The 57,671-nt window shown below is 42.4% G+C and carries 57 protein-coding genes, 1 pseudogene and 2 riboswitches (1 of these 60 running past the window's edge); of the genes and pseudogenes, 7 read left to right on the forward strand and 51 right to left on the reverse strand.

The window, feature by feature from the left end; all coding sequences use genetic code 11:
* Window positions 1–614: 614 nt before the first annotated feature.
* The 12 genes from PCY11_RS07995 to PCY11_RS08050 form a co-directional block, all read right to left on the reverse strand.
* Window positions 615–1,325: an ABC transporter ATP-binding protein gene (locus PCY11_RS07995; protein ID WP_003008277.1), complete on the reverse strand. Its 711-nt coding sequence runs from the start codon at window positions 1,323–1,325 to the stop codon at window positions 615–617.
* On the reverse strand, window positions 1,325–2,089 hold the full coding sequence (locus PCY11_RS08000) for an ABC transporter ATP-binding protein (RefSeq protein ID WP_003005595.1): 765 nt from the start codon (window positions 2,087–2,089) through the stop codon (window positions 1,325–1,327). The genes PCY11_RS07995 and PCY11_RS08000 overlap by 1 nt, the downstream gene beginning before the upstream one ends.
* Complete coding sequence (locus tag PCY11_RS08005) at window positions 2,089–3,036, reverse strand: branched-chain amino acid ABC transporter permease (RefSeq protein WP_003008278.1); 948 nt, start codon at window positions 3,034–3,036, stop codon at window positions 2,089–2,091. The genes PCY11_RS08000 and PCY11_RS08005 overlap by 1 nt, the downstream gene beginning before the upstream one ends.
* A 3-nt stretch (window positions 3,037–3,039) precedes the next feature.
* A complete protein-coding gene (locus PCY11_RS08010) occupies window positions 3,040–3,909 on the reverse strand; it encodes a branched-chain amino acid ABC transporter permease (RefSeq protein WP_021153669.1) in 870 nt (289 codons plus the stop codon).
* Between the two features lie 81 nt (window positions 3,910–3,990).
* Window positions 3,991–5,148, reverse strand: a complete 1,158-nt coding sequence (locus tag PCY11_RS08015) for an ABC transporter substrate-binding protein (RefSeq protein WP_023918808.1) — start codon at window positions 5,146–5,148, stop codon at window positions 3,991–3,993.
* Window positions 5,149–5,256: 108 nt separating this feature from the next.
* On the reverse strand, window positions 5,257–5,535 hold the full coding sequence (locus tag PCY11_RS08020; RefSeq protein ID WP_023918810.1) for a DUF2129 domain-containing protein: 279 nt from the start codon (window positions 5,533–5,535) through the stop codon (window positions 5,257–5,259).
* A 277-nt stretch (window positions 5,536–5,812) separates the two neighbouring features.
* Window positions 5,813–6,403, reverse strand: coding sequence for an ATP-dependent Clp protease proteolytic subunit ClpP (gene clpP, locus PCY11_RS08025; protein ID WP_021153673.1), 591 nt, complete (start codon window positions 6,401–6,403; stop codon window positions 5,813–5,815).
* Between the two features lie 128 nt (window positions 6,404–6,531).
* A complete protein-coding gene (gene upp / locus PCY11_RS08030) occupies window positions 6,532–7,161 on the reverse strand; it encodes a uracil phosphoribosyltransferase (protein ID WP_003005574.1) in 630 nt (209 codons plus the stop codon).
* Between the two features lie 219 nt (window positions 7,162–7,380).
* Window positions 7,381–10,041, reverse strand: coding sequence for a magnesium-translocating P-type ATPase (mgtA, locus tag PCY11_RS08035; RefSeq protein WP_301362669.1), 2,661 nt, complete (start codon window positions 10,039–10,041; stop codon window positions 7,381–7,383).
* Window positions 10,042–10,248: 207 nt separating this feature from the next.
* Window positions 10,249–10,406, reverse strand: a riboswitch (M-box (ykoK) riboswitch).
* 35 nt (window positions 10,407–10,441) lie between these two features.
* Entirely contained in the window at window positions 10,442–11,605 is a 1,164-nt protein-coding gene (locus PCY11_RS08040) for a MalY/PatB family protein (RefSeq protein WP_049485988.1), read from the reverse strand.
* A gap of 1 nt (window position 11,606) precedes the next feature.
* Complete coding sequence (locus tag PCY11_RS08045) at window positions 11,607–12,704, reverse strand: cystathionine gamma-synthase (protein WP_272157517.1); 1,098 nt, start codon at window positions 12,702–12,704, stop codon at window positions 11,607–11,609.
* 407 nt (window positions 12,705–13,111) lie between these two features.
* The gene (locus tag PCY11_RS08050) at window positions 13,112–14,740 is read right to left on the reverse strand and encodes a polysaccharide biosynthesis protein (protein ID WP_301362670.1); all 1,629 of its coding nucleotides are present in this window, start codon (window positions 14,738–14,740) and stop codon (window positions 13,112–13,114) included.
* 87 nt (window positions 14,741–14,827) lie between these two features.
* On the opposite strand from PCY11_RS08050, the gene PCY11_RS08055 reads away from it, so the two are divergent.
* On the forward strand, window positions 14,828–16,273 hold the full coding sequence (locus PCY11_RS08055; protein ID WP_301362671.1) for a UDP-N-acetylmuramoyl-L-alanyl-D-glutamate--L-lysine ligase: 1,446 nt from the start codon (window positions 14,828–14,830) through the stop codon (window positions 16,271–16,273).
* A 38-nt stretch (window positions 16,274–16,311) separates the two neighbouring features.
* On the opposite strand, the gene PCY11_RS08060 is transcribed toward PCY11_RS08055, so the two are convergent.
* The 5 genes from PCY11_RS08060 to PCY11_RS08080 form a co-directional block, all read right to left on the reverse strand.
* On the reverse strand, window positions 16,312–16,962 hold the full coding sequence (locus PCY11_RS08060; protein WP_070845960.1) for a DUF1803 domain-containing protein: 651 nt from the start codon (window positions 16,960–16,962) through the stop codon (window positions 16,312–16,314).
* Entirely contained in the window at window positions 16,946–17,458 is a 513-nt protein-coding gene (locus PCY11_RS08065) for a YiiX/YebB-like N1pC/P60 family cysteine hydrolase (RefSeq protein WP_024055012.1), read from the reverse strand. The genes PCY11_RS08060 and PCY11_RS08065 overlap by 17 nt, the downstream gene beginning before the upstream one ends.
* Before the next feature lie 62 nt (window positions 17,459–17,520).
* On the reverse strand, window positions 17,521–18,456 hold the full coding sequence (locus PCY11_RS08070; RefSeq protein WP_049522825.1) for a manganese-dependent inorganic pyrophosphatase: 936 nt from the start codon (window positions 18,454–18,456) through the stop codon (window positions 17,521–17,523).
* A 124-nt stretch (window positions 18,457–18,580) separates the two neighbouring features.
* Window positions 18,581–19,375, reverse strand: coding sequence for a pyruvate formate-lyase-activating protein (gene pflA / locus PCY11_RS08075; RefSeq protein ID WP_003005017.1), 795 nt, complete (start codon window positions 19,373–19,375; stop codon window positions 18,581–18,583).
* 213 nt (window positions 19,376–19,588) lie between these two features.
* Entirely contained in the window at window positions 19,589–21,895 is a 2,307-nt protein-coding gene (locus tag PCY11_RS08080; protein ID WP_070845958.1) for an endonuclease/exonuclease/phosphatase family protein, read from the reverse strand.
* A 78-nt stretch (window positions 21,896–21,973) separates the two neighbouring features.
* Here PCY11_RS08080 and PCY11_RS08085 point away from each other — a divergent pair.
* Window positions 21,974–22,189 (forward strand): annotated as a pseudogene (locus PCY11_RS08085) (UTRA domain-containing protein); the annotation flags it as partial.
* A gap of 312 nt (window positions 22,190–22,501) precedes the next feature.
* Here PCY11_RS08085 and PCY11_RS08090 read toward each other — a convergent pair.
* From PCY11_RS08090 to PCY11_RS08115, 6 genes are all read right to left on the reverse strand, one after another.
* Complete coding sequence (locus PCY11_RS08090; RefSeq protein ID WP_003005034.1) at window positions 22,502–23,305, reverse strand: ABC transporter ATP-binding protein; 804 nt, start codon at window positions 23,303–23,305, stop codon at window positions 22,502–22,504.
* Window positions 23,306–23,314: 9 nt separating this feature from the next.
* Window positions 23,315–24,208, reverse strand: a complete 894-nt coding sequence (locus PCY11_RS08095; RefSeq protein ID WP_013903975.1) for an ABC transporter permease — start codon at window positions 24,206–24,208, stop codon at window positions 23,315–23,317.
* Between the two features lie 10 nt (window positions 24,209–24,218).
* On the reverse strand, window positions 24,219–25,196 hold the full coding sequence (locus tag PCY11_RS08100) for an ABC transporter substrate-binding protein (protein ID WP_023918863.1): 978 nt from the start codon (window positions 25,194–25,196) through the stop codon (window positions 24,219–24,221).
* A gap of 408 nt (window positions 25,197–25,604) precedes the next feature.
* Complete coding sequence (locus tag PCY11_RS08105; RefSeq protein ID WP_061591394.1) at window positions 25,605–26,954, reverse strand: hemolysin family protein; 1,350 nt, start codon at window positions 26,952–26,954, stop codon at window positions 25,605–25,607.
* A gap of 115 nt (window positions 26,955–27,069) precedes the next feature.
* On the reverse strand, window positions 27,070–28,551 hold the full coding sequence (locus PCY11_RS08110; protein WP_061591395.1) for a M protein trans-acting positive regulator PRD domain-containing protein: 1,482 nt from the start codon (window positions 28,549–28,551) through the stop codon (window positions 27,070–27,072).
* 136 nt (window positions 28,552–28,687) lie between these two features.
* The gene (locus tag PCY11_RS08115) at window positions 28,688–29,815 is read right to left on the reverse strand and encodes an AI-2E family transporter (protein ID WP_003008322.1); all 1,128 of its coding nucleotides are present in this window, start codon (window positions 29,813–29,815) and stop codon (window positions 28,688–28,690) included.
* Window positions 29,816–29,889: 74 nt separating this feature from the next.
* Here PCY11_RS08115 and PCY11_RS08120 point away from each other — a divergent pair, with 74 nt between their 5' ends.
* The gene (locus PCY11_RS08120; protein WP_070845954.1) at window positions 29,890–30,681 is read left to right on the forward strand and encodes an ABC transporter ATP-binding protein; all 792 of its coding nucleotides are present in this window, start codon (window positions 29,890–29,892) and stop codon (window positions 30,679–30,681) included.
* A gap of 210 nt (window positions 30,682–30,891) precedes the next feature.
* On the opposite strand, the gene PCY11_RS08125 is transcribed toward PCY11_RS08120, so the two are convergent.
* The 7 genes from PCY11_RS08125 to PCY11_RS08155 all read right to left on the reverse strand — a co-directional run bounded on the left by PCY11_RS08125 (window position 30,892) and on the right by PCY11_RS08155 (window position 36,951).
* Window positions 30,892–32,946, reverse strand: coding sequence for a sodium:proton antiporter (locus tag PCY11_RS08125; protein WP_024055342.1), 2,055 nt, complete (start codon window positions 32,944–32,946; stop codon window positions 30,892–30,894).
* A 12-nt stretch (window positions 32,947–32,958) separates the two neighbouring features.
* A complete protein-coding gene (locus PCY11_RS08130) occupies window positions 32,959–33,213 on the reverse strand; it encodes a hypothetical protein (RefSeq protein WP_023918874.1) in 255 nt (84 codons plus the stop codon).
* Window positions 33,206–33,763: a class I SAM-dependent methyltransferase gene (locus PCY11_RS08135; protein WP_070845952.1), complete on the reverse strand. Its 558-nt coding sequence runs from the start codon at window positions 33,761–33,763 to the stop codon at window positions 33,206–33,208. The genes PCY11_RS08130 and PCY11_RS08135 overlap by 8 nt, the downstream gene beginning before the upstream one ends.
* The gene (locus PCY11_RS08140; protein ID WP_024055344.1) at window positions 33,747–34,706 is read right to left on the reverse strand and encodes a TIGR01212 family radical SAM protein; all 960 of its coding nucleotides are present in this window, start codon (window positions 34,704–34,706) and stop codon (window positions 33,747–33,749) included. The genes PCY11_RS08135 and PCY11_RS08140 overlap by 17 nt, the downstream gene beginning before the upstream one ends.
* A 57-nt stretch (window positions 34,707–34,763) precedes the next feature.
* The gene (locus PCY11_RS08145) at window positions 34,764–35,414 is read right to left on the reverse strand and encodes a phosphatase PAP2 family protein (RefSeq protein WP_024055345.1); all 651 of its coding nucleotides are present in this window, start codon (window positions 35,412–35,414) and stop codon (window positions 34,764–34,766) included.
* Window positions 35,404–35,976, reverse strand: a complete 573-nt coding sequence (locus tag PCY11_RS08150) for an ECF transporter S component (RefSeq protein WP_324252899.1) — start codon at window positions 35,974–35,976, stop codon at window positions 35,404–35,406. The genes PCY11_RS08145 and PCY11_RS08150 overlap by 11 nt, the downstream gene beginning before the upstream one ends.
* 202 nt (window positions 35,977–36,178) lie before the next feature.
* Window positions 36,179–36,328: riboswitch (FMN riboswitch) on the reverse strand.
* An 80-nt stretch (window positions 36,329–36,408) separates the two neighbouring features.
* Window positions 36,409–36,951 (reverse strand): tRNA (cytidine(34)-2'-O)-methyltransferase, encoded by a 543-nt coding sequence (locus tag PCY11_RS08155; protein WP_024055209.1) that lies wholly within the window; start codon window positions 36,949–36,951, stop codon window positions 36,409–36,411.
* A 333-nt stretch (window positions 36,952–37,284) separates the two neighbouring features.
* Between PCY11_RS08155 and trkA the strand changes: the two genes are divergently transcribed.
* Window positions 37,285–38,640, forward strand: coding sequence for a Trk system potassium transporter TrkA (gene trkA, locus PCY11_RS08160; protein ID WP_061591405.1), 1,356 nt, complete (start codon window positions 37,285–37,287; stop codon window positions 38,638–38,640).
* Window positions 38,641–38,645: 5 nt separating this feature from the next.
* A complete protein-coding gene (locus PCY11_RS08165; RefSeq protein WP_061591406.1) occupies window positions 38,646–40,085 on the forward strand; it encodes a TrkH family potassium uptake protein in 1,440 nt (479 codons plus the stop codon).
* A gap of 223 nt (window positions 40,086–40,308) precedes the next feature.
* Here the strand turns inward: PCY11_RS08165 and yidD are convergent, their stop codons facing one another.
* From yidD to PCY11_RS08235, 14 genes are all read right to left on the reverse strand, one after another.
* Complete coding sequence (yidD, locus tag PCY11_RS08170) at window positions 40,309–40,551, reverse strand: membrane protein insertion efficiency factor YidD (RefSeq protein ID WP_023918885.1); 243 nt, start codon at window positions 40,549–40,551, stop codon at window positions 40,309–40,311.
* The gene (locus PCY11_RS08175) at window positions 40,548–41,279 is read right to left on the reverse strand and encodes a pseudouridine synthase (RefSeq protein WP_003005375.1); all 732 of its coding nucleotides are present in this window, start codon (window positions 41,277–41,279) and stop codon (window positions 40,548–40,550) included. The genes yidD and PCY11_RS08175 overlap by 4 nt, the downstream gene beginning before the upstream one ends.
* Entirely contained in the window at window positions 41,269–41,838 is a 570-nt protein-coding gene (gene scpB, locus PCY11_RS08180) for an SMC-Scp complex subunit ScpB (protein ID WP_003017403.1), read from the reverse strand. The genes PCY11_RS08175 and scpB overlap by 11 nt, the downstream gene beginning before the upstream one ends.
* On the reverse strand, window positions 41,822–42,541 hold the full coding sequence (locus PCY11_RS08185; RefSeq protein ID WP_070845948.1) for a segregation/condensation protein A: 720 nt from the start codon (window positions 42,539–42,541) through the stop codon (window positions 41,822–41,824). Before PCY11_RS08185 ends, scpB begins: the two co-directional genes overlap by 17 nt.
* Window positions 42,541–43,272 (reverse strand): site-specific tyrosine recombinase XerD, encoded by a 732-nt coding sequence (gene xerD / locus PCY11_RS08190; protein ID WP_070466407.1) that lies wholly within the window; start codon window positions 43,270–43,272, stop codon window positions 42,541–42,543. The genes PCY11_RS08185 and xerD overlap by 1 nt, the downstream gene beginning before the upstream one ends.
* Window positions 43,269–43,730: a cyclic-di-AMP-binding protein CbpB gene (gene cbpB / locus PCY11_RS08195; RefSeq protein WP_003008353.1), complete on the reverse strand. Its 462-nt coding sequence runs from the start codon at window positions 43,728–43,730 to the stop codon at window positions 43,269–43,271. The genes xerD and cbpB overlap by 4 nt, the downstream gene beginning before the upstream one ends.
* The gene (locus PCY11_RS08200; RefSeq protein WP_070845946.1) at window positions 43,727–44,248 is read right to left on the reverse strand and encodes a metallophosphoesterase; all 522 of its coding nucleotides are present in this window, start codon (window positions 44,246–44,248) and stop codon (window positions 43,727–43,729) included. Before PCY11_RS08200 ends, cbpB begins: the two co-directional genes overlap by 4 nt.
* Complete coding sequence (locus tag PCY11_RS08205) at window positions 44,221–45,201, reverse strand: nucleoside-triphosphate diphosphatase (RefSeq protein ID WP_070845944.1); 981 nt, start codon at window positions 45,199–45,201, stop codon at window positions 44,221–44,223. Before PCY11_RS08205 ends, PCY11_RS08200 begins: the two co-directional genes overlap by 28 nt.
* A complete protein-coding gene (racE, locus tag PCY11_RS08210) occupies window positions 45,198–45,992 on the reverse strand; it encodes a glutamate racemase (protein ID WP_003008361.1) in 795 nt (264 codons plus the stop codon). The genes PCY11_RS08205 and racE overlap by 4 nt, the downstream gene beginning before the upstream one ends.
* Window positions 45,993–46,069: 77 nt before the next feature.
* A complete protein-coding gene (locus PCY11_RS08215) occupies window positions 46,070–46,315 on the reverse strand; it encodes a YneF family protein (protein WP_003005109.1) in 246 nt (81 codons plus the stop codon).
* A 55-nt stretch (window positions 46,316–46,370) separates the two neighbouring features.
* A complete protein-coding gene (locus PCY11_RS08220; RefSeq protein WP_070845942.1) occupies window positions 46,371–47,621 on the reverse strand; it encodes a diaminopimelate decarboxylase in 1,251 nt (416 codons plus the stop codon).
* Window positions 47,622–47,716: 95 nt separating this feature from the next.
* The gene (locus PCY11_RS08225; protein WP_049517790.1) at window positions 47,717–48,403 is read right to left on the reverse strand and encodes a Bax inhibitor-1/YccA family protein; all 687 of its coding nucleotides are present in this window, start codon (window positions 48,401–48,403) and stop codon (window positions 47,717–47,719) included.
* A gap of 28 nt (window positions 48,404–48,431) precedes the next feature.
* Window positions 48,432–48,923, reverse strand: coding sequence for an HD domain-containing protein (locus tag PCY11_RS08230; protein ID WP_003005617.1), 492 nt, complete (start codon window positions 48,921–48,923; stop codon window positions 48,432–48,434).
* A gap of 82 nt (window positions 48,924–49,005) precedes the next feature.
* Entirely contained in the window at window positions 49,006–49,752 is a 747-nt protein-coding gene (locus PCY11_RS08235; protein ID WP_070846074.1) for an RNA methyltransferase, read from the reverse strand.
* 73 nt (window positions 49,753–49,825) lie between these two features.
* Between PCY11_RS08235 and PCY11_RS08240 the strand changes: the two genes are divergently transcribed.
* Both PCY11_RS08240 and yidC read left to right on the forward strand, forming a co-directional pair.
* On the forward strand, window positions 49,826–50,104 hold the full coding sequence (locus tag PCY11_RS08240; RefSeq protein ID WP_049497794.1) for an acylphosphatase: 279 nt from the start codon (window positions 49,826–49,828) through the stop codon (window positions 50,102–50,104).
* A gap of 77 nt (window positions 50,105–50,181) precedes the next feature.
* Window positions 50,182–51,099: a membrane protein insertase YidC gene (gene yidC / locus PCY11_RS08245; protein ID WP_003008377.1), complete on the forward strand. Its 918-nt coding sequence runs from the start codon at window positions 50,182–50,184 to the stop codon at window positions 51,097–51,099.
* A 153-nt stretch (window positions 51,100–51,252) separates the two neighbouring features.
* Here yidC and greA read toward each other — a convergent pair whose 3' ends face one another.
* The 7 genes from greA to PCY11_RS08280 all read right to left on the reverse strand — a co-directional run.
* Window positions 51,253–51,735 carry a transcription elongation factor GreA gene (gene greA / locus PCY11_RS08250; protein ID WP_003005389.1) on the reverse strand — a complete coding sequence of 161 codons (483 nt, stop codon included), beginning with the start codon at window positions 51,733–51,735 and terminating at the stop codon, window positions 51,253–51,255.
* 57 nt (window positions 51,736–51,792) lie between these two features.
* Entirely contained in the window at window positions 51,793–53,307 is a 1,515-nt protein-coding gene (mltG, locus tag PCY11_RS08255) for an endolytic transglycosylase MltG (protein ID WP_024054778.1), read from the reverse strand.
* Window positions 53,308–53,381: 74 nt separating this feature from the next.
* Window positions 53,382–53,891, reverse strand: coding sequence for a GNAT family N-acetyltransferase (locus tag PCY11_RS08260; protein WP_176745637.1), 510 nt, complete (start codon window positions 53,889–53,891; stop codon window positions 53,382–53,384).
* Between the two features lie 12 nt (window positions 53,892–53,903).
* A complete protein-coding gene (locus PCY11_RS08265; RefSeq protein ID WP_049523727.1) occupies window positions 53,904–54,320 on the reverse strand; it encodes a GNAT family N-acetyltransferase in 417 nt (138 codons plus the stop codon).
* An 81-nt stretch (window positions 54,321–54,401) separates the two neighbouring features.
* Window positions 54,402–55,736 (reverse strand): UDP-N-acetylmuramate--L-alanine ligase, encoded by a 1,335-nt coding sequence (murC, locus tag PCY11_RS08270; RefSeq protein ID WP_003005130.1) that lies wholly within the window; start codon window positions 55,734–55,736, stop codon window positions 54,402–54,404.
* Window positions 55,737–55,745: 9 nt separating this feature from the next.
* On the reverse strand, window positions 55,746–56,396 hold the full coding sequence (locus PCY11_RS08275) for a hypothetical protein (RefSeq protein ID WP_003017389.1): 651 nt from the start codon (window positions 56,394–56,396) through the stop codon (window positions 55,746–55,748).
* Window positions 56,397–56,451: 55 nt separating this feature from the next.
* Window positions 56,452–57,671, reverse strand: the final stretch of a protein-coding gene (locus PCY11_RS08280; protein ID WP_301362672.1) for a DEAD/DEAH box helicase. It continues 1,879 nt past the right edge of the window; the window shows 1,220 of its 3,099 coding nt (coding positions 1,880–3,099); its start codon lies beyond the right edge, outside the window; the stop codon is at window positions 56,452–56,454.

Consider the following 57,671-nt stretch of genomic DNA (forward strand, 5'->3'; position numbering starts at 1 on the left):
CCTCCGCACAGTTGAGTAGGGCTGTAAAAGCTGATGAAATCAGCGTAGTAGAGCCCACTCAACCACTGCGTCTTGCTCGACAATCCAAAAATAATTGAGAGGCTAGGACTTTTGTCCCAGCCTCTTCGAACATATTCAAACTGTTTTTCCTATAAAATAAGATTAATAATTCTTCATAATAGAAATTATGCTATTTTTTGAATCATTTGGGAGTATATTGAAACTTTCCGCCGTGAGAAAAGTGCTTGAAACAATCTTGTTTCAAGCACTCGGGAGTTTTGAGAGTAAAACAGTTCGGGGAACTGTTTTAGCCTGAGCTCAGAAATTAAAAAGCGAAGGGGCTCAAAACGAATTGAATACGGGCCACAGATTGTGCCAAAAAGATAAGTTCTCCTAGAATCGAAAGATTCTGCGTCAAACATCCTATTTTGACTTTATCCGCAAACGCCCTTTGTATCTTAATTAGTCATGGAACTTCCTGGATTGCTGAAATCATCCACCGGATAATTTCACCTAACGCCCGTACTCACCTAAGGAAAGTTTCTAAATTTTCTTTATCATCAATCCGAAGAAAGGTTTAGCTAACTTTTCTTTTCAAACAATCTTTAGAAATCTTATCCACCAAGGTAGGCCTTGCGGACTTCTTCTGAGGCTAAGAGTTCTTTTCCTGTTCCGGAAAGAACGACTTTCCCTGTTTCCAAAACATAACCTCGGTCTGCGATAGCAAGAGCCTTGTTGGCATTTTGCTCGATCAAGAGAACCGTTGTCCCTTGTTTTTGGATATCTTGGATGATATCAAAGATTTCTTGGATAAAGATTGGAGCCAATCCCATAGAAGGTTCATCCAGAAGCAAGAGTTTTGGCGTTGACATGAGTGCACGACCCATTGCGAGCATTTGTTGTTCCCCACCAGATAGGGTTGCTGCATCTTGGTTCTTCCGTTCTTCCAAACGTGGGAAACGAGAAAAGACTTTCTTCAAGTTAGCTTGATTTTCTTCTCGATCTTTCTTCAAGAAAGCTCCCATCTCCAAGTTTTCCATAACAGTTAAGCCTGGAAAGACGTGGCGGCCTTCTGGAACTTGAGAGAGTCCTGCTGCTACAATCTTTTGAGCCGGAACCTTTTGAATCTCCTGACCTAAAAACTCGATTTTCCCAGCACTTGGACGCACCAAACCTGAAATCGTACGAAGAATAGATGTTTTCCCAGCACCGTTAGCACCGATAAGAGAAACAACTTCCCCTTCATTCACCTCGAAACTGACATCACGGACAGCCTGGATCATGCCATAGTGTACAGAAAGATTTTCAACTTTTAACATAGACATTAGGCTTCACCTCCTAGATATGCTTCGATTACGCGTTTGTTGGTCTTGATTTCATCTGGCGTACCATGGGCAATCAAGCGACCATATTCCAATACATAAATCCGTTCTGTTACTTCCATAACCAAGCTCATATCGTGCTCGATCAGCATGATCGTAATATTAAATTCTTTTTGAATGCGACGGATCAATTGGGTCAATTCTGCTGTTTCTTGAGGGTTCATCCCTGCAGCAGGTTCATCCAAGAAGAGGATTTTTGGCTCTGTAGCAAGGGCACGAACGATCTCCAAGTGACGTTGTTGTCCGTAAGCTAAGTTTTTGGCCAAGGTATCTGCTTCTTTTTCCAAACCAAAAATCGCTAACAATTCAAGGGCTTTCGCTTTCAAAGCTTCTTCATTCTTGTAATAGCTTGGCAAGCGGAAAAGACTCGCAAAGACATGTGGTTTGTGGTGATTGGCAAAGGCAATCAAGACATTGTCCAAAACGCTTAAATCTTTAAAGAGACGAATATTTTGGAAAGTCCGTCCCAGACCACCTGCAGCGATTTTATATGGTGCTTTACCATTTAGCAACTGACCATCTAAGGTAATGGTCCCTTCACTTGGTTCATATACCCCTGTTAGGAGGTTGAAGAGGGTTGTTTTACCGGCACCGTTTGGTCCGATCAATCCAACCAATTCCCCTTCATTGAGTTCCATGGTCACATCCCCAACGGCTGTCAAACCACCAAAGTTTTTTGTTAAATTTTTTACTTCAAGAAGTGCCATTAGTTAGCCTCCTTTTTTGAGAGTAGTTTTTTCAAGCTGAATTCCCATGTTCCAAGAAGACCACCTGGACGGAAGATCATCACGAGAATCAAAGCCAATGAGTAAATGATCATACGGACACTTGAGAAGTCTTGAAGCACCATGTTCAAGATACCCAAGACGATGGCTGCCACAACTGTTCCGGACATTGATCCCAAACCACCAAACACGACAATGATCAAGACATTAATAGTATTGGTGAAAGAGTAGTCTTTAGGAACAACAGAGCCGATAAAGCCGGCTTGGAGAGATCCAGCAATCGCCGCTGTGATCGCACCAAATACAAAGGCGATGACTTTGACTTTGGTCGTATTGATCCCAACAGATTCTGCCGCGATTTCATCTTCACGAACAGAAAGGGTAGAGCGTCCAATTGGACTGCGTAAGAAGTTAATCGTAAAGATCGTTGTAATGACAACAAAGAGGTAAACCAATTGCCAAGTTGTAAAGGCTGGCAAACCAAGGATCCCAGCAGCACCATTTGTTAGAGTACCACCATTGACGATCAAGATCCGGATGATTTCAGAAACCCCAAGTGTCGCAATCGCGAGGTAGTCCCCTTTCAAACGAAGGGTTGGAACCCCAACGATCAAGGCAACGACACCAGCAATCAAAGCCCCTAAAACCATCGCGCCAAAGAAAGCCCCGTAGGTTGGTGATTTGGAACCGAGAATGGCTGCAGAGTAGGCACCAATCGCCATAAATCCGGCATGTCCGAGTGAGAATTGACCTGAGAAACCAACAATGAGGTTCAAGCCAACTGCAAGGATAATATTGATTCCGATTTGTTCTAAAATTTGGATATAGAAGAGGTTGAGCACACCCGCTGCAACCAAGACTTGGATCAAGGCAAAACCTGCGACCAAAAGACCAAGCCAGACTAAATTCACTTTTAAATTTTGTTTCATGGCTTACACCTTCTCTTTCACATTTTTACCGAGGATACCTGCTGGACGGATGAGCAAGATCACAATCAAGATGGCATACACAATGGCATCACGGAAGTCTGAAAGACCGATCGCTGTAGCGAAGGTTTCTAACAAACCGATAACAAATCCACCTAGGGCAGCACCTGGAATGATTCCGATTCCCCCAAGAACGGCTGCGACAAAGGCTTTGATCCCTGGTGTCATCCCCATCAAAGGCTCGATCGAGTTGTAATACAAACCAATCAAGACACCACCAGCACCTGCCAAAGCTGATCCCAAAGCAAAGGTAAAGCTGATCGTACGGTTTACGTTAATCCCCATCAATTGAGCGGCATCACTATCAACAGATACAGCCCGCATGGCTTTCCCCATCTTTGTTTTTTGAATAATAAATTGAAGAGCGACCATCAAGAAAACAGACACTCCCAAGATCATCAACTGAATATTGGAGATTGAAATAGGACCAAAGTTGTAACGAACTGTTTTAATCACTTGCGGGAAGGAACGGGTATTGGCACCGACGAAGAAGACCATCCCATATTCGAGCAAGAAGGAAACCCCGATGGCTGTGATCAAGGCAGCAATCCGAGTCGAATGACGAAGCGGACGATAAGCCAGGTATTCAATTACAACCCCTAAAATAGCTGTCCCAACCATGGCTAGGAGCAAGGCTACAAAGAAGTTTACTTTCCATGAGTTCAATAAGAAATATCCCATAAAGGCACCTACCATGTAGATATCCCCATGGGCAAAGTTGATCAATTTGATAATTCCATACACCATAGTATAACCAAGGGCCAAGAGTGCATAGACACTTCCCAAGATTAGACCGTTCACTAATTGCTGGAGCATTTGAACCATCCTTTCTAACAATAAAGAGCGAGGCCAGGAATTTTCATTCTCCCAGCCTCTTGTACAAACAACAAATGATAATTATGGTTTAACAGACTCAACTGATTTGACTTTACCATCTTTCAAGCCAATCATAAGAGCTGATTTAACCGGGTTGTGGTTCTTGTCAATTGACATTGTACCAGTCACACCTTCCAAGTCTTTCAACTTCGCAAGGTTATCTTTCAATTCGACAGAGTTCTTAGCACCTTTAGATGCTTCTGCAACCATGTAAACTGAATCATAAGCCAAAGCTGCGAACATTGAAGGTTCTTCATTGTATTTCGCTTTGTATGCTTCTACGAATTTCTTGGCTTTATCAGTCATTTCACCTTCAGTAGAGAATCCAGCTACGTAGTAGATATCTGTAGCTGCAGCAGGTGTTGCTTGTTCAACGAACTTAGCATCGCTAAATCCATCCCCACCAATGATTGGTTGTTTGATTCCCATACCACGCGCTTGGTTTACAATCTTACCAGTTTCTGTGTAGTAACCTGGAAGAACAATCGCATCGAAGTCTTTATCTTTGATTTTTGTAAGAGCAGCTTGGAAGTCTGTATCCTTAGATTGGAAGGTTTCTGTTGCTACGATTTCACCTTTGTAAGATTTCTTGAAGGCTTCAGCAATCCCTTTCGCATAGTCAGATGAGTTATCGTAGTAAAGAACGACTTTCTTCGCTTTCAAGTTATCCGTTGTGTATTTGGCAATGATTTTTCCTTGGAAGCTATCGATGAAGGTTGCACGGAAAAGGTAATCTTGACCTTTTGTCAAATCATCTTGAGTTGCAGATGGTGTAACCAATGGAACACCTGCTTTACCAGCATTGGCAACCGCTGCTGCAGTAGCACCTGAAGTTGCAGGTCCTACAAGAGCGTTCACTTTTGATTGAGTGACAAGGTTTGTAGTGACTGTAGCTGCTTCAGCTGTTTCAGATTTGTTATCTTTATCTGTGACAACGATCTTCTTACCGTCAGCTCCACCCTTAGCGTTGATTTCATCAACGGCCAATTGAGCACCTTTTTGTTCAGCGCTACCGTAGGCTGCTACTTCACCAGTTTTTTCAAAGTTAAAACCGACTTTTAGTTCTTTGCCGATTTCGTTACCAGTTGTGTTTGAACCTGAAGTAGAAACTTCACCACAAGCAGCAAGAAGAGCGACACTTGCAATGGTTAAAAATGAAAGAGCAAATTTTTTCTTCATTTGTAATGATCTCCTTAAATGAATCTTAAAATAAATACATTAAGAATATACCGAATTATCTGACAATTGTCAATAAAAAAAACGCAATCCATCAAATGATTGCGTTTTCTAAACTTCTGTTACCACAGATGGGGTCTCCAATCGTTGCAAACTCCCCACAAAATCTGTATCTAAATCTTTGAGATGGCAAGGCAAGACTTTTTTGACATAACGTTCTTTCTTTAAGTCTTCCATGACTTGATCCGCCTTGTCACTGTCCACATACAATTGGACATAACGGCATTTCTTAGAATGGTACAAGACATCTCCGACTGATTGTAATTTTTTCCCGTCGCGATTGTAATACAATTTAACAATTAAGCCTGTTCTTTCTTGTTTCTCAAACATGGTCAATCCCTTTCTCGTTCTGTTACTAGTATATCAAATTTCAAGAAAAAGAACTACTCTTTTATGAGAGCAAAAAAGAGAGTGGGACAGAAATCGGTAATTCGTTAGAATTCGATTTCGTCGTCCCACCTCCGCACAGTTGAGTAGGGCTGTAAAAGCTGATGAAATCAGCGAAGTAGAGCCCACTCAACCACTGCGTTTTGCTCGACAATCCAAAAATAATTGAGAGGCTAGGACTTTTGTCCCAGCCTCTTGACGGGCCTTCCCACAGGATGGTTTAGCCCAATTTATTATTGGCCATGATTTCATCAATAAAGCCATATTCAAGTGTTTCTTGTGCGCTCATCCAATTATCACGTTCCGCATCAGCATGCACTTTTTCAATGGATTGACCTGAATTTTCCGCAAGGATTTTTTCCAAGTTATTCCGTGTTTTGAGCAAGTGTTCTGCTGCAATCGCCATATCGGTTTGTTGGGTACCACCACCAGTACCACCCATTGGTTGGTGAATCATGTACTCGGCGTTTGGCAACATGAAGCGTTTGCCCTTCGCACCGCTTGAAGCGATAATTGTTCCCATAGAAGCTGCCATCCCCATGACAATGGTTTGGACATCTGACTTGATAAAGTTCATGGTATCTACGATGGCAAGACCTGCAGAGACAGAGCCTCCTGGTGTATTGATATACATATAGATATCTTTTGTATTATCTTGGGCATCCAAGAAGAGCAATTGAGCGATAATGGAGTTAGCCATTTGGTCCTCAACGGGTCCTGTTACCATGATAATTCGATCTTTCAACAGACGGGAATAAATATCGTAAGAACGTTCTCCACGACTGGTTTGTTCAATAACTACTGGAATCATCTATTCTTCTCCTTTAGTATCCATTCATTCTCACGATTCGTGAGGTTCAAAGTATATGTGCTATTATAAACCAATGGTCAAAAAAGGTCAAATCTTAAGCACCTTTCGGACGAATCATGAATGGTTTCTTATTTGGTACCGAATAAACGGTCACCCGCATCTCCAAGACCAGGAACAATGTAGCCATGTTCATTCAAATGATCATCGAGGGCTGCTGTAAAGATATCAACATCTGGGTGAGCTTCTTGAAGAGCTTTCACCCCTTCTGGCGCTGATACCAAGCAGACAAATTTGATATGGCTAGCGCCACGTTTTTTCAAGGAATCAATCGCTAGAATAGCGGATCCACCCGTAGCAAGCATCGGGTCTACTACAAAGATACGACGTTGATCAATATCTTCTGGCAATTTCACCAAGTATTCAACTGGTTTCAAGGTTTCTTCATCACGGTACATCCCGATATGGCCAACCTTAGCAGCTGGTACCAAACTCAAGAGACCATCGACCATCCCAATCCCTGCACGAAGAATTGGGACAATAGCCAATTTCTTCCCTGCGATTTGCTTTTGAACGGTTTTAGTAATAGGAGTTTCAATTTCAACATCTTCAAGAGGCAATTCACGCAACACTTCGTAGCCCATCAACATAGCAATTTCATCTACCAATTCACGAAAGGCCTTCGTAGAGGTATCCGTGCGGCGGAGAATAGACAATTTGTGTTGAATCAGTGGATGTGTAATAACTTCTAATTTTCCCATTTTGAGATCCTTCTTTCTAAGCTGTTATTTTTCAAAAAAGAACTATGATAAAAGTGGAGTCAAGCTCTACTCTTTCTTTCAGTCCCTCTTTGATACTCACAGCACATGGAAATCTTCATTTCCAACTTTACATTCTTCTTATTATACCAAATTTTACAAAAAAAAGAGAGCCCTTACACTTAATTTTTTAAGTTCGGACTCACTCTTTCTATCAATCAATTACAACCATTCTTTGTATTTCTTAATATAGATACGTTTGACAACCGTCACACTCAGCATATAAAGGACGATAATAGCAAACAATAGAACAAAGTACAATCCATTTAGTTGGCTCAACTTCAAGATAGAAGCCAAAGGACTATATGGAAGGGAGGTTACAAAGAAGGCTGCTGCTAGGGTCGTCACCACGACTGAGAAGGCTGGACGACTTTGGATAAATGGCAGTTTTGGTGAACGCAACATATGGATAACCATGGTTTGAGACCACATGGATTCGATAAACCATCCAGTTTGGAACACCATGATAAAGGCTGCTGCATCTGCTGCTCCATGGTTGTAGCCATGACCTAAAATCATAGGAACAACAAGGAAGTAAAGAAGCATGTAGGTAATAATATCAAATACAGATGAAATGGGACCAATCCAGGCCATAAAACGCATGATAGAGTTTGCTTCCCAGATACGAGGTTTCTTGAGGAATTCCTTGTCGACATTGTCAAAAGGAAGGGCGATACAAGAAAGATCATAGATAAGATTGAGCACAATCAAATGAACGGGAGCCATTGGAAGGAAAGGCAAAAAGATGCTGGCAAAGAGCAGAGAAAAGATGTTCCCGAAGTTAGAAGAGACCGTCATCTTGATGTACTTGGTCATATTGGCATAGACCTTGCGGCCTTCGACCAAGCCTTTTTCAAGAACCATCAAGTCCTTATCTAGAAGGATGACATCTGCTGTTTCCTTGGCAATATCCACAGCGGTATCCACGGAGATCCCAACGTCTGAGACCTTCATGGATGGAGCATCGTTAATCCCATCTCCCATGTAACCCACCTTGTGGCCATTGTTCTTGAGACAGAGGATGATCCGCGCTTTTTGATCTGGTGATAATTTGGCAAAGACCGTTGTTGTTTCCACAACTTGTGCTAACTCTTGGTCTGTCATCGTATCGATTTCGCTTCCCAAAAGTATCCGCTCGACATCTAGTCCTACTTTTTCACAGACAGCTTGGGTGACCTTATCATTGTCGCCAGTTAAGATCTTAGTGGTAACCCCATATTCTGCAAGAGCTTTGATCGCTGGAGCTGCAGAAGGTTTTGGTGGATCAAGAAAGGCCAGGTAACCGGTTAGGATCATGTCTCCTTCATCTTCAACACTAAAGATTTCATTTTCGTCCAAGTCGGTTTTGTAGCTGACGCCCAAAACACGAAGACCTTGTTCATTTAATTGAGCGACCTCAGCGAGGACCTCTTGACGGACCTCGTCTGTTAATCGTTTGATATCACCCTTGTACTCAACATAAGTCGATACAGAAAGCATTTCTTCCAAGGCACCCTTGGTCACCATGCTGACCACACCGTCTTCGTCTTTAACAATGACACTCATGCGACGACGTTCAAAATCAAAGGGCAATTCATCTATCTTATGGAAGGTTTGATCTAGATCTCGGACGATCTCATGTTTCTTGGCTTCTTTATGGGTTCGATTGATAATCGCCCGGTCCATCAAATTTTTTAGCCCAGTTTGGAAATAGGAATTCAAATAAGCCCGGCGAAGGACTGATAGATCCAAATCGCCATGGATATCAAGCGGATACTCCAAAACGATTTCATCTTGGGTCAAGGTTCCTGTCTTATCTGTACACAAAATATCGATAGCCCCAAGGTCTTGGATCGCATTGAGTTTTTTGATGACGACTTTTTCCTTGGCCATGATGATGGAGCCTTTGGCAAGACTCGCCGTAATAATCATCGGCAACATTTCAGGAGTCAAACCAACCCCAACGCTGAGGGCAAAGACGCCTGCTTCTAACCAGTCACCGTCTGTGAGGCCATTGATCACAAAGACAACGGGCACCATGACTAACATGAGCCGAATCAAGAGCCAAGAGATGGTATTCATTTCTCTCTCAAATGAAGTTGGTTCGTCATAGGTGTTGATGGTTTGCTCAATGGCGCCCATCATGGTTTCATCTCCCACGACCAAGACCAAGGCTGTCGCCCGGCCGGAGATGACATTGGTCCCCATGAAGGCCAAGCTTTCACTCTCCAAGAGACTATCTAAATTTTGACTGTCGGCTTTTCTGAGACAAACCTTTTCAACAGCATCACTTTCCCCTGTGAGGCCAGATTGTTGGACAAAGAAGTCACGGGAATCAATCAAGACCACATCTGCTGGAATCATATCGCCGGCACTTAGTTTGATCACATCTCCTACGACGATTTCATCGATCGGAATTTCTTGTTCTGATCCATCACGCAGAACGGTCGCTGTATTGACAATCATACGTGATAGGTTGCTAGCTGCTTTGTCGCTCCGCAATTCTTGAATGAAGCGGATACCACCAGAGATCAAGACCAAGGTCACAATGATGATGGAAGTCGTTGGATCCTGTTCACCTGGTTTTGCTAGCCAGACATTGGTGATGAAGGAAACCAGCGCAATGACCAACAAAATCACCGTAAAAGGATTGATGATCGATTCGTAGATCTTTTTGATCATGGAATCTTCTTGACCTTTTGTGATGACATTTTCGCCATAAATATCGCGGTTTTCTTCTACTTGATCGTCAACTAAACCAAGGGCACTGGTTTTGTAGGTGGCAAAGGTGCTTTCAAGTGGTTCTTGAAGAGCAGCAATGAGTCTTTCTTTATTTGTTTGCATTGGTATCTCCTTTTTCAATCAGGAGCCAATCACTTTTGGAGTCCCTACGACACAAATCAGCGATTGGCTGGTTCGGTGCGGTTCGGGATGATCGTCAATTTGTATCATAGCTCTCTCCTTTCTCTTTTCTTGGTAAGGCATAAAAAAGAGTCCTACCCTCGATCGGTAGGACTCATGAAACTCGTCATTAATTTTTCAATCAAAACTCTCAAAAAACTGACCGTCCAAGCTTTAGCTCCGCAAGGCAATGAAATGAGCTTAGTCTTGACCTTTGCGATCAGGACTGTTAACCAACGAGTAGTGTCTCCACTGCTTTGCGGTAGTCATCCGTATCCTTGTGGTAGCCTCACCTACCGTATTTCGAGTTTATTGTACTCCTTCACTTACAGAAAGTCAACACTTATTTGTGAAAAGTTTCCACCAAGCGTTTGGTGATTTCTTCAATGAGGGTGAATGGAGCTGCCACATTGAGGCGGGCATGCAAGTTTCCTTCTTTTCCAAAATCTGTTCCACGGTTCAAAATCAATTTGGCTTGGTCATGAATTTTAGCATGCAGCTCATCATCGGTGTAAGAATAGGCGGAAAAGTCCAACCAAAGAAGATAGGTTCCTTGGGGTTTCATGACACGGATTTTTGTCTTTTCATGCAATTCATCTACCACATAGTCAATGTGTTTTTCAAAGACTTGCTTGAGCTCCGTCAACCAAGGTTTACCATGGCGATAGGCTGCTTCTGTTGCAATATAGCCCAAGCCTGAAATTTCATGTTGATTATTAGCTAATTGCCGTTGTTTAAAAGCCGTACGAAGCTTTGGATTTTCAATGACCACATAGGAATTTTTTGTTCCGGCAATATTGAAAGTCTTGGTTGCACTGGTTAAGATCAAGCTGAAATCTTTAAAGCTTGGATCAACCGTGTTAAAGCTGGTATGACGGTGGCCAAACAAGGCCAAATCTTGGTGGATCTCATCTGAAACAAGAAGGACACCATGTTTTTGACAGAGGTGGCCGATTTTTTCCAAGACTTCACGATCCCATACACGGCCTCCAGGATTGTGCGGATTACACAAAACATAGAGTTTCACCTCTTGCTCCACAATGTCTTTTTCCAGCTGATCAAAATCAATTTGGAAAAGACCATCCTTTTCAATTAATGAATTTTCGATCAATTTTCGACGATTGAGTTTGACACTTCTGGCAAATGGAGGATAGACCGGCGTATTGATTAAGACGGCGTCCCCTTCCTTAGTAAAGGCTTGAATAGCTGTTGAAATGGCTGGAACAACGCCTTCGATAAAGACGACAGCTTCCTTGTCAAAGGAATAGCCATGCTCTTCTTTTTCCCAATCAAGGATAGACTGGTAGAGGCTATTCGATGCATAGGTGTAGCCATAGACCATTTGGTCTGCATAGCCAATCACTGCTTCTCGTACTTCTGGAATGACATTAAAATCCATGTCCGCGATCCAAGCTGGAATGATTTCTGGATCTGTCTCTGTTTCTTTCCACTTGTAGGTATGGTGGGTCAAGCGATTCGGTAAAGTCGTGAAATCATATTTGGTCATCTTAAGCCTCCAATGCTTGTTTCAAATCTTCAATCAAATCATCCGCATCTTCGATTCCTATGGACAAACGAAGCAGATCATCTGTCAAACCGTATGAATGGCGAACTTCTGCAGGAATGTCTGCATGGGTTTGAGTGGTAGGATAAGTGATCAAACTTTCAACTCCGCCAAGGCTTTCTGCAAAGGTAAATACTTGAAGGGAATTCAACAAGTTAGGAATTTTTTTCTCATCTTGAATTTTAAAGGAGACCATTCCACCTTTTCCAGTGTAGAGGACTTCTTTGACCTGAGGGGAGGTTTTCAAAAACTCGACCACCTTGCGAGCATTCTCTGTAGAGCGCTCCATCCGGATAGAGAGTGTCTTGAGGCCACGGATCAACAGATAGCTGTCAAATGGGGAAAGAACAGCACCTGTCGTGTTCAAATTGTAAAAGAGTTTGTCATACAAGTCTGCATCATTTGTCACGACAACACCCGCCAAGACATCGTTGTGACCAGCTAGGTACTTGGTTGCTGAATGTAGGACAATATCTGCTCCCTCTTCAATTGGGCGTTGATAGATTGGGCTATAGAAAGTATTGTCCACCACGACTTTGGCACCTTTTACATGGGCCAATTTGGCTAAATAAGCAATATCAAATTCCAACATCAATGGATTGGTTGGTGTTTCAATATAGAGGACATCCACCGGATCATGATCTAGATGGTGGATCAGTTCTTCTTCTGTATTGGCATAGGTGAAAGAGAAACGACCCTCTTGCTCTTGTTGGTTAAACCAACGGAAAGAACCTCCATAAAGGTCACGAACGGCTAAGACTTTTGAACCAACTGGGAAAATGCTAAAAGCAAGCACGATGGCTGACATTCCAGAGCTTGTCGCCAAAGCATAGTCTGCACTTTCGATAGCTGCCAAAGTCTTCTCAGCTGTTGCGCGTGTTGGATTTTTCGTACGGGTATAGTCAAAACCTGTAGACTGACCAAATTCTGGGTGTTGGTAAGTCGTAGAGAAATGCAAAGGAGTTGTCAAAGCTCCCGTTGCTTTATCCGACTTGATTCCTGCCTGTGCCAAAATCGTATTGATATTGCGTTTTTTACTCATATTGCCCTCCGATAAACATTCAATCTAACTGATTACTATTTTATCACTATTATGAGGAGAGCGGTTTTCCCATTTTCAAGACCTAGCTATAGTTTCAAACTATAAGAAAAGACTGGTCATTTATGTCCAGCCTGAGAATATATACAAACAGTTCTTCTTTACAAATCTAAGAAATTCTAAAAAAATTTATACGTTAGAATTATTCAATCATCTACTGAAACTTTCCGCTGTGAGAAAAGTGCCTGAAACAATACAGTTTCAGGCACTCGGAATTATTGAGACCTTAGGCTCAATAATTAGTCATGGAACTTCTACGAAGTTCGCTGACGTCCGTACTCACTTAAGGAAAGTTTTTAAGATAACTCTGTCCTCAATCAGAGACTGGACATAAATGTCCAGTCTCTGATTTATTTAATGCGGAATTTTTGTCTGAGACGTGCAGCTTGACCTCCGATAAAGCGGTCAAAATACCGTAGCCATAATCCTAAGGCTCCATAGATAACAACTCCTAATCCGCCAATGACGATGATATAAATCATGCTCGATACACGGCCATTTGGTGGGAAAATCCAGCCCAAAATCAAACCAGCGATCAAGACTCCAAGTAGCATCACCACGGTCAGAATGGAACCAAGCAAGGTCCGCTTGAAGACGATGGTTCGATTAAACTGAGTGATGGTTTGGATCTCTCGATACATGAGAACGATTGGCACCATTAACGCAATGGTCGTTGACAAAAGTGGTCCATAAGAACGAAAAACCAAAATAAATGGAATTTGTAGGACCAATTTCACCACTACACCATAAAGGAAGTAGCGGATGGCCTTACGATTTTGAAAGAGGGCTTGAATCATCGGAGACAAGACTGTGTAAAGACCGAGAATTACGGTCTGCAACATTGCTACGATGAAGAGCCCTAAGGCCAAGCCATCTGGTTGCCCATAAAATACCGTATAAAGTGGTTTTGCGACTGCTACTGCACCAAAGGTGGCTGGAAGCAAGAAAGCCAGCAACATGGTCAAGTTATCCTGTACGAGCTTCCCAGCCGCTTTTAGGTCCCCCTTCACATAATTCTCTGTCAACAGAGGAATCCCAACTCCCCCAATCGAAGTCGCTACCGCAATCAAGATCATGGTAATTTTGTTTGGATTAGCAGAGAAATAACTAAACATGACCAAGAGCTGCTTTTGACTATAGTCTGTGAACCAAGACATGACATTGATAAAGGTCATCTGGTCAACAATTTGGAAGAGCTGAATCGCGGAACCTGTGATGATGAAAGGAATGGCCTCACGAATCGTATCGATCAAGAGTGCCCGAGTATCAATCCCTTCACTTTCCTCTTGCTTTCTAAAAATAGATGAGAGCAAGCCTGTCTTTGCAAGGTAATAAAAGAGCACTAGAAGGCTCGCTCCCATCCCGATAAAGGCAGCAAAGGTCGACTGCGTAACAGCCTGAACATAATCTCCTGAGCCAATCTTCATAATGAAGAAGGTCGTAAGCAACATCCAGATGACCCGAATGACTTGTTCTGCAATCTGGCTTATAGCGTAAGGCTTCATGTTGTTAAAACCTTGGAAAAATCCGCGAATAACACTCATCGAAGGAAAGATCAAGACAGCCCAAGAAAGGCTCTGCATGATCGGAACGAGCTCTTTTCCACCACCTGAAAGGCTAGCAAAGACAGGAGATAAAAGATACATGAGAATGGCAAATCCAAGGCCTAGAATTCCCATGAATTTCAAGAATCCTCGAATCAAAGCAAAGCTATGATCGGCTTGATCCCGGGTATTGTACTTGGCTACTTGCTTGGCAACAGCTACAGGCACCCCAGCTGTTGAAATCAAGAGAAACCAAGCGTAGATATTGTATCCCATTGTAAAAAGACCATTGGCTTGTGGCCCATATTTTCCCATCCAAATATACCAAGGAATAATATAAGCGGCTCCTAGCAAACGGCTGATAAAATTGCTGGCTGTCATCCAGGCAGTCCCGCGTAGCATCTGGGCTTGCTGGTCATTTTGTTCGTGACTCATTGGTGTCCTCTTTCGTTTCTTCTTCTCTTCATTATAAACTTTTCCATGACACTTGTAAAATAGGGACTTTAGGTTTACAATAGTTTTATGATTACAATTGAACAAACCCTCAACATTTTAAAACATGACCAAAATTTCCGAGAAGTTCTAGTAAATGGTGAATACTACTACCACCTAGAAGGAACAAATTTTGATGCTATTAGCTATGATAGCCGGAAGGTTTCTGCTAGCACCCTCTTTTTTGTCAAAGGGGCCAACTTCAAAAAAGAATACCTGGAACAGGCTATTTCTAATGGACTCGGCTTTTATGTCTCTGAAAAAGATTATGAAGTTGGTATTCCTGCCATCCTCGTCAATGATATCAAACAGGCCATGAGCTTAATCGCCATGGAGTTTTATGGACACCCTGAGAAACAATTAAAACTATTGGCCTTCACAGGGACTAAGGGAAAGACAACCGCGGCCTACTTTGCTTACCATATTTTGGAACAAAGTCACCGACCAGCTATGCTGTCGACCATGAATACAACACTGGATGGTAAAAACTTCTTCAAATCGACCCTGACAACGCCAGAGAGCTTGGATCTTTTTGCCATGATGGCTGAGGCAGTAGCCAATGATCGGACCCACTTGATTATGGAAGTTTCCAGTCAAGCTTATCTAGTGAAACGGGTTTACGGTCTGACCTTTGACGTTGGTGTTTTTCTCAACATCAGCCCTGACCATATTGGACCGATTGAACATCCAACTTTTGAGGATTATTTCTACCACAAACGTCTCCTCATGAAGAATAGCCAAGCTGTTGTCATCAATAGCGATATGGATCATTTCTCTGTCTTGAAAGAACAAGTCGAGGGCCAGGAGCACGACTTCTATGGTAGCCAGTCTGAGAATCAAATTGAAAACTCCAAAGCTTTCAGCTTCTCAGCCACTGGTAAATTAGCTGGAAACTATGATATCCAACTGATTGGACATTTCAACCAAGAAAATGCTGTAGCAGCAGGTCTTGCCTGTCTTCGTCTAGGTGCGAGCCTCGAGGATATCCAAAAAGGGATTGCTAAGACGCGAGTTCCAGGCCGAATGGAAGTCTTGACTCAGGAAAACGGCGCTAAGGTCTTCATTGACTACGCCCATAATGGAGATAGCTTGAAAAAACTGCTCTCAGTTGTCGAAACCCATCAAACGGGGACCATTTCACTAGTTCTCGGATCAACTGGGAATAAAGGAGAGAGCCGCCGCAAAGACTTTGGCTTACTCTTAAAAGACCATCCTGAAATCCAAGTCTTCCTCACAGCGGATGATCCCAACTATGAAGATCCTTTGGCTATCGCTGAAGAGATTAGTAGTTTTATCACGCGCCCTGTCGAGAAAATCGCAGATCGCGAGCAAGCCATTCAAGTGGCTATGGCAACAACCAGCAAGCCTGAAGATGCCGTCATTATCGCCGGAAAAGGAGCGGACTGCTACCAAATCGTCAATGGCGTAAAAGAAGAGTATCCAGGTGATGCTACCATCGCTGAACGTTATCTATAATTAAACGAAACAAGGCTAGGAAGTTTTCCTAGCCTTGTTTATTGTTTGATAAACATCAATCTTTCCTTATCCAAGTCCACTGCTAATTCATATTTGCCTTCATCATTTTTGCGGATATAGCCTAAGACTTCTAAACTATCGACAAAGATATCTCTGCGCTTTTGCTGGACTACTTCTTTTTTGAGAAATTTGAGCAAAAAGCTAGTCATATACTTGAGAGCATACTCGGGATTAACATCTCCCAAGATGGCATAAAGCTTTTCTTGATCCTCCGTCAAAGGGTATTGGTGTTTCACCTTGTAGAAGTAATTGGAAAGTGTCTGTGCATGTCGTTCGAAGTCAGTCTCCTCTATGAGAATTGCTGCATTAGTCGTGTTGCGGAGTTCTGTTTGGAAGACCTTGGCTTTTAATTCTTGATAAACTGCACTGTCCTCTCGAACAAAGACCTCTTGATCCAGTTCAACTCGATCAGTTGACTCTAAGAAAGGCAAATTGAGAGTGTAGCGTTTATTTTCTCGAAGGATGAAGCCCGCTTTGATATATTCCTCCATCAGCTTATCCACTGGTTGATCAGGAAATTGGGACTTGATTTGCCGCAGGATCACATCGTCGTGCTGGTCCAAATAGTTGACCAAGTCCTTGAAAAATGGCTGACGTGTCAAACGTGTAGGATTAATGATTGTAATCATCCAAATACCTTTCTTTAAACTCTAGCTGTGGTGATTGGGCTAACTGACTAGGATTGGTCCCGAGCTGATCCAAAGGAACGGCTAGGCCAAGTTCCTTGTAGTAATCCAGCCAGAACGGACTAATCTCCTCTTCCTCATCTCCAAACTTCATGGGAATGGTCTCAAAAATAGGAAGTAGTTCAGCGATGAACTGGGAACAATAGAAACCATCTCCATCCGGATAAAAGGAAGCATTGTAGGGAGCCCCTAAAAGACTCTCTGCCCGCTTTTTGACCTCTTTGAGATCGATTCCTGGATAGCGATAAAGGTCATATGCTTTCCCGTCTTCAAAGAAATCTTCAGGGGATTGGGCAAGGACGCCACCTTCTACAGTGGCATGATAAATGAATCCGTCCAAAAAGATAGCTACATGGCTATAGTTGCCAGTAGAGGCCTGAATGGCCTGCCCCATTTCTGTGTCTTCTCTAACAAAGATTAAATCACCATTTTCTAGCACGATCTCCTCCTAGCAAAAAAGGAGTCGAAACTCCTTTTAACGATGGGTTTCCCCATTTATCATTAAGCATTAAAGCTTTCAGTCAATTGAGGAACCACTTGTTTCTTACGTGAAACGGCACCTGGAAGGAAAGCGTGGTTGTTTTCAAGTTTGAAGTTGAAAGCTGCTTCTACCTTGTCCATGTTGGCACCAAGAGCCAAGATTTCTGAGTTTGAGTTGACGATATCTGTAATCATCAAAACAAAGTCAGAGTATCCGTTAGCTGCATTGGCAGCTTGGATAGCTGCTTCGATTTCAGCTTGGCGTTCCAAAACTTCCGCAATATCAACTGTGTTCACTTGAGCCACACGAACGTTGTTTCCGTTCAATTCAAAAGTCTTAGCATCGATATCGATCAATTCTTCTGCTGATTTGCTTGCCAAGTTGGTACCAGCCTTGAGCATGGCAAGACCGTATTCTTCCAAGTTGACACCAGCCAATTCAGCCAATTCAGGCGCAATGACTTTATCAGATGGGTGTGTTGTTGGAGATTTCAAAAGGAGGGTATCTGAAATCAAACCTGAAAGCATCAAACCTGCCAATTCTTTTGGCACTGCTACACCGTGTTCTTTGAACATGCGGTAAACGATAGAAGATGCTGATCCAACTGGTTCCAAACGCATGTAAAGTGGGCTAGCAGTTTCAAAGTTAGCCACACGGTGGTGATCCACCACACCATATACTTCTACTTCAGCGATATCTGAAACAGATTGTTGGAATTCATTGTGGTCCGTCAAGATGACTTGCTCTGCACCTTCTGCTTTAGCTGATGTGACGACGCGTGGTGCTTCCACACCAAAATAGTCCAATACGAAAGCTGTTTCTTCATTTGGAGTTCCAAGAGCCACTGCTTCTGTATCCAAACCATAAGCTTCTTTTGCAAGATAAGCAAAAGCTACAGATGAGCCGATAGCATCTGAGTCAGGATTTTGGTGACCAAAAACGAGAATTTTTGACATGTTTCTACCTCTTTATTTCATTTATAGATTCACTCTATTTTAGCACGTTTTGCCATTTAAAGAAAGGGAATAGTTGTGCATTTCAATAGAAAAGACAGCTGGAAGGCCCAACTGTCTATACTTTTTATCCTTTGACCCGTTTCAGGTAATCTTGGTAACTTTCTGTTTCCATCAAATCTTTTGCATTTTGGACCCGTTCTTTTGTCGGTGGTTTCACACCCTCCAATTTGTACGGAATTCCCAATTCACGCCATTTGAATTCCCCCATAGTATGGTAAGGAAGGATCTCAAATTTATCGACATTTTTAAGGGTTTTAACAAATTTTCCAAGTTCGATCAAGTCATCATCTCGGTCTGTCAAACCTGGCACCAAAACGTGACGAATCCAGACTGGTTTTCCAATATCAGATAGGTACTTGGCACAAGCTAGAATCGTTTTATTGGTATGGCTGGTCACAATTTTGTGACGTTCATCATTGATTTCCTTGATATCAAGAAGCACCAAGTCTGTCACTGCCATCAAGCGGTCAAATTTTTCCAAATAACGAGGCGTATTCCGGAAAGGAAGAGCACAGGTATCCAAAGTACAATGAATGCCCAACTCTTGAGCCTTGGTAAAAAGTGCAATCAAAAAGTCAATCTGCAAGAGGGCTTCTCCACCACTGACCGTGATTCCCCCTTTTTCGCCCCAAAATCCACGATAACGGAGGGCTTCTTCTAGGACATCATCCACGGTCCGTTCACGGGACTTGTTGGTTTCCATTGCCCAAGTATCTGGATTGTGGCAGTATTGGCACCGCATTTGACACCCTTGAAGAAAGACAATAAAGCGGATCCCAGGCCCGTCTACTGCCCCAAAACTTTCTGTTGAGTGTACCATTCCTGTTACTTTTCCATAGTCAACTGTTTCATTTTCCATTGAGGAACCTCTTCTCTTGAAAACGTTTTATGGTTTTATTATAACACGATTCCATCTATTTTAAAGAGTTTAAGCTTCTTTTTGAAAAGAAACTGTTCTTTTCAGTAGTTTTCATTGTCCTAGTACAGTTTCCAATATGGAACTATCTGTCCTGTATTTTAGGAGAAAAAAAGGAGCCAGCGACTCCTTTTTTAGATCTTTCTTTTGAAAACGTTAGTAAGTCTTTTTCTTCTTGTAGAAGACAAGACTCATCGTAGCTACTGCCACTCCAAAAAGGGCTAGATAGCTTGTTTCTTGTCCAGTAGATGGAAGGATTTTCCGTTTACCTGGTGTCTTGGTTTCTGTTGTAGCCTCTTCCTTGTCGTCTTGCTTCTCATCTTCGTTCTTGCCCTTCTCTTTGCTTTCAGCTGTTGAACTCTTTTGTTCATTGGCTTGAGTCTGATGAGGGACTAGTTGAGATCCTGTATTCGATGAAGAAGGGCTGGTTTGATCCGTTGGTTGTCCTGTATTTCCTTGTTGATCATCCGTCGGCGTTCCTGGAGTTTGTGCTCCACTAAAGTCGATTTGGACCAAGACAGGATCATGGTCTGATGCACGACCGTGTTCCTTCATAAAGGAAGCATTGATATGGACTGGTTCAAACCTTGCTTTTGCTGCCATGTTGTTTGAGATAAAAATGTTATCCAAAACTTGATTGCTTCCACGGTAGAAATAAGAATAGCGATCCCCTGCATCATGTTGGGCCATTAAGTTTGTTAGTTCGTTGCCAGCAAGGATCTGCGCCGTGGTTGAGAAATCGTAGTCATTAAAATCACCCGTCAAAACGAAGGTGGTCTTCGGATTTTGCTTCAAGCCTTCTTGAACGAATTGATGGATGACACTAGCTTGTGCTTCACGAGTTGGCAAGGTATGTTCCACTGCTGGTTGGCTTGCCCCATAAATAGCATCATCTCCGATTTTTGATTTCAAGTGATTGGCAATCACCACAACTGGTTGGCCTTTGAATTCAAACTCAACGGCTAGAGACTTGCGAGTATGATCAAACGATGGATCGCTAGGGGCAATCCGAGCTGGGTTTTTAACCAGGTGTCCCTTGTCAAATTGTGCTGCTTCGTTGCTAGTTGCTGCCTCTTTTTTGGCTAAGCTCACGCGTTCTGGATTGTAGAGAATTCCCAAGCGAATATTGGAACCTGGCTTTCCACCGTCAGCGCCATCTACTGGAGCAACCTCCGTATACTCATAACTCTTGCCACCCAATTCCTTGATCCGACTAGCTAGTTTGCGTCCACTTTCAACACCACTGGTCGTCCCGTCATCCACACTGCCATTATTGTCCTGCACTTCGATCAAAGTGATAATATCCGGATTGTGAATTTCATGGATAAAGGAATTGGCAATCAGCGTCACCTTATCCTCTGGCGTTTCATTTTTGGCATTGTTGGCCGAGAAATTTTCAATATTATAGGAAGCGATGGTCAGCTTGTCCTCACTTGGTTGGGTTTGAGCTGCTTGACGCTGCAAGCCGCCATCTTGGACTGTCAACTGTTGAGTGGGCTCTACTTTATAAAAGCTATTCCGATAAGTCACCACTCCTGTCACATCTTCTACAAAGTAATCTTTGGCTTTTGCGACAAACTGATTACCAACATAAATCGGGATCGTCGCTGTATTTTGCGCATGTGGCCGTAGATTCAGACCTCCAATATTGTTTAAAGGAAGGCCTGTAAAATCTTCTCCCAATACATAGATATCTCCTTTATACTGGGGACCTAGAACATGCGGTTTCTTTACCACAGTGAGCATGCCTTCCAGACTTTCCCAATAATCGAGGGCATCGGTTTCTGGAGCATAAGCAGTTGGATTAGTCTTCACCTCTGCCGGCATCCCTGCAGTGATATTCACAGCTTCTGGAAGTGGGGCTGTCCCGTCTTTTGTGATCCAAGCATCAACCAACATGGTTACCGTTAAACTATTCGTCGGTTCCTTAAAGGTCTTCCCAGCTCCCAAGGTGACTTCTTCCATATAACCTTCCTTGACAGTACCGGTAATTTTTACCTTGTCACCGATCTTGACCTTGTATTTAGAAACTACATAAATCCCATCTGAAGTCCGACTATTACCATCCGATTCAATGTCTTGAGCATAAAAACCATAGCGGTCTGTTTTGGTCACGACCGCATTTTTGATGGCTACCTTTTGGCCTTCAAGTGGAGAGCGTTGCGCTTCCCCTTGAATCTCCCCAATCTTAACCGTTTTCTCTTCGGTATCCTCCGAGGAACTGCTAGATATCTCTCCTCTATCACTCGAAGCTCTCATCGTAGCTTCTGTAGTTGTTGTTGCGGAAGTCGAATGATTTGTCAAGCCTTCCTCGCTACTAGTGTTCGTCACAAGTGCTGGCTCTGAAGTCGAAGCTGTGGTCTCGTCAGCAACTACCGTGAAGGCACTGTTAAAGACCCCCAACTGACTAACCAATAAGGTAGCTACTGCTAATAATCGAATCTTTTTTCCGTTATTTCTCATGCTTCTCTCCATCCCTAAAAAGTTTTCCTCTTTTATTATAAGGGAATGATTTTACATTTTCAAGCGCTTTCAAAAATATTTTTCAAAAAAACACTTCAACCCAATAAGAAAGAAATCTTGATTTCACCAATCGATAATCGCGATAAGATCTTACTGGATCTTGGAAAAGACCAACACGTGGTAACGGTCCGTTCCCAAGTTCACCTAGCAGACGGTCGGCAATTCCAGTTCACCGAAAGCCGTCGCAAATTAGACAAGTTTCATTTTGTCGACTATGCAGAGCGGAGGAAATAAAAAAAATCGGTTCAGAAAAACCTTCTGAATCAATTTTTTAGAATATGGACAAATTGCATTTACATAAAACAACCTAAGTGATGTTGAAAAATCAAAAATATATACTATTAGGTTCATTTCAATAGAAACTTTTCGCCGTGAGAAATGTGCCTGAAGTACAATTATTTCAGGCACACGGGAGTTTTGAGACCTTAGGCTCAAAACTAAGTCATGGAACTTCTTCGAAGTTCGCTGACGTCCGTACTCACCTAAGAAAAGTTTCTAAGATGACTTTGTCATCATTTGAAAGGATGGAGTTCCCATCCTTTTATTTTATCCTAAGACCAATTCATCACTCACCAAAGTTTCACCACTGTTTTGTTGGAAGAGGCGCATCAAATCTTCAACCGTTAGGTTTTTCTTTTCTTCTCCTTTGACGTCGACAACGATCTTGCCTTGGTAGAGCATGATCAAGCGGTTGCCGTATTCGATAGCATGGTTCATATCATGCGTAATCATCAAGGTTGTCAAATCATGGCTTTCCACGATCTTTTGTGTCAATTCCATGACCATTTCACTGGTCTTGGGATCAAGCGCTGCGGTATGTTCATCCAGAAGCAAGAGTTTGGGTTTAACCAAGGCTGCCATGACCAAAGTCAAAGCTTGACGTTGCCCACCAGATAGATATTGAGTATCGACTTTGAGACGGTTCTCTAAACCAATATTCAGTTCCTTCAAGGCTTCACGAAATAATTCGCGATCCTTCTCCCGAACGCCCCAGCTCAAACCACGAGATTTTCCACGACGTTGGGCAATGGCCATATTTTCTTCAATGGTCAAACGAGAAGCCGTCCCCATTTTAGGATCTTGGAAGACACGCGCAATATCCTTAGCACGCTTCCGAACACTCGTATTTTTAATGGAGTTACCTTCTAGCAAGATATCCCCTTCATCCACGACTAGATTTCCTGCCAAGATGTTCATCAAGGTTGATTTCCCAGCTCCATTTCCACCGATAACCGAAATGAAATCTCCTTCTTCCACTTGGAGATCCAAGCCTTTTAAGACATGGTTTTCATTAACCGTTCCTGCTTCAAATGTCTTATGAATGCCTTCAATTGATAATAATGTTGCCATACTTTTCTCCTACTTATTTCCTAACTTCAATCCACGAACACGAAGACGTTTTTGCGCCTCAGGAGCGAACAAGACAATCGCAAGCAAGATCGCATTGAAGAGACGGACCATATTTTGATCGAGATTTGGGATCTCGTAAATATTTAAGATAATCAAACGGTAAACAATGGCTCCAACCCCGATTGAAAGCAAGCGCCAACCAATGGTCAATTCGTGGATCAAAACTTCAGCGATAATCACAGCACTCAAGCCGACTACGATCGTCCCTGTCCCAGAAGTCACATCTGAGAAACCATCATTTTGTGCAAACATGGCTCCACACAGGGCAATCAATCCATTTGAAATCATGTAGCCCAACATCTTCATGTTATCTACATTGACCCCGTTGGCCTCACTCATTGGAATGTTATCACCAGTCGAGCGCAAAACCAAGCCAAGTTGCGTCTTCATTAAGAGGGTCAATAAGATACAGACGATGATCAAGCAAGAAATGCTAATCAAAAAGACAGCTTCTTCATTAGAAAGACCTAATTTCATCACACTCTTGAAAATGGTACTAGAATCTCCGATAGAAAGGTTAGGAACCCCTCCCATGATTTTGATATTGATAGAGTAGAGACCGGTCAAAGTGACAATCCCTGTCAAGAGGGCTGGAATTTTCATTTTTGTATGGAGAATTCCAGAGACCAATCCTGCGATCATTCCGGCTAGGAAGCCTAAAAAGGTTGCAAGCCAAGGATTTCTTCCGGCTTGAATTTGGGATGCTACAACTGCTGCCCCAAGTGGAAAGGCTCCTTCTGCCGTCATATCAGCAATATCTAAAATTCGAAATGTTAAGTAAACACCGATCGCCATGATCGACCACAATAAACCTTCTGATAAACTTGATAAAACAAAATTCATCTCAAACCTCCTATTTTTCTACCTTCAACGAGCTAATATCAATTCCAAGCTCTTTAGCCATCTCTTTATTGGTATGCAATTCTAATTTTTCAGGTGTTTCAACTGCGACTTTTCCAGGTTTCTCACCCTTCATGATGCGAACAGCCATCCGAGCAGCTTGTCTTCCCAATTCCTCATAATCAGTACCAAAGTTGTACAAACCACCAGTAGCCACCATCTCAGCAGACCCACCAAAAACTGGCACCTTATGGCTGATAGAAACCTGTTTTACAGTGTCCATTGTAGAAGAGATAATATTGTCCGTCGGAACAAAGACGATATCTGCCTCTGACATGATACTGTCTGCTGCAGCTTTCACATTGTTACTATCAAGAATTGTTTTTTCAACCACTTGATAGCCCTTAGCTTCTAGGATCTTCTTCGCATTGTCTTTTTGGACGACGGAGTTAGGCTCACTTTGCGTATAGAGAATCCCAACTGTTTTCGCCGTTGGAAGCACTTGCTTAATCATGTCTACCTGTGTAGCGATCGCATCTTCTGACTGGTCACTTGTCCCTGTGATATTGCCACCTGGTTCTTTCAAGTTTTTCACCAATTTCGCTACCAAAGGATCTGTGACAGCTGAGAAGACAATAGGTGTTGATTTAGTGGTATTAGCCAAACTTTGTGCAGAAGGGGTTGCAATCGCAAAAACTAGATCACTTTCTTCTGCCAATTGTTTAGAAATATTTTTCAGATTTCGTTGCTCCCCTTGAGCATTTTGGAAATCGATCTGAATATTTTTCCCATCTACATAGCCTTCTTTTTTCAACTCCTCGATAAAGCCTTTTCGTGTCGCATCGAGCGACTTATGGGTGATGTACTGGGAAATCCCAATTCGAAAGACATTGTCTTTTTTAGTATCCTTTAGATTGTGTAAGGTCACCAATGATGTTAACAGAAGTCCTACAACCAGGACAGGTGCTAGCAATTTTTTCACTACTTTCATTTATTGACTCCTTTTCTGCAAAATAAACAAAAAATCCGCTTAGATGATACTCTAAACGGATGCTTGAAATTCTCCAACAAGTTACAAAACCTCGGTCCATTTAGATACTAGCTCTATGGACCATCATCAAAAATCTTAGCCACATAGATACAAACAAATTGCTTGGGTTGTTTGCATCCATGAGATCATGTCTACAAACACTATCTAAAGTAGCTAAAGTAAAATTTTTGAGTTGAAATGGCTTGTTGCTTCATGTTTATTTTCTGCTTTCTTTTTTTATGGGTATTATCTTACCTTAATTTTTTTTGGCTGTCAAGACTATTTCAGAAATTTTTGAAATTTTTTGAAAATTCAACTGTTCCTGACAAGAAAAAAACAGAGGCTGGAACACGTCCAAGCCTCTATTTTTTAATCTTCTTTTGATTTTGTTTCTTCATCTTCCTCGACGATTTCAGAAATTTCAACTTTCACCTTGGTCACACGACCATTTTTTACTTTGTCATTTGTCAAAATGAGGTGTTTCTTTTGACTATCGACTTCACAGCTGAGTCGCTCTTTCAAGGTTGGAATTCGCCCAACCTCTGTCAGATAATACCCTGCAATGGTATCCACATCATCACTTTGCAACTCAACATCAAAATATTCGTTAAAGTCATTTAGTGACATGGCTCCTTGTACGACATAGGTATTGTCCGCAATTTCAAAGACATCAATTTCTGCTTTGTCAGTCTCATCGTCAATTTCACCGACGATTTCTTCCAAGAGGTCTTCAAGAGTAACCAAACCAGACATCCCACCATATTCATCAAGCAGAATAGCCATTTGATTTTGGGTATTGCGCAATTCCTTCAAAAGATCATCCACAAAAATAGTCTCTGGAACAAACAAAGGTTCTTGTAAAATCTTTCTTAAGACAATATTATCAAAGCCATTGATAAATCCTTCGTTCAAGAGACGTTTGGTATGGATGAGACCGATGACATTGTCCTTGTCATCATCATAGACAGGAATCCGTGAAAAGTTTTGCTTAAGGATACTTTCAATGATTTCTTTGGTATCATCATTGATATCAACCATGAAGGCATCCGTCCGTGGCACCATGACTTCACGCGCTACCATTTCATCTAATGAAAAGATCCCTTGGAGCATCTCAATCTCGTCCGCATCTAGTGTTGCTTCACTATTGGTCAGCATATACTCGATTTCATCCCGCGTCATCTTTTCATCCGGATCATCGAATTCCATTGGCGTGATACGGCTCAAAAGGTTGGTCGACGCTGAAAGTAACCAAACAAAGGGGCTGACAATTTTTCCTAATAGAATGATAATCGGAGCTGTTCGAACAGCCAACTCATCTTTCAGGTTCATAGCGATTCGTTTCGGATAGAGTTCGCCAAACACGATCGAAATATAAGTCAAAAATGCTAGAGATAAAAAGCTTCCAGCCGCAAGAGCTGTTTTAGTATTGCCCATCCATCCAGCAATGACATGCCCAAGACTATCTGCGAGACTCGCCCCAGATAAGATGGTAATCAAGGTGATCCCCACCTGAATAGTGGATAAAAAATGGTTGGGTTGCTCCAAAACTCTAAGAAGACGAATGTATTTTTTATCTCCTTCTTCAGCCTTTTGCTCTACACGAGAGCGATTCAACGATACCATTGACATTTCAGTCGCCGAGAAAAAGGCGTTCAATAATGTCAAAACAATCAATAAAATAACTTCCAGTAAAATTTCCTGACTGCCAGGGTCTTCCATGGATAATTTCCTCCAGTATATAATATTGTATATTATACCACAAAATAGGAGAGCCTGCATTCTTCTATAAAATTTTCTTTTTTTACCATCAAAAAATCAGGAACAAGTCCTGATTTTAGTGTTCTGCACTGGTAAAATCATAAAAGAAGGCATTGAGTTTTTCAACCAGCTCAAGCGATGAGAGACTACTTGTACAAATAAATGGTTTTTTCTTTAATTCAGGCATCATAAAGTTGGCCACCACTACGTCGGCATCAGAAGCTTCGATATCATCCACTGTCAGATTGTACTTGATCATCTGCGTAAATTCAAAGTTATCCGTACAGTAGAAATCTAGAAAATCGATCATGGATTTGGCATGGTGATCGTCAAAACGACTGATAATCAAGACCTTGATGGACTTCCGACGGCGCAATAACTGCGGCAAGAGACGTTCCCAGTGAGTGTAAACCGTGTAGATCATGTGCTTGATGATCTCATCATTTAGATCATGCTTCATGGTCTTCATATAAGTGATGATATGCTCCTTCAAATCATCATAGAAGGCTGGGAAGATGCTCATGAAATCTTCGTTGGTATTGGTCTTGGTATCAAATAAGAGAAACTCAGAGAATAATTCCTTCCGATCGAGATGAGACGTGTTATGGACATGCATCAACATCTCATCAAGATTTTCAATGTCTAAATCATAGGTATAGCATAGATCCTTGAACATATCTCTGATGAGCGTCGTTGATTCTTTGGCATAAGGATCTGTTTCTGCAGCTTCGATCAAGCTTTCTGGACTGAAATAGAAATTCTCTTGAATGAAGATGATAAAGAATTGCTCCAGCACTCTTTCATTCAACTCGACACCCAACTGCAAGCTAAAGTAGCGCAACATCTCCTCGACATTGGTCACCCCTTGATACTGGTCCTTATACACATCATAGTTCGTTGGCATGTCAATAAAATAGCCTTGCTTAATCCGTGACAAGTAGACTGTCAAGAGAACTTTATAAGACCTGAGTACAGAGAAGGTCAATGGATAGCCATAGAGCTTGAAGAAGAAGGTGATCAAATCGGTCACAGCCTCTTCCTTAAATTCTGGGAAAGGCCACTCCATATAGTAATAACGCTCTGCAAAATATTGGGCATAAAAGAAACGAACGTCAATCTCATCTCCGACAAGGTTCAAGGGTTTCAAATCAATCTTTACATTGTATTTGGTTTGAAGCTTCTGATTAATCGTCCGAATCAAGCGGTAGAAAGATTGGTAACTCAAATCAAACTTTCTGCAAATATATTCATTGGAAACATCCTTGTTGAAAAAGAGATATTCAATCAAAGCAAAGGCTTGTGATTCTTTAAAAAAGTGATGGTAAATCACCTCAAGCCCAACCGAATCCTCATAACTGATCTTGATCCCATTGGTAGATGATTCAATTAAAAAGTCATCAAATGTACTACGAAGATTAGACAAATCTTCTTTTAACGAACGTTCTGTACAATCCAAACGCTTGGCCAACTCTTTCAAGTGGAACCATCTTTTTTCCTTAATCAAGATTTCCAATAATTGCAATTGGCGTCTTTGTTTTTTCGATAAGAGCAGTCTCATCTTTTCCTACCTTTTCATATTTTCTTTCAAAATCACTTATATTTTAACACATTTCATAGCACTTGTTGACTTTTTTCCAGCATTTTTTCAAAAAACTGTACAAAAAAGACTCCAAGGCCCATATAGGCGCTAGAGTCTATGATTTATTAATGATACCAAATTCTTCTTTTTTCTTCTGCTCCTTAGCAGCACGGTGGTTATCATAAAGATTTACCAAGAATTTTACAATTTCTTTTCCAATCGAATAGACTGGAATCGCAACGACCATCCCGATAATGCCGTAAATATTACTTGAGAGCAATAAGAGAACCATAATGGTAATCGGGTGAACCTTCATCACGCCTCCAACGATACGCGGATAAAGAATATTCCCATCGATCTGCTGGATAATCAACATGTAAATGACTGCTTTGATCATCATATCCATATCTGTGAAGGCATAGGTGATGATCATCGGAATCAACCCGATGGTTGGTCCTACATATGGAATGAGATTGGCCAATCCAGAAAAAATGGCAAAGACCAAAGCATACTTCAATCCAATAAAACTATAGCCAATGTAGGCTAGGGTTCCAATGATAAAGGCATCGATAGAAATCCCACTAATATAGCGAGAGACCGTTTCATTCAAACTAATCAAGAGGCTTGAAATGTGGAGTTTGTCATTGCGTAAAATGGTCCGCTCCAACATCGGTAATAACTTCTTCCCATCGACCAAGAAATAAACCAAGAAGACAGGGGTCATGATCAAGATAAAGACCGTATTAACAATGGTATTAACCACACTTCCTAAACTGTTGGTCACACTATTCAAGAGATTTTGTAGGATATCCATATAAGAGAGATTCAACTGCTGAATCGTCGACTGGATATTCACATTCTGGAACAAAGGATTGGTCGAGAGTTTTCGAACCAAACTTTGAACTTCCCAGTAAAGTCCTTGAGTTGAATTGATCAAACTGGTTAACTGATTGATCAAGATAGGGAGCAGATAAAAGATCCCTAAGCCAATGATCCCAAACAAGAGTACTAAGGTGATCAAAATCCCAAACACACGCTTGATTTTTAAGTGTTTTTCCAACAATTCAACAATCGGATTGGTAATGTAATATAAAAAACCTGCAATTAAAAATGGTAAGAGGATGGTATTCAGAACAGATACAAATGGAGAAATCAAAGTCCCCATTGATTTCCAAATATAGAAAATCACCGTCAATAATAAGATCTCACATGTCCAGAATAACAATTTACTATTTCGAAACATTCCTTACCTCCTGTTTTCTATTCTACCATATTTTATGATAGAATAAAGGAGATTTTAATCAAAAGGATGAAGTTATGAATAATTTGATTGAACTACAAGACGTCAATTTGATCCGCAATGGAAAAGCCCTTTTAAAAGAGATTAATTGGCAAGTGAAAGAAAATGAATGTTGGGCCATTTTAGGCCTCAATGGGGCAGGAAAATCGACCCTCCTCAAACTTCTCATGTCTGAATACTGGGCAAGTTCTGGCCAGGTAACGGTCCTTGGAACCCGCTTTGGAGAAGGAGGTATTCCTGAGTTACGGAAGCGTATTGGGATCGTTAGCTCCTTTATTTCAGAAAGACTGCCAGAGCATCTTTTGACAGAACAAATTGTCCTAACCGGTCAATACAAGAGTAGTATTTTATATGCTGCATACGGGGAGGAAGAACTAAACTGGGCACGGGATATGCTAACTTCAATTGGGGCTAGCTCTTTGATCGGCCACAAATACCGGGAGCTCTCTCAGGGAGAAAAGCAGACCGTTCTCATTGCACGAAGCCTCATGGACCAGCCTGATCTGATCATTTTTGACGAAGCTTCTAGTGGATTGGATCTCTTTGCCAGAGAAAAGCTCCTCCGTCAGATCCATCATATCAAACAACTGGATCACGCGCCTACCATGATCTACGTCACCCACCATGCCGAGGAAATTACAACAGACATGACCCATGTCCTCTTACTCAAACATGGCCAAGTGGTCGAGCAAGGACCAAAGGAAAAGATCCTAACTCCCCATGTCCTTAGCCAATTTTATGAAGCACCAGTATCCCTTATTGATCTTGGTGACGAGCGACTCTTTGTCAAACCAGAAATCGCACACTGAAAAAAAGTGAATAAAGCAAAAAGAGAGTGGGACAGAAATCGATATTTCGTTAGAATTCGATTTCGTTGTCCCACCTCCTCACAGTTGAGTAGGGCTGTAAAAGATGATGAAATCAGCGTAATAGAGCCCACTCAACCACTGCGTCTTGATCGACAATCCAAAAATAATTGAGAGGCTAGGACTTTTGTCCCAGCCTCTTTTACTCTTATCTCAACGATTTCGTGCATACTCGATCAAATCGTATGGAAGCGTATTGGCACTTTCTCTTAGGGAGTAGCTTTCTAATTCATTGACATTTTGCCGCATACGGCGCGCTTGCTTGGCGGTAATCAGGTGTTGCGCTTCATATTCAAAAATAATCTTACGCTCCAAATAATAGCCTCTCAACATTTCATCGATATTATTTGGTTTTACGCGATTAATAACCCGCTCCACAAAGGCCCCACTGGTAATAATAGCAGTTTCTCTCAGACGAGATTCTTGTAGGAAAGAGATCAAACTGCTCCGATAAATCCCCTTGAGGTCTTCCAAACTTTCGATAATGATTTCTGTATTGGCCAAATAAAGGGCCGCAATCTGGTCATAATCAATGGCCTCTAACTTACTGTCTTCTCGGGTCCACCAGTTTCGCAAGCCAGACCCAAAAGTTAAGATCTCATGGACTAATAAACGCAAAAGACGGAAAGACACCAAGAGGTAATAGGTTAAGCGAGACGAAAGATTGCGATTGACACGTTGCTCCATATTGCGAAGATAGCGTTGGTAGACACGGTAGCCCCGCTCTCGAATCTTCCCTTCTTCATAAGCCTGTTCCAAGCCGTCGCTTTCAATACTCAAAATCAGGAGCTTCAACTGTTCCCAGTCCCTTTGAATGAGCCTGTTTTCTTGGCCTAGAATCAAGTTTTCTATGCGCCCATGGTAGTTATCAATCGCCGCATACAAGGGCCCCTTGTGCTTGCTATTCTTTAGGTCTGCTTCTAATTCCATGACGACATCATTTAAAATCGCGATCTGCATCAGGTAGTCATTGGTTTCTTCCTTGTCTTCTGATAATTTTGGAAGTACTACTAAGCCTGCAATAAAGCTAACAAGGGTAACTCCTGCCACTAAAAAGAGTAGGATGGGGTATTCTTTTTCGATCTTGGTTGGAATCAAAAGAATCGTCGCAATCGAAACCGTTCCCTTCACACCCGAAAAGGTCAGCAATAAGGCATCTTTTAGATAATTTCTCAACGATTTTTTTAGTCGAACCGTTCGGAACCAATAAAAGAGGTAAACCATGACAAAACGAATCAAAAAGAGCAAAGCTGTCAACAGAAAGACCGAAAGAACTAAAAGCAGATTATTGTAAATGGGACTACTTAAGATGGGCTTGGAAATCATTTCCAATTCCATTCCTAAGATAACAAAGACCGACCCATTTAAGATAAAGTTGACCGTATTCCAGACAGTATGACTCACAGTATCTACCCGCGCTTCAAGGAGGGTAATGTGCTTAAAGCGACTGGCTTTTAGGATTCCTGACACAACTACTGCAATGATACCAGAGACATGGAGTTCTTCTGCTAAGAAGAAGGTCAACAAAGGGAGACTCAGTTCTAATAACAATTCACTAGCAATATCACTGGCGCGAACACTCAAGAGTAAGGTTTGCAGCCAACGATTCACAAAGGCCGTCAAGATCCCCACCGCAAATCCTCCAATAATGGAGATTCCTAAGGAAATCCCTGCCTCTCCAAGAGAGAAACTCCCGGTCGCAAGAGCTGCCAAGGCCACTCGAAAGGCAACTAGACCTGAGGCATCATTTAGTAATCCTTCGCCTTTTAAGATATTCGAAACCCGCTTTGGAAAGCTAAAGCGCTCAGACAGGGAAGCAAAGGCTACTAAGTCGGTAGGACCAAGGGCTGCCCCAACTGCCATACAGGCTGCTAATGGAAGGCTCAGCCACAAGGAGTGAGCTGCCCAGCCCAAACTAATGGTTGAGATAAAAATCACTGGGAAAATCAAATAGAGGATGATCCGCCAGTGCTTTAAGACGGAAGTAATATCTGCTTCTTCTGCCTCTCGAAATAAGAGAGGGCCAATGACCAAGGCCAGAAAAAGCTCGGTATCCAGATGAAAATTTTCTTCTGGCACAAAGAGGGCCCAACCAATCCCTAGTAAAATTTGAATCAAGGGTAGAGGAAGGCTTGGTACAAGTTTATTCGTGGCATTTGAGATGATCAAAATCATCGAAAAGATCACTGCATAAAGGAGTAGTTCCATATCACTCCCTCCTTAGCGTTCTTGGCAGCAGGTCTCAAATTGCTGTTTTAACTCCGCAATCTTTTGGTCTGTCTTGGTTACATCCTTGTGCTCAATCTTCTTTTGGCACCGTTCCATCTCAAGCGAAACCAATTTCTTTTTTATTTTGAGCATCTTTTTGGTCATATGGGCTTCATCATAAAAACCTATAGCACGCTCGTGGATGGTTGATTCGACAAAATGATGTCTCAATCCTTCAATTTTATTCTTTAAATATTCTTTATCCATGACGGTAGCTTTCTAATTTTTCGATCATGACCAAAAACGGTGGCTGATTCACTTGATTCAGTGTCCGGTAGATGGTCGCTGTATAGTCTTTTTGAGGGAGCTGACTGGCAAAGTCCAGCACAGCATCACGCTCGATGTCTCCTCCTTCATGACCATAATAAATCATAATAGCCATTCGCCCACCTTTTTCTAGGCGAGCACAGATTTTTTCCATCGCTTCAATCGTGGTAGCTGGAAGAGTAATGACCGATTTATCTGCAGATGGCAGATAACCCAGATTAAAAATAGCTGCTTTGAGGGTCTCCACATATTGGTCCACATGCTGGTGGCCATCCAAAATCAACTGGACATGTTGAAGACCCAACTTCTCCAATCTTTCTTGAGTATTTACAAGTGCCTGCTCCTGAATATCAAAGGCATAGACCTGGCCTGCTAGTTGAGCTAAAAAGGCCGTATCATGTCCATTTCCCATGGTCGCATCCACCACCACATCTTCTTTGGTGATGACTTCTGCTAAAAATTGATGGGCCATTTCAAGTGGTCGAAGCATTGGCAGTCTCCTTTTCTTCTAGCTTACATCCTTGGGTACTTCCACGCCGACGCATTTCAGTTTCAATAGCGTTTAGGACTTCCCATTTGTTGAGACTCCACATAGGACCAATCAACATATCCCGTGGTGCGTCCCCTGTAATCCGGTGGATGACAATGTGTTTGGGGATGATCTCCAACTGGTCACAGATGACCTTGACATACTCCTCCTGGCTCATGAGTTGAAGTCGTCCTTCATGATAGTCCCGTTGCATCCGTGTATTGGTCATCAAATGCAAGAGGTGCAACTTGATGCCATCAATTTCATTATCAGTCACACAACGGCGAACATTTTCCACCATCATCTCATGCGTCTCCCCAGGAAGGCCATTGATCAAATGTGAGACGATCTCTGCCTTGGGCACCTGTTTACGAATACGCTTGACTGTTTCAACATAGAGATCATAACTATGGGCCCGATTGATCAATTCAGACGTCGCTTCATAAGTCGTCTGAAGACCCAACTCAATCGTCACATGCATGCGCTCTGTCAGCTCTGCTAGGTAGGCCAAGGTCTCATCTGGTAAACAGTCCGGACGCGTACCAATGTTGATTCCTACCACTCCTGGTTCATTGATGGCCTGTTCATACCGCTCTCGAATGACTTCCACTTTATCGTGGGTATTGGTGAAATTTTGAAAATAGACCAGATACTTCTTCACATCTGGCCATTTCCGATGCATAAAATCAATCTCTTTGTAAAACTGTTCTCGGATTGGAGCTTCTGGGGCCACAATGGCATCTCCTGAACCCGAGACCGTACAAAAAGTACAGCCACCGTGGGCGACTGTTCCGTCTCGATTAGGACAATCAAAGCCTGCATCAATTGGGACTTTAAAGGTCTTTTCTCCAAATAAGGTTCGATAATAATCATTCAAGGTATTGTAGGATTTCATACCCTTCATTATAGCAAAAAAAGAGTCGAACTCAAAACGCGACTTCGACTCCTAGTTGTTAGATGCTTATTTTTGCTTCCCTGTAAAGCGCCATTGAAATCGCAAGCGATCATACAAGGGATACTCAAACTGTAAGACAGCAAGACCCAAAATCATACTGCCGAGAACGTCTGATGGGTAGTGGACCCCGACATAAACGCGGGAAACCACAATGGTCACGATTCCCAGAACCAGCAAGCCTTGAAGGCAATAGCGGGCTGTTTTATGTTTTACATGTTGGCCGATGATGATGATCAAACTTCCCAAAACAAGGGTAGACGCCAGTGAATGACCACTCGGGAAAGAAAAGCCTTTTTCCTCTACTAGATGAAGAATACTTGGTCTCGGTCTCTGGTAGATATTCTTTAGAAGAAGAACCAAAAGACCAGTCAATACCAGATTGCTTCCAAGGAAGAGGGCCTCACTGTACCATTTCTTATAGGCAAAGACCGCTAGCAGAAGACCCACCCAGATGACAATGATCTTGGTATCCATGACATGGGTTACCTTGGTAAAGAAGACCGTCAGTGTTGCAGGCAGATCGCCTCGAATAGCAGATTGAATCGTGCTATCAAAGCCTGTTAATTGTTGCGGGTAAAAGCGAATCACATACCCAAGAATGACAAAAATGAGAAGGGCGAAGCTTGCCTTCGCCCAATGTTGTTGTTTATTTTTCATATTTTTTCAAAATCGGTTGCAATAAGGTATAGATCAACCCAAATGCGATGGCCCAAATCACCCCTTCGATCAGGTTAAACGGTGCAACCATTGCGGCTAAATAGTGGACAAGCCCTAGTGTTTTCGAAATATCATAGTTCATAAAACGAGCATACAAAGGGATTGCATAGACATAGTTCACCAACACCATCGTGATACTCAAGCTGATCGTTCCAACAATCGTTGCCAGGACAAATCGACCATGGGTCCGTTCTTTGTTCCAAATCCAAGCAAAAGCAAGGACAAAAACAAGAACACCAATGATATTGATTGGTAATCCGATCAAGGTTTCAAGTCCCTTATTATTAAGGGCTAATTTAAGAACAGATCGGATCAAGGTCACCCAAACGGCACTTTTAAAGTCCAACAGGACCAAGGCCAACAAAATGGCGATGATACTCAAATCAATTTTGAAGAAATCTATCAAGAAAGAAAATTGATAGAACATCAAAATAAAAGATAAAGCGGATAAAACAGCCACTAGGGTCAGTTTACGTGTATTTGTCATAACAGGTTCCTCCAATTTTTTAAAAATTAGAGAAGCTGGAAAGACGTCTACTCCATCATTCTACTCTAAACTATTTAAACAAAGCTTAAACTAGAAACTATTCTAGTTACTTTAGCTGGTCTCCATCGAAACATGCCGTTAGTCAGTCTTAGACTCCAAGGTACTATTCCCATGCATCAACTCTAAACAGATCAGAATAGCTGTCAGTCTATTCGTCTCTCGTCTTCTCCCATCCAGACTATACTGTCGGTTGTGGAGTCACACCACATCAGCTTGCGCTCGCGGACTTCTTTTAGAGTACGGAAAAGAACATTTCCTAGTAAAAGTCACCGCCGGTCGGGAATTACACCCTGCCCTGAAGACCCTTTTATGATAACAAAAAAAACTTGCCTAGGCAAGTTTTTGTAACGTCATGGATTACATCGTTCGGGTTTTAATTTTTCGTTCTTATTTGAGCTTGTCGTGCTCATAACGATGGCTCAACTCCAGCCCCTTAAAGCCCTGCTGGCGGAGAGCCTCATAGACAATCATGCAGACGGTATTGGAGACATTTAAACTACGGACATGCTCGTCATTCATCGGAATGCGAATGGCCTTCTCTTCGTGCTGGCGCATAAATTCTTCCGGCAATCCTTTATCTTCGCGTCCAAACAAGAAATAATGGGACTTCCCATCCTGATAAGAAACGTCCGAATAGGTCTGATTTGCAAACTTGGACACTAGGTGTACCTGACCGTCGCTCGCTGCTTCCATAAACTCTTCTAGGCTATCATAAAAACGGACATCCAGCTTGTCCCAATAATCGAGTCCTGCTCGCTTCATTTTGCGATCATCGATCGGAAAAGCCATGGGTCGTATGATATGCAAGGGGGAATTGGTCGCCGCACAAGTCCGTGCAATATTTCCCGTATTTTGTGGAATCTGAGGTTGGAACAAGACGATGTGGTTTTGAGCAGCTGACTCTTGGTAGTCCAGTTCTTCAATATTCATACTCGATCTCTTTCTGATAAAAAAATAGCCACACTGCCCGGAGTCAAGCTCAGCAAACAGCGTGGTTACAGCTTCATTAACTTAACTCACAACAGGTTTGAGGTAAATCAACGAAGGTACTTTCTAAGTATAACACTTTTGAAGCTCCTGTCAATAGTTTTTTTAGATTTTTTTAAGAAACTTTACCAAAGTTTTCAATCCCTCCTCGTTCTACTCTTTTGACGATTTTTCCTACTTGTTCTTAGCTTCTCAAAATTCCACCAGAAAATCCTTAAAAAAGATGAATTTTTCTTGAAAATAGAGTATGATAGAAGCATACTCTGGAGGTATTCTATGAAAATTATTGTTGTTGGTGGAGGAAAGGTCGGAACGGCCCTTTGTCGTTCTCTCGTTGCTGAAAACCACGATGTTATTTTGATCGAAAAAGACGAATCCGTTCTTAACCATATTACCAAACGATTTGATATCATTGGAATTTTAGGAAATGGGGCAAACTTCAAGATCTTGGAGCAAGCGGATGTTGAAGACTGCGACATCTTCATTTCCATGACCGAGTACGATGAAGTGAATATGGTCTCTGCTGTTTTGGCTAAAAAAATGGGAGCCAAAGAGACCATCGTTCGGGTGCGGAATCCTGAATATTCCAATTCCTACTTCAAGGAAAAAAATATCTTGGGCTTCTCCCTGGTTGTCAATCCGGAATTGCTGACAGCTCGATATATTGCCAATATCATTGACTTCCCAAATGCCCTTTCTGTGGAGCATTTTGCCAATGGTCGGGTAGCCTTGATGGAATTTAAGATCAAGCCAGATAGCAATCTCTGCAATATGAGCCTCTCCCAATTCCGGAAGAAATACGGAAATGTCATTGTTTGCGCAATCGAGCGTGGCAACGAACTCACCATTCCAAACGGAGACTTTGTCTTACAACCTCAAGACAAGATTTTCGTAACAGGTAATCGGATCGAGGTCGTTCTCTTCCACAACAATGTTCGCCCTCAGGTCATTAAGAGCATGATGATCATTGGTGCTGGGAAAATTGCCTATTACCTACTCAATATTCTTCAAGATGTGCGCCGCAAGATCGATCTCAAGGTTTTAGAAGTCAATCGTGAACGAGCGGAATTCTTTAGCCAGGAATTTCCTGATCTCTATGTCGTCCATGGAGACGGAACTGCTAAAGACATTCTTTTAGAAGAGAGTGCCAATAACTTCGATGCTGTGGCTACTTTGACAGGGGTCGATGAAGAAAACATCATCACCTCCATGTTCTTAAATTCTGTCGGAGTCAAAAAGAACATTACCAAGGTCAACCGAACTAGTCTGCTGGAGATCATTGGCGATCAAGATATGACCAGTATCGTTACGCCAAAACGCATCGCTGTAGATACCATTATGCACTTTATTCGTGGACGCTACAATGCACAGTTCTCAAACCTAGAAGCCTTGCACCATGTCGCAAACGGCCGGATTGAAACCTTGCAGTTCCAAATTAAGGAAGACAATAAACTAACCCAATATCCCCTCTCTGAATTGAAATTGAAGAAGGGCGTTTTGATCGCTGCCATTATTCGAAACGGCAAGGCTATTTTCCCTAATGGGGATGACCGTTTGATGGTCGGGGATCGGATTATCGTGACCACCTTGATTCAAAATGTCACTAAAATCTACGATCTACTTGAGAGGTAAGCCTGATGAATAGAAGCATGATTCGTTACCTCTTATCCAAACTCCTCTTAATCGAGGCAGGTCTCCTAATCGTTCCCCTAGTGGTCGCTGCAATCTATCGGGAACCTGCCAAGATCTTTGTCTCTATTGGAGCAACCATGGCCATCCTACTTGCGTTTGGCCTCCTTGGTAGTTTTCACAAACCAAAGGATTTTCACATCTATGCTAAGGAAGGAGTCCTGATTGTAGCACTTTGTTGGATCCTATGGTCCTTCTTTGGTGCCCTTCCCTTTGTCTTTTCGGGCCAAATTCCAAACATTATCGATGCCTTCTTTGAAGTCAGCTCCGGCTTTACAACAACAGGGGCAACGATTTTAGACGATGTGGGTGTCCTCAGCCACTCTCTCCTCTTTTGGCGTAGTTTTACCCACTTGATAGGGGGGATGGGAGTATTGGTCTTTGCCCTTGCGATTATGGACAATAACAAGAACAGCCACCTTGAAGTCATGAAGGCAGAAGTTCCTGGTCCAGTTTTTGGGAAGGTCGTTTCCAAATTAAAAAATACAGCTCAAATCCTCTACTTCTTGTACTTGGGCTTGTTCTTCCTTTTTGTGGTTCTTTATTTCCTTGCCGGCATGCCCCTTTATGATAGTTTTGTCATCGCCATGGGGACGGCTGGAACCGGGGGCTTTACCGTTTTTAACGACGGAATTGCCCACTACAATAGTAGTTTAATCACCTATTTGGTCAGTATCGGGGTTTTAGTCTTCGGGGTTAACTTTAACCTCTACTACTTCCTCATGATCCGAAAATTCAAGGCCTTCTTTAAAGATGAGGAATTGCGGACCTATATCACCATCGTCCTCGTGTCCAGTGTCTTGATCGCTTACAATGTCCTTCATCTCTATGCCAATGTCGCTAAGAGTTTTGAAATTTCTTTCTTCCAAGTTTCCAATATCATCACCACCACCGGTTTTGGTTATGGAACGACGGAAAAATGGCCTCTCTTTTCTCAGTTCATCCTCTTGATGCTGATGGTCATCGGTGGTTCTGCTGGATCGACCGCTGGGGGGCTTAAAGTCATTCGGTGCTTGACCTTATGGCGAATCGCAAAAAATCAGGTTCTTTCGACCTTGTCTCCGAATCGCGTTCTAACCTTGCATGTCAATGATACGGTATTGGATAAGGATACACAGCATCAGATCCTCAAGTACTTTACGATATACAGTTTTATCACGATCGGCTTGCTCTTTGTAGTCAGTCTAGATAATAATAACTTCATGACGGTTGTCAGTGCTGTCTTTAGTTGTTTCAACAACATCGGACCTATGATTGGAACAGGTCAAACCTTCTCCATTTTTAGTCCGATTTCAAAACTGTTACTTTCCTTAGCCATGATTGCCGGACGGCTTGAAATCTATCCAATGATTCTTCTCTTCCTCCCTAAAACATGGTCTAAACGCTGATAGACAACTCTAGTACAAAATCAACGAGAGTGGGACAGAAATCGGTAATTCGTTAGAATTCGATTTCGTCGTCCCACCTCCGCACAGTTGAGTAGGGCTGTAAAAGCTGATGAAATCAGCGTAGTAGAGCCCACTCAACCACTGCGTCTTGCTCGACAATCCAAAAATAATTGAGAGGCTAGGACTTTTGTCCCAGCCTCGTTTCTGTTTATTTGCGATCGTCCTATTTTGATTCTTCATTTCGCTTCAGACTAAAATGGTCTGGCAAGGGGTCTGGTCCTACTTTGGTTCCAGGATGGCAACGTAGAATCCTTGCAATCCCCATCAAGACACCTTTCACACCAAAACGTTCAATCGCTTGGATCATATAATTGGAACAGGTCGGTTGAAAGCGACAAGAAGGCGGAAATAGGGGAGAGATCCATTTTTGATAGCCTCTGACCAGCGCAATTAGGATTGTTTTCATGCTTTTTTAGATTTAGTCACTGCTAGATTGTGCAACTGGCTGATTTCTTTTTTGTTCAAGCGACGGTATTCACCCGGACGAAGTCCTGAGACGTCCAAATTCCCAAACTGGGTCCGGGAGAGTTTATCCACTAAAAGTCCCACCGCTTCAAACATCTTTTTAACCTGGTGGTTACGCCCTTCATGAATGGTCAACTGAACCACTGAACGGTTTTTTTCGACATCCACTTTTAAGATCTCGTAAGTTGCTGGCTTGGTTTTCTTTCCATCAATGGTCACTCCTCGCGTCAAGGGACGCAAGTTTTCCTTATTGGCAATCCCTTTGACACGCGCCACATAGACCTTATCAATTTCATTGCGCGGGTGAATCATCTCATCTGTAAAATCACCATCATTGGTCAAAATCAAGACACCAGATGTATCCCAGTCCAAACGTCCCACTGGGTAGATGCGCTCTGGTACTTGAGATAAAAGGTCAACGACTGTTGTCCGTCCTTTATCATCCGATACACTAGAGATGACACCACGTGGCTTATTTAAAAGATAGTAGACCTTTTCTTCGTTATAGATTGGAGTCCCTTCTACTTCAACCTGATCACCGGTTTTAATGATAGTCGCTAATTCACGCACAACTTGGCCATTGACCGTCACCAAGCCTTGCTTGATCAGTTCTTCGGCCTTGCGACGACTAGCCACTCCTGCATGGGCAATATATTTGTTAATTCTCATCTAGTTCCTCTGTTCTCTCTGAAAATAATTGACCTTCCTCTGGATCGATGTCCACTTCCTCAACCTTTGGTAATTCCTCCAAATGATTGATCCCCATATAATCCAAAAAATACTCCGTCGTGACATACAAATTAGGACGCCCGAGGACTTCTTTTTTTCCATCTTCGCGGATCAGATCAAATGACAGTAGTTTGGTAATGGCACCACTGGAATTAACGCCTCGAATATCATCGACCTCCACGCGGGTGATCGGTTGCTTATAAGCAATGATTGATAAGGTTTCAAGGGCAGCCCGAGACAAACTTTGGTTCATAGGCGTTCTAGAATAGTCTCGTAAAACCGAAGCGTAGTCTGCCTTTGTCACCAATTTATAACGGGAAGCTGTCTCCATCAAACACAGACTGGTATCTGTATCCTCCTGGTATTTTTGGGCCAATTTTTCTAAACTTTGCACCACACCTGTTGGGGGTAATGAGAGAAGATCTGCGATTTGTCTGGCAGTAATTCCTTCTTCACCCGCTACAAATAAGAGTGCTTCAATTTCAGCTAATTTGCTCATGTTCAATCCTATTTAAGTAAATTTCTCCAAAAGCCCTATCCTGGATCACCGTTACTTCTTGAATCTTGATCAATTCAAGGGTTGCAAGAAATAGAGTAATGACCTCTTGGAGATCCGTTGCTTCTAGAAACAAGTCCTGCAAGAGAACTTGTGAGCGATCGTGGAATCGGTGTCGCAGCTGGTCCATCAGATCCTCAATCTTGTATTCATCCTTTACAATGGTTGTATGGTTCTGGCGGAATTCTTCTTTTTTCTTGGTCAATAATTTTGAGAAAGCCAAGAAGAGATCCACCGTGGTGCGATCATGAAGTAATTCGGTATCGTCATAAATCAATTCCATCTTTGGTTTTGAATAATAGAGGGCGCGCTCCTCGTGCTGTGAGGCTATCAACTCTCCTAATTGCTTGTAAGTACGGTACTCTTCCAATTGAGAAAGGAGGTCCTGCTCGAGATCCTCTGCTTCATCCATCTCCTCTGCAACCTTAGGAAGAAGTCTTCGACTCTTGATCAAGGTTAGTTGACTCGCCATCAGCATGTATTCTCCTGCTACCTCTAGTTTCATAGCCTGGAGGGTCGCCAGATAAGCCAGATACTGTTCGATCACCTCAATCAAGGGGACCTCATAAATATCCATCTGGTATTTAGAGACCAAGTGGAGCAAGAGGTCCAAAGGTCCTTCAAAATCTTTTATTTTAATATCCATTATTTATATTTTTCTAATGTCACCATGGTTTTTAGGCCCAATTCACGCGCAATACTAAAGAGATCCACACCGAGTTCACGTTGTTTCAAAATATACTGCTCACGAATTGATTGGGCCGAAAGGTCTTGGTTGCCTTTTTCGATCAAGAAGGCTTCTAACTGTCGGAATCCCCACTGACGGGAGTAAGATTTTCCTTTATTATCAAAGAGATAGACACCATCGAGGAAGAGTTGCAACTCATCCAGTAAAGGCTCTGGAACTTTTAAAACCCGTTTTTGGCCATCTTTGCCCACTCGAATGACATGAAAGTCCAGCTGAATATCTTCGACCTTGACTTGGAGGATCTCACTTGGCAATAAGCCCATCTCCAGAATCAATAAGGCCATCAAGCGTCCCTGTGGGTTAGTTGATTCTTCCCAAAAATGGGTCAGATCCAACAATTCACGATCATGGATCTTGGCCGGTTGAATTTTAGGCAAGACCAAACGATGGTATTCAGAAATAAAGCGTTCTTGATACAAATAATATAAAAATTGGTTAACAGCGGATAATTTTCGTTTTTGAACCGCCGGTTTAAAATCTTTAATCGAAGCTTGGTAAATTCTCAAATTCGTCGGCGTCACTTTTCCATGAATTGATTCAATAAATTGGTCCAAATCATAGAAATAGGCTGACTGAGAATTTTCACTTAGTTCTTTTTGATCAATAAAACTTGCAATAAATTCTTTCATTTTGGAATCATCTCGTATTCATTTGAAAAATTATGCATCAGCGAATTGATGGCTTTGAGGATAGATTTCCGAGTAATAATCCCTTGGAAATAACCTTCTTCATCCACCACTGATAAGAAGGAGTCATCCACCAACTTGTGAAGGACTTCTGTCAAATTGAAGTCTAAGCCGATGACCCCGACCTCCTTCTTTGCAACGTCTACGATATCCATCGAAGCAAAAGTCTCCTCAGGAATCTCGTGTTTCAATTGATAAGATAGAATATCCGTTAGGGAGATCGTCCCCACAAACTTGCGTTCATCCGTCACTACCGGGATGCGACTATAGCTAATCTGGCTCAACAGCAAGACCGCATGGTCTACATTGTGGGTATCAATCAAGACCGCTAAATTTTTGGCAGGAGTTAAGAACGTCTCTTCCTGCGCCAGCAAGAAACGTTCAAATTCCTTTGCTATCATCTGCTAAACTCCTTTGTCAATTCAGGGTACAATTCATGATCTCGCGTATAATACTCTACCTTGAAGTTCGAATCGGTAATCTCTATCTTGGCATACAAACACTCGCGAATCAGACCACGAGGTTGGCTAATGGATCCAGGATTCACAAAGAGGGTTCTTCCTTCCTTCCAAGCATCTGGGATATGAAGATGGCCGTATAGACAGATATCTGCTTCCTCCTCTTGGGCCCACAGATCCAATTTTTGAAAACTAAAATTGATCTGGAAGAGATGTCCGTGGGTCTGGATGATCCGTGTTGGCCCTAGTTGGGTCACCAAGCGTTCCGGATAGCCATCATAAAAATCCATATTTCCTTGGACAACGTGGATCCCTTCCCAGACAGGATCGTCACTTTTTAGCTCAGAATCCCCATTGTGAAAGATCCCATCGACCTGACCTAGGTATTTTTCTTTAATAGCTTCAACAATGGAGCGGTCTCCATGCGAGTCACTCATAACGATGATTGTTTGCTTTGCCATGATGGAAATACCTCCAATAACTTTTTAACAGCTAAAGCACGATGTGATTGTGTATTTTTTTCTTCTAGCGTTAATTCAGCAGCAGCACGGCCCGTTTCCCCAACTAAGAAGAGAGGGTCATAGCCAAAGCCGTGTTCCCCTTTGGGCTCAAAATTAATATATCCAGGCCAATCTGCTTCCACCACTAGGCTTTCCTTGCCTGGTCTTGCAACCACCAAGGTCGTATGGAACTGAGCTGAACGATCTTTCAAATCAAAGACCATGGCTAATTCGTGCAACAATTTCGCATTGTTTTCCGCATCTGTCGCACCAACTCCCGCAAAGCGAGCTGACCAAACTCCTGGTAAGCCTCCCAAGATATCCACCTTCAAACCTGAATCATCTGCTAAGACTGTTTTCCCAGTTAGCTCTGCAATGGTTTCAGCTTTTAGGCGGGCATTCTCTTCAAAGGTCATCCCTGTTTCTTCGACTTCTGGAAGCTCTGGGTATTGATTGAGATTTTCCACTTCAAAGCCCAGCTTTTCAAACATATTACGGAATTCTTTTGTTTTTCCCTCATTTCGAGTCGCAATAAGAATCGTATCTTTGACCTTGTCTTGACCTAAGAAGGCTTCCAAATCCACCCCATCACTTGGCAAATGCAAGTAAAGCAATTTCCCTTTTTCAACCAAGAGCAAGGCTCCTTGACGCTGTACGATCTCAAAAGCTCTTCCCTTGACTTCATTTAAGATTTCAATCAAAAAGGTCAGAAAACGAAAGGCTGAACCATAGCGTATCACCGATAGATTGAGAGGGAATCCTTCAGGATCCTTGGCAAAGAGAAGTTCCAGCTGGTCTAACAGAGTGGAAGCTTCCGCAGGCACTTGACTAAATTGGTTGTAGTCTGCATCTTCTCCCCATTGGGCAATATACCAATCTTGGGGATCTTTGTATTCAAATAGTTTGTCACTCATAAATTTACATGCTCCACATTCACTGAACGTTCTAGCCATTTTTCGGCAATCGCTGCAAAGCTATTGGCATTTGCAGTGGTATAAAAGCGGTGGGTCTGTTCTAAGAGTTCGCGACTCTTATTGAGCTCAAAATAGTTTAATAAGACGGAAATATCCCGAACACACTCAGCTCCACTATCAATCAATTTGACATCCGGTCCCATCACATTTTGAATGATCGGTTTTAAAAGGGGATAATGGGTGCATCCCAAGACCAAGGTATCAACCTTTCCAACTAGTGGTTTTAGGGTTTCGTAGACCACCTTTTTGGTCACACTGGATGCCAACTCGTTTGATTCCACTAAAGGAACAAACTTGGGACAAGCTAAACTGCTGACTTCCATGTCTGGTGCCAGACTTTGAATCTTCTCTTTATAAATTCCAGAAGAAACCGTCATCGGTGTCCCAATCACCCCAATTTTTTGATGGGTCGTCGATTTAATGGCTGCAGAAGCTCCGGGCAAAATCACTCCTAAAACGGGAATATCAAGTTTCTCCTTGACTTCTTCCCAAACAACTGCCGTCGCTGTATTACAGGCTAAGACAATCATCTTGACATTTTTGGTCAGAAGGAAGTTCACCATCTGCCAAGTATACTCGCGAATTTGGTCTGCTGGTCTAGGACCATAAGGTGCACGCGCTGAATCTCCAATATAGACGACATCTTCGTGAGGAAGCTGACGGAGCAATTCGCGGACAACAGTCAGGCCCCCTACTCCAGAATCTAAAAAACCAATCGGTCGGTTATCCATATCTCTTCCTTCCAAAAGGAGGGACTAAGAAATTCCTCCAAGCCCCTCTCATTTATTATCGTGAGATTGCCCCACTCTTATTTTTTCTTGTTTTTCGCCATTGCTGATTTTTGTTGGTTCACAATTTGGCGATAGACTTGTTGAACTTTTGCTTCGCTTGGACGTTGGCCGCTGGCACCTAAAAGTGTACGGACTGCTTCAACATTCAAACGTGGGTTTGAGGCAAATTCTTTTTCAAATTGACGACGAAGCAAGAACATTCCTGCAACCATCCCACCAAAGAAAGCTAAAATAATCAACAAAATTCCTAAAAAGAGATTCATAAAATTTTCTCCGATCCATTATTTTTACATAACTATCATTATATCAGACAATCGCTTATTTTTCAATGTCAAAGCCGTAGAGTGTCGCAAGATAATCTTCTGGTTTTTCTGCTCGACGAATCAAACGGGCCTGCCCATCTTCTTGAAGCAAAACTTCTGCCGAACGCAACTTAGCATTGTACTGATACCCCATTGAAAATCCATGAGCTCCGGTGTCATGGATCACAAGTAAATCTCCAATCTCCGTCACGGGTAGTTCTCGTTGTTTGGCAAATTTATCGTTATTTTCACAGAGACTTCCCACTACATCGACCACTTCAGTCGGTTCCTCTGGACGATCCATATTGGTGATATGGTGATAAGCACCGTACATAGCCGGTCTAAGAAGATTCACCGCTGAAGCATCGACGCCCACATAGGTCCGGTAGGTTTTCTTTTTATGAGTAACTCTGGTTACCAGGAGGCCGTGTGAAGCTAGCATAAAGCGACCAAGCTCGGTATAGATTTTCACATTACCAAGTCCTGCCGGTTTGAGAATCTCATCAAAAACGCGTTGCACACCTTCCCCAATAATGGCAATATCATTTGGTTCTTGTTCTGGTTTGTAATTGACCCCAACTCCACCAGAAAGGTTGATGAAGCCCAAGTGGACACCTGTTTTCTCGACGACTTCTACTGCCAATTCAAAAAGTTGACGCGCTAGCTCTGGATAGTAGTCGTTGGATACAGTATTAGAAGCCAATAAAGCGTGAATGCCAAACTCTTCCACACCTAGTTCTTTCAACTCGATAAAGGCTTGGATCAATTGCTCCTTGGTCATTCCAAACTTGGCTTCTTCAGGATTGTCCATAATATCGGTTCCCAGTTCAAAAACTCCACCAGGATTATAGCGGCAAGAAATAACCTTGGGGATGCTGGTCACAGACTTCAAGAAAGCAATGTCTTCATAGGCGTCCAGATTGATAGTTGCCCCTAATTCTCTCGCATAGACAAATTCATCAGCTGGCGTGTTGTTAGAAGAAAACATGATTTCTTTCCCACTAAAGCCCAGTTTATCCGCCATTAACAATTCCACGTAGCTGGCCGTGTCGACTCCACAGCCCTCTTCTTGCAAAATTTTTAGGATCGATGGGTTAGGAGTCGCCTTGATGGCAAAGTATTCCTTAAATCCTTCATTCCAAGCAAAAGCTTGATGGAGGGCACGAGCCGTTTCACGAATTCCTGCTTCATCATAGAGATGGAAAGGGGTAGGAAATTCTTGGGTCAGACTTTCTAATTGTTCACGGGTTACAAAAGGTGTTTTCATAAGCGCTCATTTCTATTCTTTAGTCACTATTAGTATAGCACAAGTCGGAAGACAAAAAAAGCCGAGGCAACTGCCCCAGCTCAATCTCTCTTTGATTAGTCGTTTCTTCCGAAGATACGAAGCAGACTGATAAAGAGGTTGATAAAGTCAAGATAAAGTTCCAAAGCCATTGCTACTGCCCAACCTGTAGCAGGTTGACCATTTGTTTGATCATAGACATAGCGAATCTTTTGGTTATCCCAAGCTGTCAATCCTGCAAAGAGGAAGACAGAGATAATACTCAAGATATAGTCCATGCCAGAACTTCTCAAGAACATGTTCACAACAGAAGCGATGATCACACCGATCAAGACTCCCATCAAGGCACGTCCCATTCCAGACAGGTCCTTTTTCACAACGCGTCCGATAGCTCCCATGACAATAAACATCAAGGCACTGACCAAGAAAGCCTTATAGACAGTCGCTTGCATGTAGCGAGCAATGATAAAGCTCAACGTAAACCCATTCAAAGCTGAGTAGATCAAGAAGATTGGAAGAGCAGACGGGCTATTTTTAACAGCCTTCCCACTTGCAACAAAGACCAAGATCAATTCTACAACGACTGCTCCATAGTAAACCATTGGTGCGGTTGTCAAGATTTGAACGAAGAAATCTTGAAAGACCGTCATCATCAGACCAGAGACAAGGGCTGAAATCCCAACACCGATCCCAACTAATGAGTAGATTTTGTTATAAAAGGCATTCAATCCACTTTGTTCTTGGATTACTGAATCATTATACATATAAACAAGTTCCTTTCAAATTTGTTTACTACGATTTTAACATTTTTCGATGAAAAAATCTCCTTTTAGCCATCTTTTTACGCCATGGTTCTGAAGCTTCTTTAACAGCCCAGTATTTATCCACCATGGTCACCACGAAGGATTCTTTATAGCGAGGCGGAGCAAGGGTAGCTCCCCACATGTGTTTAATAATGATGTCTTCTTCCTTGGCATTGAGATCTGTGATCTTTCGTGCATTTCTCACGGCAATGCGGGGATGGATCCAGGCGTGACTCTTGGTAAACTTGGTCTCGCGCCAATCATAGTAAAAGAGGTCATGCAAGAGGCCACCCCGAGCCGTACTTTTGGCATCCCAACCAAATTTTTTAGCCAGTTTATAACTGGTATAACTAACATGAATGGAATGCTCCAAACGATTGGAATGAATATGGTGGGGAATGTCGGCTAATTTTTGAACCTTCGGATGCTGGATCAAATGTCCTACATAGGTCATGTATTCTTTGTCACGATGATATTGCATAAGATAACCACCTTTCGTTGATAAGCTCTCCCAATAAGATATCCATCAACTTCTTCTTACAGGTTAAGTATACTGCTTTTTCTCAAAATTTCCTTAAAGAAAACATCAAAATTCCTGCTGCTACTGCAACATTCAAACTCTCTGCCCGACCTGGCATGGGAATATGAACCAGCTGGTCTGCTTGTGCGGCCATTTCCTGGCTGATTCCATTTCCTTCATTCCCCATCACCAGGATAAACTGGTCAGTCTGAGGAAGCTGCCGGTAGTCAATGGAAGCTTCTGAAAGCGTCGTTGCGAGAACTGCTAGATGAGAGTGTGCAGCTCGCTCCAATAGTTCTTCTCGATCCAGTTTCCAGATAGGAATATGGAAATGACTGCCCTGCATGGATCGAAGGGTCTTGAGACTGTATAGATCTGCGGAGGCTTTCGAAAGCATGACGCCATCAAAACCTGCTGCATCTGCTGTTCGAATCATCGTCCCTACATTGCCAGGATCCTGTACATCCTCCAAATAGAGGAAGCGCCCTTGTAGCTGATCCGGAAGTTCTGGCTGCTCTAGAGCGATCTCTGCGACAATCCCTTGAGGAGTCTTCGAATCTGCCAAGAGACTTAAGATCTCCGGAGTCACGACGGTGACTTTTTGGATATTCTCTACCCGGTCTAAATAGGCTTCTAAAACAAAGACCTGCCGAATCTTCGCATGATTTTCTACTGCCTCTTCAAACAGATGCCAGCCTTCAATGAGATAAGAATCTGTCCGGTATTTTTTTTGATGTAATTTTTTAGCATTTTTGATTACATTATTGGATTTAGACGTTATAATATTCATAGAACTATTATAGCACAAAGAAAAAGAAGAAATCATGCCTCAGATAGATTTCTTCGAGTCAAGGAGGTCGCACATGCAAAAGGTAAAAATGATTGCCCAAGGACGGGTTCAAGGGGTTGGCTTTCGCTGGGGAGTGTACAGTCTTGCTTTAGAGATCGGTGGGATTACTGGCCGTGTCTGGAATAATGACGACGGAACGGTTGGCATTCTGGCCCAGGCAGAGTCTAGTAGCCAAATGGCCAAATTCATTCAAGAAATTCGCAAAGGTCCTACGCCTTTTGCACATGTAACTTATTTAGATGTTACGCTCGCAAACTTTGAAAACTATTCAGACTTCAAAATTGCAAATTAAGACTAGAGAACTATTGTGTATTTTCAAAAAAAACAGTAGAATAGAAAGGTAACATTAAAAAAAAGAAGGAACGATTTGTGAAAAAAAATAAACTTGCATTACTTGCATCGATGGGACTAGCTTCGCTTGTCTTCTTATCAGGATGCGTGAGTGTCGATCGGAAAACTGGAAATCCGACTGGATTGATCTGGAATCTTCTTGGTCGTCCGATGGGCGAAGCCATCAAATTCTTTGCCAACAACCTTGGCTTGGGCTTTGGGATCGGGATTATTATCGTCACCTTGATCGTGCGGTTAATCATCTTGCCACTTGGTTTGTACCAATCATGGAAGGCAACCTACCAATCTGAAAAGATGAATTACTTAAAACCTATCCTTGGGCCAATCCAAGAGCGCATGAAGAACGCTAGCACACAAGAAGAAAAGCTATTGGCTCAACAGGAATTAATGGCCGCTCAACGTGAAAATGGTGTTAGCATGTTTGGTGGAGTTGGGTGTTTGCCACTCTTGATCCAAATGCCATTCTTCTCTGCCCTTTTCTTTGCAGCTCAGCACACCAAAGGGGTAGCAGATAGTAGCTTCCTTGGCATTGCTCTTGGCAAACCAAGCTTGCTCTTGACGGCTATCGTTGCGGTTCTCTACTATATCCAAAGTATGCTTTCTCTTCATGGAATTGAAGATGAAACCCAAAAGGAAAGCATGCGCAAAGCATCACTGATGAGTCCGATTATGATCGGTGTCTTCTCATTGATCTCTTCAGCCGGAGTGACTCTTTACTGGGTAGTCGGTGGGGTGATCCAAATTATCCAACAATTTGTCATCAACTACTTGATTCGTCCAAATCTTCGCAAACGGGTCGCTGAGGAATACAAAAACAATCCTCCAAAAGCGACTAGTCACCGCGTGAAAAAAGATGTCACACCAACTGCGACGACACAAATCCAACACAAACCAAAAAACAACCGCAATGCAGGAAAACAACGCAATAGAAAGTAGTACAAACTACTAATTCTAGCGGTATACAGTAGCACTTGAACCCAAGGTTCAAGTGCTTTTTTGATACCGTTCAGTCAGCAAAGAATTTTCACTCTCACAAAAAGATTAAGAGCACAAAAAAACAAGCCCTCTTGGAGGGCTTGCGTTTTATAGTTACGCTGTTTTTTCTACGTTCAAAATTTTCACTTGGTAGCTTCCAGCTGGGGTCTCAACAGTGACAACGTCACCTGTCTTCTTACCAATCAAAGCGTGACCGATTGGGCTTTCGTTAGAAATCTTTCCTGCAAAGGCATCTGCCCCTGCTGAACCGACGATGCTGTATACTTCTTCATCTGTTTCGCCAACTTCTTGGACTGTAACGGTTTTTCCGATCGCAACTTCGTCTACTGCAACAGCATCACTATCGACGATTTCTGCATAACGGATTTTTGTTTCCAAGCTAGAGATTTGACCTTCCACAAAAGCTTGTTCATCTTTTGCTGCTTCATACTCAGAGTTTTCTGAGAGGTCACCATATGAACGAGCGATCTTAATCCGTTCTACCACTTCAGGTCGACGGACCAATTTCAATTCTTCTAATTCTTGTTCCAATTTTTCTTTTTCTGCTAGTGTCATTGGGTATGTTTTTTCTGCCATTATTCTTCTCTTTCTATTATTTGAATGAAAAAGCTGTGGACGCGCCACATGCTTTTTCTAGTTTGAACTTGCTTGTGTCAATTTACTATTGACATGTTCTTCAACATTTTTATTGTGTTCTTCGTATGTCTTAGCGAAGAAAACTTCACCATTTTCGACATTTGCGACAAAATACAAGTAATCGGTCTTACTTGGGTTCACTGCCGCTTCGATCGCTGATACTCCAGGGTTATCCACTGGGCCAGGCATCAAGCCGGTATTCTTATAAATATTATAAGGGGAATCCAGCTCTGTATTGATCGTTGCATCTTCTTTTAAGGTCGTCTTTTGACCAAGTTTCCCTTCTGCATAAAGAATTGCAATATTACTTTGCAAAGGCATGTCTTGGTTCAAACGGTTATAGAAGACACTCGCGATATCTTGGCGGTCCTGATCCGTCGCCCCTTCTTTTTCAACCAAGGAAGCAAGAGTCAATACTTCGTTTACATTGATGTTCTTGCTCTCAAGTGTTTCATAGTATGGGCTTAAGTTTTGATCCATTGCCGCAAGCATCTGATCGATCATCTCTTTCACTGTGGTATCTTTGCCATAGTTATAAGTTGCTGGGAAGAGATAACCTTCTAAACGGTAGCGAACACCAGAATCCTTACTTGGCAGATTCGCCAAGAGCTTAGGATATTTGGCCACCATCTTCTCAATAAAGGCATCGTCTTGGACAGCCTTCAAGAAATCTTCTTTCTTAAATGGAGTCTTGCCGGCCTTCTTAGTGGAGACATCGGTGGTGATAGCCGTCGCAATCTGATCGATCGTATAGCCTTCTGGAATCGTCACCTTCCCAAGAACTGGAGCCTGAGGAGTTTTGGTTCCCTCTTCCTGCAGTTTTTGGATGATGGTTTCTAGATCCATGCTCTTTTGAAGGTTGAAATAACCGGATTTGAAATTGCTATAGTTCTTGAACTTGGTATAGTAGTTAAAGAACTGGCCATTTTTCACGAGTCCTTTTTTCTCAAGGATCGCGCCAATCTCACGATTACTTGAACCTGCTGGAATCTCAACCGTTACGAATTCTGTTGCATTTTTATCCATTGGCTTGACAGCTGAATGGATATAGGTCACAGCAAAGATCCCTGTAGCCACGATCACAATCAGCAAAAGGCTGACCACTGTCCGCACAATTCGTTTAGCGATTTTATTTTGTTTCTTTTGTTTTTGTTGGCGCTGGTTACGAGAAGAGCGCGATAAGTTCTCCTCTACCGGTTCCTGACTTGGTTCTTTTTTAGCAGGCTTTGTAAGCTCACTCTTTTCTTCCACAGCAGGAGTCGCCTGTACCGGCTCCACTGGTTCTTCTTTGGGAGCCAACGCAGATTCTTCTACTTTTGGAGGTGGTGTTGCTTCTTCCTCCTCTTTCAGTGAAGAAGGGGTTTCAATGCTTCGATCAGGTAGATCATACTCTTTTTCGATCTTTAGAAGTTGCTCATTGGCCTCTTCTAAGTCTCTGAGGATCTGCTCTTTGAAGCTTAATAACTTCTCACTGTCTTGTGATTTATCAGTCAAATAATTGACCTCCCTCATCATAATCCTTAATATTATATCTTAAAAGATTTAGAAAAGCAATACAAATCGCCCTTCTTCTTCAAAATACCTATTTAATCAAGGTTTTCGTTTTCCCAGACCAGATTGTACCAAACTTCACCCGCATATTGGGATTCTGAAAGACCTTCATTGGTAAATCCTTGTTTTTCGTAATAAGGAATCAAATAATCATGACAGGTCAAATTGATCCCTTGACGGTCCTCCTTAATCGCAATCTCTTTCATCGCTTCAAGCAAAAGAGTTCCCACTCCAAGTCCTTGGGCTTCTTTAGCAATGGATAGACTCGTAATGGAAATAAAGCCCTTTTCTAACTGGCTTAGATCTTCAACCTCTGAAAAAGAGGAATCGATCAAATAGCGCTCTGGTCTAACAGGTCCTTCTAAATAGCCTAAAATCTGACCTTGGCACTCTGCTACAAGAAATGTCGTTTGAATCTTTTCAATGTGATCTTTTAAAATCTCACGCGCAATCGCTTCTTCTTCTGAGAAATTCTCAAGCTCAATGCGCTCGATGGCATCCAAATACTGCAGCTCTGCCTGTCTAATGTGAATCTTTTCTTTCATCATTTACCCCTTCTATCGTTCCCAAACCATATGGACACCTCGATCAGACTCAGCTTCATCCCGGAATCCTTGCTGGGCAAAATAAGATAGTAAGTTTTCTGGGCAATCGATCCAAATGGCTTTCTTTTCCATTTGAACAGCTAGATCCTTTAAAGCAGCGATCAAAATAGAACCATAACCTTGACCTTGAAAGGCTGGTCTCACTGCTAATCGCAATACGATTAGGTCTCCTTTTAAATGCTGGTCTTCTGTCGCCAACAAGTAGGCCACCATATCTCCCGCCTGTTCTGCAAGTAGAGAAATGGCTTCCTTTGAACCTAGCGCTTCCTCAAGAGTGGCCTTGTGCTTCTTTCCTTCATTGTCATGAAGTTCTTCTTCTAGCAACAGCAGCTGTTCTTGATCAGCTGGGGTGATTGATCGAATCATCATCCTGCTTTCCTCATCTCATACTCCTTCAGTGGACAGATAAATTTGAGTCTGGAACCAATCGATTCCAGACTCAATCATCTCTTATTGTACACTATGTGTCAAACTAGATAATAAACGCTCAAATGAGTATTCATAGGTTTGAATATCTCCTGCTCCCATAAAGACATAGACTGCATTGTCATGGTCAAGAAGAGGAGAAACATTCTCAGCTGTAATAATCGCTGAACGTTTGACAATTTTTGCTTCCAAATCTTCAACTTTCACATCGCCGTGATCGACTTCCCGTGCAGAACCATAGATCTGTGCCAAGTAAACAGCATCTGCTTGATTCAAAGCTTCAGCAAATTCATCTAACAAGGCAATCGTCCGTGTAAAGGTATGTGGTTGGAAAATGGCCACAATCTCTTTACTTGGGTATTTTTGACGGGCTGCATCCAAGGTTGCAATAATTTCCGTTGGATGGTGCGCAAAGTCATCGATGATCACTGTTCCATTGACTACTTTTTCAGTGAAGCGACGTTTCACTCCAGCAAAGGTCTTCAAATGCTCGCGGACTAAATCTAAGTCAAATCCTGCAATGTAAAGCAAGCCAATGACAGCTGTGGCATTCATGATGTTGTGACGACCAAATGTTGGGATATGGAACTGCCCCAAATCTTCTCCACGGAAATGAACGTTGAAGGTTGAACCTGTCGTTGAGCGAAGCAAGTTGCTTGCCACAAAATCGTTCGTCTCCTTATCAAAACCATAGTAATAAATTGGCGCTGATGAGGTAATCCGACGCAATTCTTTGTCTTCTCCGTAGATGAAGAGTCCTTTGCTGATTTGTTTGGCATAATCGTTAAAGGCATTAAAGACATCTTCCAAGCTCGTGAAATAGTCTGGATGGTCAAAGTCAATATTGGTGATGATGCTGTATTCAGGATGGTAAGGCATAAAGTGGCGTTCATACTCATCTGATTCAAAGACAAAGTATTTGGCTGCTGCAGAGCCACGACCTGTCCCGTCACCAATCAAATAACTGGTATCAGTGATATTTGATAAGACGTGAGAAAGCATCCCTGTTGTTGAGGTTTTTCCGTGTGCTCCGGCAACCCCCATGCTGACGAAGTCACGCATAAATTCACCAAGGAATTCATGGTAGCGTTTATAGGTTAGGCCATGCTCATCTGCATAAGCAATTTCCACATTGTTATCTGGACGGAAAGCATTCCCAGCAATGAGGATCTTGTCGCCTTCCAAATTTTTCACATCAAATGGATAAATTTGAATTCCTGCTTGTTCCAAGCCACGTTGCGTAAAGTAATACTTCTCAACATCTGAACCTTGAACCGTATGTCCCATTTGGTGAAGCATGAGGGCTAAAGCACTCATCCCTGCTCCTTTAATTCCAATAAAATGGTATGTATTAGACATGTTTTCTCCTTATTCTTGATCTAGATGGGTTAAATCCAATTCTTGTTTGATTGGCTGTGGTTTCAACTTGTGCTGATCTTTATTGTATATTTGGCTAGTCTTTAAGAAATCATAATTGTTTTTCTTTTCAGTCGGTTCTGCCACTTCTGGTTCTCCTGCAGATTCGAACTCTGCAAGGATCAACTGATCTTGTCGTAATCGTTTGCTATATTTCAATAATTCACCCGGATTTTCCTTTTGGAAGGGAGCCGTTGGCTGACCAGGTTTTCGTTCAGAAATAAATGGTTTTTTCCGTTTACTTGTAGTAGCTGCTGGATCCGTTGTCAGATAGGGGGCTGTGCGTTTCTTTTTCAGATCTTCACGAGCGCGCTCTCTCGCTTCCTCTGCATAACGATTGGCTGGGCTTTTTTTATCAATCGGCTCTTTAAAATCAGGTTTTCTTACTGGCCGTCTTTTCGGTAGGGGCTCTTCTAGTGGTTGGTGGTAAGGATGCTTAGGTTTGGTATTTTCAGCAATCGGTTGCCATTCCAAATAATTTTTATCCACATAGTCGCCTGTAATGTTACTAATCAAATCTGTTTCATCATACAGGTTCATGTGAGGCATCTCTGTTAACATCAACTCATTATCCCCTACTTGAGGAAAATATTTTTCTGTCATGCTTTCTTCCTTTCGACACTCCATTAATTATAAACTATTCACAGAATTTTTCAAGCTATTCTGACTGAATTCCAAGAATCTCACGAATTTCCTCAACCGATAAACTAGATCGTGTTTCCGTTCCATCTAAAATCGTTGAGACCAAGTGTCTTTTGGAAGCTTGCAGTTCTTGGATTTTTTCTTCGATCGTACCACGAGTAATCATACGATAAACTTCGACATTTTGTTCCTGTCCCATTCGATGGGCACGTCCAATAGCCTGGTCTTCCACTGCAGGATTCCACCACAAATCGACTAAGATGACCGTATCGGCACCAGTGAGGTTTAATCCGACCCCTCCAGCCTTCAGAGAAATGAGAAAAGCATGGCGCTCACCTGCATTAAAGGCATTGGTCATTTCTTGACGGTCTTTGGCCGGAGTGGATCCCGTGATTTTGAAGGAGGTCATGCCAAGCTGGTCAATTTCCTGCTCTAGAATATCCAGCATGCCTCTAAATTGAGAGAAGATCAAAACCCGGTGTTCACCATCCTTGATTTGACCCAAAAGATCTCGAAGGCTCTCCAATTTCCCACTATCTCCTTGATAGTCTTCCATAAAGAGGGCGGGGGTATCACAGATTTGGCGAAGGCGCATGAGACCAGAGAGAATTTCCACCTTGCTCCGATTTAGTTCTTCCTCACTAGAGGTTCGAACCCGATCTTGAATTTGTTTTAATTGAGCCAAATAGATCGTTTTTTGACTTTCATCCAACTCATTGTGATAGGTTGTTTCAATCAAGTCCGGTAATTCTTGGAGCACTTCATCTTTTTTCCGTCTCATGACGAAAGGTTTGACAAAACGTGCAATGGTCTCAGGACTCAATTTTTGAAATTCTCTTTTAGCTGGGAAGAGCCCTGGAAGGACAATTTGGAAAATAGACCAGAGTTCACCCACATGATTTTCAATCGGTGTCCCAGATAAGGCAAACACATGCGGAACGTCAAAGCCACGTAAGTGTTGGGCAATCTTGGTTTGGGCATTTTTCATGACCTGGGCTTCATCTAGAATCAAGTACTCATACTGATTCTTCTGGTATTCCTCCACATCTTGACGGAAAGACGCGTAACTAGTGATAACTACCTGTGGATTGGTTGCGATGAGTTCATCTCGGTGCTGCTTGAGACCATAGACGACGACCACCTCCATCTGAGGAGCGAATTTTGAAAATTCTTGTTTCCAATTGTAGATGAGACTAGATGGAGCTAGAATCAAGATTTTAGTTTCTTTTTTTGCAA

Origin of the sequence: Streptococcus sp. SP8 (assembly GCF_030440045.1) — a bacterium.
Classification (GTDB): Bacteria; Bacillota; Bacilli; order Lactobacillales; family Streptococcaceae; genus Streptococcus; species Streptococcus parasanguinis_I.

Bases quoted from the DNA above. Each gene is read 5' to 3' on its own strand.
- PCY11_RS08060 (WP_070845960.1), bottom strand. From the start codon at position 16,962: ATGATTACAATCATTAATCCTACACGTTTGACACGTCAGCCATTTTTC.
- PCY11_RS08135 (WP_070845952.1), bottom strand. From the start codon at position 33,763: ATGCTTCGACCACTTGAAATGGCCCATCAATTTTTAGCAGAAGTCATC.
- PCY11_RS08090 (WP_003005034.1), bottom strand. From the start codon at position 23,305: ATGGCAACATTATTATCAATTGAAGGCATTCATAAGACATTTGAAGCA.
- PCY11_RS08120 (WP_070845954.1), top strand. From the start codon at position 29,890: ATGAATAATTTGATTGAACTACAAGACGTCAATTTGATCCGCAATGGA.
- PCY11_RS08230 (WP_003005617.1), bottom strand. From the start codon at position 48,923: ATGCAATATCATCGTGACAAAGAATACATGACCTATGTAGGACATTTG.
- PCY11_RS08145 (WP_024055345.1), bottom strand. From the start codon at position 35,414: ATGAAAAATAAACAACAACATTGGGCGAAGGCAAGCTTCGCCCTTCTC.
- murC (WP_003005130.1), bottom strand. From the start codon at position 55,736: ATGTCTAATACATACCATTTTATTGGAATTAAAGGAGCAGGGATGAGT.
- yidD (WP_023918885.1), bottom strand. From the start codon at position 40,551: ATGAAAACAATCCTAATTGCGCTGGTCAGAGGCTATCAAAAATGGATC.
- PCY11_RS08155 (WP_024055209.1), bottom strand. From the start codon at position 36,951: ATGAATATTGAAGAACTGGACTACCAAGAGTCAGCTGCTCAAAACCAC.
- cbpB (WP_003008353.1), bottom strand. From the start codon at position 43,730: ATGATAGCAAAGGAATTTGAACGTTTCTTGCTGGCGCAGGAAGAGACG.
- PCY11_RS08010 (WP_021153669.1), bottom strand. From the start codon at position 3,909: ATGCTCCAGCAATTAGTGAACGGTCTAATCTTGGGAAGTGTCTATGCA.
- xerD (WP_070466407.1), bottom strand. From the start codon at position 43,272: ATGAAAGAATTTATTGCAAGTTTTATTGATCAAAAAGAACTAAGTGAA.
- PCY11_RS08070 (WP_049522825.1), bottom strand. From the start codon at position 18,456: ATGTCAAAAATTCTCGTTTTTGGTCACCAAAATCCTGACTCAGATGCT.
- PCY11_RS08235 (WP_070846074.1), bottom strand. From the start codon at position 49,752: ATGAATATTATAACGTCTAAATCCAATAATGTAATCAAAAATGCTAAA.
- PCY11_RS08020 (WP_023918810.1), bottom strand. From the start codon at position 5,535: ATGTTTGAGAAACAAGAAAGAACAGGCTTAATTGTTAAATTGTATTAC.
- PCY11_RS07995 (WP_003008277.1), bottom strand. From the start codon at position 1,325: ATGTCTATGTTAAAAGTTGAAAATCTTTCTGTACACTATGGCATGATC.
- mltG (WP_024054778.1), bottom strand. From the start codon at position 53,307: ATGAGGGAGGTCAATTATTTGACTGATAAATCACAAGACAGTGAGAAG.
- PCY11_RS08260 (WP_176745637.1), bottom strand. From the start codon at position 53,891: ATGAAAGAAAAGATTCACATTAGACAGGCAGAGCTGCAGTATTTGGAT.
- PCY11_RS08215 (WP_003005109.1), bottom strand. From the start codon at position 46,315: ATGAATCTCTTTTTAGGAATTTTGTTGATTATTTTAGCTTTCTTTGGT.
- PCY11_RS08225 (WP_049517790.1), bottom strand. From the start codon at position 48,403: ATGTATAATGATTCAGTAATCCAAGAACAAAGTGGATTGAATGCCTTT.
- PCY11_RS08100 (WP_023918863.1), bottom strand. From the start codon at position 25,196: ATGAAAGTAGTGAAAAAATTGCTAGCACCTGTCCTGGTTGTAGGACTT.
- PCY11_RS08275 (WP_003017389.1), bottom strand. From the start codon at position 56,396: ATGACAGAAAAATATTTTCCTCAAGTAGGGGATAATGAGTTGATGTTA.
- PCY11_RS08220 (WP_070845942.1), bottom strand. From the start codon at position 47,621: ATGAAAACACCTTTTGTAACCCGTGAACAATTAGAAAGTCTGACCCAA.
- PCY11_RS08040 (WP_049485988.1), bottom strand. From the start codon at position 11,605: ATGACCAAATATGATTTCACGACTTTACCGAATCGCTTGACCCACCAT.
- PCY11_RS08095 (WP_013903975.1), bottom strand. From the start codon at position 24,208: ATGAATTTTGTTTTATCAAGTTTATCAGAAGGTTTATTGTGGTCGATC.
- racE (WP_003008361.1), bottom strand. From the start codon at position 45,992: ATGGATAACCGACCGATTGGTTTTTTAGATTCTGGAGTAGGGGGCCTG.
- PCY11_RS08105 (WP_061591394.1), bottom strand. From the start codon at position 26,954: ATGGAAGACCCTGGCAGTCAGGAAATTTTACTGGAAGTTATTTTATTG.
- PCY11_RS08165 (WP_061591406.1), top strand. From the start codon at position 38,646: ATGAATAGAAGCATGATTCGTTACCTCTTATCCAAACTCCTCTTAATC.
- greA (WP_003005389.1), bottom strand. From the start codon at position 51,735: ATGGCAGAAAAAACATACCCAATGACACTAGCAGAAAAAGAAAAATTG.
- PCY11_RS08080 (WP_070845958.1), bottom strand. From the start codon at position 21,895: ATGAGAAATAACGGAAAAAAGATTCGATTATTAGCAGTAGCTACCTTA.
- PCY11_RS08050 (WP_301362670.1), bottom strand. From the start codon at position 14,740: ATGAGTCACGAACAAAATGACCAGCAAGCCCAGATGCTACGCGGGACT.
- upp (WP_003005574.1), bottom strand. From the start codon at position 7,161: ATGGGAAAATTAGAAGTTATTACACATCCACTGATTCAACACAAATTG.
- PCY11_RS08130 (WP_023918874.1), bottom strand. From the start codon at position 33,213: ATGGATAAAGAATATTTAAAGAATAAAATTGAAGGATTGAGACATCAT.
- PCY11_RS08055 (WP_301362671.1), top strand. From the start codon at position 14,828: ATGATTACAATTGAACAAACCCTCAACATTTTAAAACATGACCAAAAT.
- pflA (WP_003005017.1), bottom strand. From the start codon at position 19,375: ATGGAAAATGAAACAGTTGACTATGGAAAAGTAACAGGAATGGTACAC.
- PCY11_RS08045 (WP_272157517.1), bottom strand. From the start codon at position 12,704: ATGAGTAAAAAACGCAATATCAATACGATTTTGGCACAGGCAGGAATC.
- PCY11_RS08005 (WP_003008278.1), bottom strand. From the start codon at position 3,036: ATGAAACAAAATTTAAAAGTGAATTTAGTCTGGCTTGGTCTTTTGGTC.
- PCY11_RS08110 (WP_061591395.1), bottom strand. From the start codon at position 28,551: ATGAGACTGCTCTTATCGAAAAAACAAAGACGCCAATTGCAATTATTG.
- PCY11_RS08115 (WP_003008322.1), bottom strand. From the start codon at position 29,815: ATGTTTCGAAATAGTAAATTGTTATTCTGGACATGTGAGATCTTATTA.
- PCY11_RS08185 (WP_070845948.1), bottom strand. From the start codon at position 42,541: ATGGATATTAAAATAAAAGATTTTGAAGGACCTTTGGACCTCTTGCTC.
- PCY11_RS08125 (WP_024055342.1), bottom strand. From the start codon at position 32,946: ATGGAACTACTCCTTTATGCAGTGATCTTTTCGATGATTTTGATCATC.
- clpP (WP_021153673.1), bottom strand. From the start codon at position 6,403: ATGATTCCAGTAGTTATTGAACAAACCAGTCGTGGAGAACGTTCTTAC.
- trkA (WP_061591405.1), top strand. From the start codon at position 37,285: ATGAAAATTATTGTTGTTGGTGGAGGAAAGGTCGGAACGGCCCTTTGT.
- PCY11_RS08205 (WP_070845944.1), bottom strand. From the start codon at position 45,201: ATGAGTGACAAACTATTTGAATACAAAGATCCCCAAGATTGGTATATT.
- PCY11_RS08000 (WP_003005595.1), bottom strand. From the start codon at position 2,089: ATGGCACTTCTTGAAGTAAAAAATTTAACAAAAAACTTTGGTGGTTTG.
- PCY11_RS08200 (WP_070845946.1), bottom strand. From the start codon at position 44,248: ATGGCAAAGCAAACAATCATCGTTATGAGTGACTCGCATGGAGACCGC.
- PCY11_RS08175 (WP_003005375.1), bottom strand. From the start codon at position 41,279: ATGAGAATTAACAAATATATTGCCCATGCAGGAGTGGCTAGTCGTCGC.
- scpB (WP_003017403.1), bottom strand. From the start codon at position 41,838: ATGAGCAAATTAGCTGAAATTGAAGCACTCTTATTTGTAGCGGGTGAA.
- PCY11_RS08265 (WP_049523727.1), bottom strand. From the start codon at position 54,320: ATGATGATTCGATCAATCACCCCAGCTGATCAAGAACAGCTGCTGTTG.
- PCY11_RS08240 (WP_049497794.1), top strand. From the start codon at position 49,826: ATGCAAAAGGTAAAAATGATTGCCCAAGGACGGGTTCAAGGGGTTGGC.
- mgtA (WP_301362669.1), bottom strand. From the start codon at position 10,041: ATGCAAACAAATAAAGAAAGACTCATTGCTGCTCTTCAAGAACCACTT.
- PCY11_RS08015 (WP_023918808.1), bottom strand. From the start codon at position 5,148: ATGAAGAAAAAATTTGCTCTTTCATTTTTAACCATTGCAAGTGTCGCT.
- PCY11_RS08140 (WP_024055344.1), bottom strand. From the start codon at position 34,706: ATGAAGGGTATGAAATCCTACAATACCTTGAATGATTATTATCGAACC.